Source organism: Aquiflexum lacus (genome assembly GCF_015476655.1).
GTDB classification, from domain to species: Bacteria; Bacteroidota; Bacteroidia; order Cytophagales; family Cyclobacteriaceae; genus Aquiflexum; species Aquiflexum lacus.
This window is the reverse complement of record NZ_JABFHF010000011.1, coordinates 115,344-172,583: the sequence shown is the minus strand read 5'-3', so window position 1 is coordinate 172,583 and position 57,240 is coordinate 115,344. Positions and strand designations below refer to the sequence as shown.

Sequence of the window (57,240 nt, the reverse complement as noted above, 5' to 3'; positions counted from 1 at the left end):
CCCGTACCAAAATTGACTTCAAAATCATCCGGAAACCAAAGAGAAAAAGAAAGTAGAGTTTAGTTTTAACCCTACTTCTCAATTCCGAAGGAATTTTCCAAGAAGGCCTACCTATATGGTGTCCCTAAAGGGACTCCGATTATCCATAAAAACTACTTTTACCCACACCTCTCAATTCGCTCTCCAAAAATATGGAGTGAACAAAATCAGGATGGTAAAAAGTTCTAACCTCCCTAAAAGCATCAGAAAGGAAAGGAAGATTTTGGCAGGTGCACTGAAGAAAGCAAAATTATCCATGGGGCCTACTTTGCCAATTGCAGGTCCTACATTTCCGAGGCTTGTAGCAACTGCACCAAAGGAAGTCAGAATATCATAACCCATCAGCGCCATCACAATTGAGCCCAAGACAAAAATCATCAGATAGATTAACAAGAAATTCATAATGTGGGTAATGATTTTTCCTGTAACCCTGTCCCCATTGATTTTAAGTGGAACTACCGCACGAGGATGTACAATTCGTTTGAATTCCAGCCAAGAATTTTTAAAAAAAGTAAGGTGTCTGACGAATTTGATTCCTCCACTGGTAGAACCCGCCGATCCACCAAAAAACAACAACATAAAGAAAACCAAAGTAAGGCCAATATGATAGGAAGTGTAATCAGCTGTGACATATCCTGTGGTGGTAATAAGGGATACCACTTGAAAAAGTGTATCTCTAAATGCCTTTTCATAGGTCTGTTCTGAATAATAAAAAATGGGAAAAGAAAGCAGGATGGCAAAAATCAATATTACGGTAGCATATGCTTTAAACTCATCAGATCTCCAAACCCTTTCAAACTTTCCTGTTAGCCCAAAATATATCACAGTAAAGTTTGTACCTGCCAAAAACATGAACAGAATCGCAGTATATTGGATAAATGCTGAATCAAAATGAGCCATACTTGCATTTTTGGTAGAGAAGCCACCTGTTGCCATTGTAGTCAGGGCATGGTTGACTGCATCATAAAAATTCATGCCTCCAATGTAATACAGTAAGCCTGAAGTCAAGGTCAAGCCTAAATATACATACCATAATCTTTTAGCGGTTTCTCTAATACGGGGATGAAGCTTATCAGAAGTAGGCCCTGGAGATTCAGCCACGAATAGCTCAATGCCGCCAATTCCTAAGAGTGGAAATATTGCAACCGTTAAAACAATTATTCCCAAACCACCTATCCATTGGGTCATACTTCTCCAAAAAAGAACTCCTTTGGGAATAACTTCAATATCTGTCAGAACAGTGGCACCTGTAGTAGTTAGTCCCGAAATCGTTTCAAAAATCGCATCACTAAAGGTTGTGAAAGTACCGCTAAATAGATAGGGCAGCATGCCAAACATGGACATCAAAATCCAACTGGTAGAAACAATTAAATATCCCTCTCTTTTTCTGATATTTTGATCTTGTTTTGAAAAAGAAAAGAACATCAGAAGACCAACTATAAAGGTCACTCCGATGGATGACACCAATGACATTTCATCTCCGCTTTCGAAATAATATGCAAAGCCAACTCCGGGAAGCATCAATAGGGCAAAAAGCATCAATAGTGCCCCCATTATTTTTCCAATCGCCTTAAAATGAATCATATCAATGGAACAGTTTCTCTAATGGTACTTTTGCCTCGGGCAGTGCCATTACAATCGCTTTATCATTGAGCTGTAATATAAATTCCCCATCAGGGATAAAAACCTTCTCCCCTCTTATCACACCTGCAACTATTGCCGAATCCGGAAAATGTAAATCTTTCAAAGCTTTTTTTGTTACCCTATTGCTTTTGGTGATCACATATTGAATAAATTCTGCGTCAACACCATATATTCCTGAAATGGCTTCCACATTTCCTTTCCTTAAAAATCTTGTCACCTGATTGGCGGCAACAAGCTTTTTATTAATAAGAGAATCTACGCCGATACTGTGAGAGATATGAATGTATTCTCTTGTGTCTACATGGGCAATGGTTTTGTAGACACCATGGTTTTTGGCGCTGAGAGAGGTGATAATATTCGTTTCAGAAGATTCTGTCAAAGAAATAAATGCCTCCATTTCTTCCAAACCCTCTTCAATCAATAATTCAATATTCTTATAATCCCCATTGATTACCAAGGTTTTATCCAATCTTTCAGAAAGCCATTTACAACGTTCTTTATCCTTGTGAATCAAGGTGACTCTATATTCATCTTCGAGTTTTCTTGCAGTGGTATAGGCCATATCATCTCCACCGATGATCATAATATTTTTGATCGTAACTTTGGTTTGACCAAGTAATTCAATGATCGAGGCAACTGCTTTTTTGTTAGAAATAAAAAAAACATGGTCATTATTTCTGATGATGGTATTGCCCTTTGGAATAAGGGTCATCTGATCCCTGACAATGGCGATGATTTTGATATCTTCGAAAATCGGATTTTCTCTCATATCCGAGATTTTTTTATTGACCATCGTGCTGAACTGATCAAGGGTGATTCCTACAACATTCAGCTTTCCTCCTTCAAACTCAAAGACATCTGTAAATGTGGAGTTTTTTATCATATTGAAAATCTCTCCACTACAAAGCATACTCGGAGAGATAATATTGTCTATGCCAATATTCTTGAAATAAATTTCATTTTCGGGTTGCAAATAATCATGGTTTCTCACTCTTGCAATCACCCTATTTGCACCCAATTGCTTGGCCAAAGTTGCCGCCAACAAATTGGTTTTTTCGGAAGTAGTCACCGCCATAAACATGTGTGCCTCCTTGACATTGGCACTTTTGAGGATTTCCAGGGAAGTTGCATCTCCCATAATGGTCATGACATCCAAATGAGAAGAAGCATTGTCAAGCGCATCTTTATCCAAATCAATCAGGATAATATCTTTATTTTCAAAACTTAGCTGCTTGGCCAAATGGTATCCCATATCTCCAGCGCCAGCTATGACGATTTTCATTCCCATAAGTAATATTCTACGGACAAAAGGGACTTAAAAACAGGTGATTTTTAAATCGGGCAAAAGGTAGGGTGTTTTGCAACTAAGTGCAAAAAGAATCATCAATATTTATTGACAAAAAGACTGGAGATACTTCTTTGAATTTTTATTACCAAACTTGACAGCTTCATTCCAATCTAGACATGCGTCTGATTTATGTTCAGTTTTATAATAACAATAGCCCCTATTGGTCAGGATATCAGGGTTGTCAGGACTTAAATTCAAAGCATAAGTATAATCAGGGATGGCTTTATTGAACTGATTGGATTTAAGGAAACAGTTGCCTCTGTTAAAATGATAGGCCCAAACCAAAGGATAATCTTCACCATTGATCTTGCTATAATCAATTGCATCGGAATATGCTTTGATGGCTTCGGCAATCCTGTTTTCTTTCTGAAGTATATTTCCTAAATAATAGGACATCTCATCGTCCTCTTCAAATATCTTCAGTCCTTCCCTCAATGCCTGAATAACTTTTTCCTTTTTTGAATCCACCTGACTTCCTGCCCGGTAGAAATTCAAATAGGCCGGATGAAACGTGGGATCATCCTGAATGACCAATTCCATCAAATTGGCCGCCTTTTCATAATTTTCATCTTCTATCATCTCCATGGCCACTTTATTGATCACCATGGAGTTTTCCCTTACTTCAGGTTCTATATCATAGATCATCTGGGAATAACCTACCAAGGGAAAAATCAGAAAGAAAAAGGAAAGTTTGTATTTAATCATATTTGAAATTATCAGTACAAATCTAAAGAATAAGGCAAACCTTAGCAATCACTCCAACAGTTTTTTGCCCTCTTCCTCAGGCAGTTCCTCTACTTCCTTGAGTTTTCGTTGGATTACCCTCGTTCTTGTGCCCACCAAATGGTCGAGGTCACTATGGGCTTCTGAGATTTTCTTTTGGGCTTTGCTGATAAGGTCCCCGAATTTGGAAAACTCACTTTTGACTGCACCCAACACTTTCCATACTTCAGAACTCCTTTGTTGGATGGCCAAGGTCCTGAATCCCATTTGCAGGCTGTTGAGCATGGCTGCCAAAGTAGTCGGGCCGGTAATGACGATCTTGTAATTCCGCTGTAAGGATTGTGCCAAAGCAGGATCTCTGACAATCTCCGCGTACAGACTTTCCATCGGTAAAAACAATAGCGCAAAATCCGTGGTATGTGGCGGATGCAGGTATTTTTGGCTGATATCCATCGCTGCTTTTTTGATGGCCTTAAACAGTTCCTGTCTTGCCACTTCAATCAATACCTTATCACCCACATCGTATGCATCCAACAACCTGTAATAGGTCTCCTGAGGAAATTTGGCATCAATCGGTAGGTAAACCGGACCATCCTCCTGACTTCCGGGCATTTTGATGGCAAACTCCACCCTTTCAGCATTACCGCTTTTGACTGCCACATTGAAGGCATACTGATCAGGAGAAAGGACATTTTCCAAAATTCCCTGCAATTGGTATTCTCCAAGGACTCCCCTGCTTTTCACATTGCTCAACACCCGCTTCAGGTCCCCTACTCCTGTGGCCAAATGCTGCATTTCGCCCAAGCCTTTCTGAACTGCCAAAAGCTGCTTGCTGACCAGTTCAAAGGATTGTCCCAACCTTGCTTCCAATGTCTTTTGCAATTTTTCATCTACGGTCTCCCGCATTTTGTCCAAGCGCTCTTCTGTTGAAGCCAACATGCGTTCCTGTTTGAATATCAGATCCTGGAATTTTTCCCGCTGCAGATCATTGAATTCCTTTACGTTTTCACGGAAAAGTTTGCCAAAATCCTTCAAAACTTCCGACTGCTCTTTGGAATTGGCCCTTAAGGAATCGAACAACAAGCCAAATTGTTGTAAAAGGCCGGATTGGATTTCAGTTCTGTTGGCCTGCATCTGTTGTCCAATTTCGCTTTTTAAGGCTAAAAGTTCCTTTTCCCTTTCCTCATCGGAATTGTCTTTTCTCCGACTTTGAAAAACCAGGTAGAGTATCAATAAAAATTGAATAAAAAGTAAGGCAATTAATAAAGCATCATTGGGCATGGCTGAAGAATTTGGGAGTGGAAAGGTAGTCCATATCCACCTTTATCCCCAAAAACGACAAATATTCCATGACAGTATCCGTCGGGATTTCTTCCATCGGTACATGACCTGCATTTTCAAAAACTTTGAGCTTTGATCCGGGTATGGCTTCAGCCAATCTTTCTCCATTACTCAAAGGAATCCAATTGTCATGTGCTCCCCACATGATCAGCACGGGCATATTTAATTTAGTAAAATCTATTTTATAAGGTCTTCTCACCGTAAGTCTGTCTAAAGTTGCTTTTCTGTTTCCTTCTCTCCTGAGTAAATGATAATACCTCGAAACCATTTGATCTGTGATTTTGTCTGCATCATAAAAAACTTGCTTCAGGTTCAATTTGAAGACAGTTTTAGGAGTGCATTTCAATAGTAATTTATTGAAAATGGGGTTTTGGGCAACCTTAAAAATAAATGCGCCTGAATTATAAGATTTAGCGGTAGTGGTATCCGACACAACTTTTGGAGGTGCACCTGATGAATCAATCAGATTAAGACTTAGTATCCTCTCAGGATGTTCGGAAGCCATATACAGCGCAACTCCGCCCCCCATGCTATTACCGGCCACATGAAATTCCTTTAATCCCAACTGATCTGCAATTCCGAAGATCAGGTCAGCATAATCCATCATACCATATCGTTTCATGACATCCGGACCGGTAAGCCCATGTCCCGGCAAATCCATGGATATGGTCATAAAAAAGGGGCTGAGTTCCTTTTCCCATTCTTCCCAAGTATGCAAGGAAGAAAAACTGCCATGGATCAAAAAAATTGGCTCACCGGAACCTTTCACTTTTACATGCACATTGATTCCATCTACTTTCAGAAAATAAGAGTTTTCGTCAGTGTAGGTTGCTGTTAGCCTTTCCAAGGGAAGGTCTCCCCTATAACTGCTCAATAAGAGCACAAGGATCAAGAAAAAGATTGAAAGGACAACGAGTAGTGTATTGAGGAATATTTTTTTCATTTTCTGAGCGTAAGAAACCGAAGCTGAAAGATATGAATTTAAAAAAATGATGGAACCACAAAAGTGACAAAAGAATACAAAAGATACTGAATATAGTCTTTTGTTCCCTTTTGTTTCTTTTGTGGTTCAAATTAATTTCCCAATGTGATTATCTATAATGAAGCAAGTATTCTTCTCTTTGGACAATATCCTTATATTGACAACAAATGTTTAGAATATGACCAAAAACCGGATTTGGAGCCTATTGATCATCCCGATCATGATGTCCTGTGAAATTAACAGTAAGGAAATGGCATCTCCCATAAGACTCACCATTGAAGAAGCCAATCGCTTGGCAAAGTTGCCATTGCATTGTATGCAGGTAGAATATCCAAACAAGCTGAATCAAACGCTTGAAGATGAAACTTATCTGAAAGGACCCAAAGCTTTGCATCCTGCATTTTATGGCTGTTTTGACTGGCATTCAAGTGTGCATGGACATTGGATGTTGGTGAGTCTGTTGCGTCAGTTTCCGGACTTGGAAGATGCTTCTGAAATCAGACAAAAGCTCAGTGAAAACCTCAGCTTATCCAATATTCAAATTGAAGTGGATTATTTTTCAATGCCCCAAAACTCAAGTTTTGAAAGGACCTATGGTTGGGCTTGGGTATTGAAAATGGCGGAGGAAATCCACCTTTGGGATGATCCTTTGGCTAGGGAATTGGAGAGAAATCTTCAACCGCTGACTGATTTGATAGTTGAAAAATACATGGAGTTTTTGCCCAAACTGATTTATCCTATCCGAGTTGGCGAGCATTCGAATATCGCTTTTGGTTTGTCTTTTGCCTATGATTATGCCCATACCCTTGAAAGTTCAGAACTGAAAAACCTGATCAAATCAAGGGCGTTGGATTGGTTTGAAAAGGATGCTGATTGTCCTTTGGGTTGGGAACCTTCCGGATTTGATTTTCTATCACCTTGTTTTCAGGAATTGGATATCATGAGAAAAGTATTGGTTAAAGATGCTTTTAAATTGTGGCTTGATTCTTTTATGCCCGAATTGTCCGGAAAAGATTTCAGTCTTGAACCAGGAAAGGTCAGCGACAGGACCGATGGTAAATTGGTACACTTGGATGGGTTGAATTTCAGCAGGGCTTGGGTAATGTATGGACTGATCAAAGATTTCCCTGTCGAATATGGTCATTTGATGAAAATTGCCAATGAGCATATTGAATATTCCCTGCCTTCCATTGTAGATGATAATTATGAAGGGACGCATTGGTTAGGAAGCTTTGCCATTTATGCCCTTCAAGAGGCGCCATGAAATCTGACTGGAAAAAATACATAGGCCCCGGTCCATTGGTTGCAGCTGCTTTTATTGGTCCGGGAACGGTGACCGTATGTACTTTGGCAGGTGTCAGATTTGGTTATGAACTGCTATGGGCCTTGGGGCTCTCCATCATTGCCACCATTGTGCTACAGGAAATGGCTGCAAGAATCGGATTGGTCACTCAAAAAGGATTGGCAGCTGTCATATCCCAAACTTTGAAAAAAGGTCTGTTACGATATTTTTCACTTTTTTTGATTCTGATCGCCATTGTTTTGGGAAATGCCGCCTACGAAGCGGGGAACATTACCGGAGGTGCCATGGGTGCCGATTTATTGATCAACCTCCCTGTTTTGACTTTGGGTCAATTGGAGATCAACCTACTGAACTTGAGTATTGGCTTGATCGCCTTAGTGCTATTGATGAGTGGCAGTTACTCAAAAATCACCGGATTTTTGACAGTATTGGTCATTATGATGAGTTTGGCATTTCTGGCAAGTACCATTTATGTCAAGCCATCTTTATTTTCAATTTTTGAGGGATTTATCCCTAGCATAGATGCCACCAATATCCTAACCATTGTGGCATTGATTGGAACTACAGTCGTTCCCTATAATCTCTTTCTTCACTCTTCTTTGGTAGCAAAACGATGGAATAAAATGGAAGATTTGAAATATGTCAGGGTGGATACCATTGTAGCAGTTGTCTTGGGAGGATTGGTTTCCATGGCCATCATCATCACGGCTGCTTCGGGTGATGCAATGGAGGTCAATAATGCCGCAGATTTGGCCATTGGCCTTGAGCCGATCATGGGAGTTGCTGCCAAATATTTTATTGCTTTTGGTTTATTCGCAGCAGGAATCACTTCCGCAATTACAGCACCTTTGGCGGGTTCATTGGTGGTAGTGGATTGTTTTGGTTGGTCCAATGATATCCGTAAAATGCCCATGCGGATCAGTCTTGTCTGTATTTTGGGATTAGGTTTGCTGTTTTCATCTTTGGGGATCAAACCTGTTCAATTGATCACTTTTGCCCAATTGGCCAATGGTATATTGCTTCCCCTATTAAGCGCTTATATCCTATGGTTGGTCAATAAAAAATCAGTGATGCAGTTAAATGTAAATTCACTCCTGCTGAATATCATTGGTGTGGCCATTTGGCTGATCACTTTGGCTTTAGGGTTAATGAGTATTGGGAAGGTTTTGGGGTGGCTATGAATCGGTTAATTTTAGTGGGAGAATTACATAAATCACATCTTCTTCAAATTGCTTGACCAAGAATTTAATTTAAGGTAATTTTTTGGTAACTTGAAGCTTTCACAATTTAGAATATTATTTTACTTATTTTAAGCATAATTAACAAACAACATGAAAAGGAAATCAACAGCCGTATGGCAAGGAACAGGGAAAGAAGGTAAAGGACATTTGACCACACAAACAGGGGTTTTGGATAAAACCCAATATTCTTTCAGCTCAAGATTTGAAGATGGGAAAGGAACAAATCCTGAAGAATTGATAGCTGCTGCCCATGCAGGATGTTTTGCTATGAAGCTGAGTTTTAATCTTACAGGTGCAGGTTTTGAGCCTGAGGAATTACACGTGGAAGGAACCATTACTTTAGGAGATGGGGCCATAACACAATCAAAACTGGTTTTGAAAGCAAAGGTTAAAGATATTTCCAAAGAGAAATTTGATGAATTGGTAAAAGACGCAGAGAAAAACTGCCCTGTTTCCAAATTGCTCGACACTGAAATTGTGGTGGAATCCACTTTGAATTAGAGGAGATAAATCCGTCGGGGGGATTATTAAAACTTCCCGACGGATTCATTATTTTTTTTCAGTGGCAAAAGATACCAATTTGGCAATGACCACAGCAGGATACAAGATGCCCAAAGCAGATAGGAAAACGGAAAGCATTTTGGAGGACATATTGACCGGGTAAAGATCTCCAAATCCAATAGTAGAAATACTAACTAAACTGAAATACATATAATCTCCAAAATCCACATCCATACCGGAAATCTCAATATCCCCTCCAATAGAATTTCCCATTAATAATTGGATTATCTCGAAGCCGAATGCACCAGCCACTGCAAGCAATAAATATACGTTGACAGCACCGATTACTCTGTAAGAATTAACCTCCATATCGCGAAAAAGTAACCTGATGTTGATAACTATCAATAAGATAAGGTTAAGAATAATTACAATCCGCTCCAATAGATAAAACTCATAGGGATTATCGGTAAACCGGATCAAGCGCAACAACAAATGTATGGAAACCAATGAAATCCCGGCTATCAAAAACCTTTTTTCCATCGCTGAAAAAATTCCAACAAAAAAAAGGACAATAAACATGATATTAAGAAAGATGGTAGTTTCTCCTTCTTTGTTAATCATTACAGGTAAAATAAAAACAGTAAAAAAAAGCATTCCCAAAAGTGTGACAAATGAAGTATCTGAAACCCAATAGTTTTTAGCCTTTTTTAAATACTCGAACATCTTCAAAAATATTGTATTCTTAAATTTTCATTTTAATTAAAACCAAGAAACCCAAATTAAAATGGTTATCCGCTTCTTTGTCAGTACCCCGATATCCTACTTCAATCAGGACGGCTGCTTGGCCGGTAGGCAGGGAATTCAAAAGTCCGCTGTACAGGTCATTTCAGTTTCCTGTAGAGAACTGTATTGAATTAGCATTTCCTGGCATCATTGCATAGTTACAAATTTATTTGAATATCCAAAGTTTTATGAATTTTGATTCATATTTTTCCTGAACCATGTATTTAGCACCTTAATAATATACCAAAATGAATGAAATCATTTTATACATTAAGAAGTCTTATAATTTTTTGAATTATGTATTTATTAAACTTCGGTCTTCATTTATGGATCTACTTCCTATTTTGGTTGTAGTTACTTTTTTTCAACTTGTAATATTGCGTCAGCCTTTCCCCCAGTTTGGGGAGGTCTTTTTTGGTAGTGTATTGGTTCTGATTGGGCTCATGTTGTTTATTGAAGGCCTGGAAATGGGGTTATTTCCAATCGGCGAGAGTATGGCTTATGCATTGGCAAAAAAAGGAAGTTTACCATGGTTAATGACATTTTCTTTTTTACTGGGATTTTCTACAACTGTTGCCGAACCGGCCTTGATAGCTGTCGCTCAAGAGGCTGCAAGAATAGCTGCCGAAGCGAACCTGATTGACGCAGACCAAAGCAGTAAAGATAGTTATGCGGTTGGCTTAAGGCTTACGGTTGCTTTCAGTGTAGGAATTTCAATTTTGCTTGGCGTGCTAAGAATATTAAAGGGATGGCCCATCTATTATTTAATTATAGGTGGTTATATGCTAGTGATGATTATCACCATTTTTGCACCAAAGGAGATTATTGGCTTGGCCTACGACTTAGGAGGAGTCACAACTTCAACAATAACAGTTCCCTTAGTGACTGCCCTTGGGGTAGGTTTGGCAACTGTAATCAAAGGAAGAAACCCTTTATTAGATGGGTTCGGGTTAATTGCCTTTGCTTCACTTCTCCCGATGATATTTGCTATGTTATACGGAATGATTTTATTCAATTAATATTATGTTCGGAGCAACCGTAGAATTTTATGAAGTTTTTCTGCTTACGGTCAGGGATGTAGCACCGGTGGTTTTGTTAGTGGTGTTTTTTCAATTATTTGTGTTGAGGCAAAATATCCCAAATTTAAGAAAGGTGGTTATCGGGGTAATATTGGTTATTTTAGGGTTATCCCTTTTTCTAATGGGACTAGAAAAGGCATTGTTCCCCATAGGTCAAATAATGGCGGAACAGCTTTCTGAATCCAAATTTATTGCTAAATCCTATGAAGATCCCAAAAGTTGGGTGGCATATTATTGGATTTATATTTTTGCAGCCATGATAGGTTTTGCGACTACAATTGCTGAACCTTCACTCATAGCTGTAGCTATGAAAGCGAATCAAGCATCCGGTGGTACCATCAGTATGTGGGGTTTGCGAATAGTAGTTGCAATTGGTGTCGCAATTTCACTTACTTTAGGTACAATTCGAATAGTAACTGGAACGCCATTGTATATTTATATCATTGTTGGATACATCATCGTCATGATCCAAACGATCTTTTCCCCAAAGAGAATCATTGCTTTGGCCTATGATTCGGGAGGGGTTACCACTTCAACGGTAACAGTACCTTTGGTGGTAGCTTTGGGTATCGGTTTATCTGCAGCGGTTCCTGGAAGGAATCCGGCAATAGATGGATTTGGTTTGATTGCATTCGCAAGTTTATTTCCCATTATCACAGTATTGGGATATGCACAAATAACAGAATTAATAAACAAAAACAAGAAAGGAAAAAATGAAATTTAAAATCATCATGGCTATGGTAAGGCCAAACATCACTGAAAAAGTAGTGGATGCTGCCAGAAAAGAAGGTGCCACTGGAGATGTCATCATTTCTGCAAGAGGAAGTGGTTCTAATGAATCAAAATCTTTTTTTGGTCTGGCTCTTCAAGATCAAACTGAAATATTAATGTTTGTAGTTGAGGAACATGCTGTGGAAGTGATTTTGGAAGCCATTAAGGTGTCAGGTGAGCTTGATGAACCTGGTAAGGGAATAGCATTTGTCTTAAATGTTGAAAAAGTGGCAGGTTTAGAAAGTCAAATGGAAAAATTCAAAGAACAGGCTAAGAGTAAGTATCTGTAATCAAAATAATATACTTCTAACTATATGAAAGTCGTGTCAATGTTCTGTTAAAATAGCTAGAAGTCCGAAGAAAGGAGGATGTTTGACAAACAATCCATATGTTTTTACAATTTCTCGGATCAGAACAAAAATCATAACATCAAATAATAAAATTTTAAAGACTAAAAACATGAATACTAATTTCAAAAGTGCCAGAGATATTATGTCTGATAAGCTGGTTTTTATTGAAGGATTGGATACTGTCCAAGAAGCCGTTGATAAAATGAAGGCTGAAAGTGTTGACATGCTAATAGTTAATAAAAGAAATCAGGAGGATGCCTATGGAATAATTACAGTGAAAGATATCATCAAAAAGGTCTATATCAATGATTTGAAACCAATGGATGTCAACGTATATGAAATTATGTCCAAACCTGTAATAACGGTACCTGCTTCATTAAATATCAGATACATTCCCAGACTTATGTTGAGGGCAAGAATACATGTAGCTCCTGTTGAACAAAACGGAGAATACATTGGTGTGATTTCATTTTCAAGTCTATTGCACCAAGTGCTTCTATAGATGATTATATTTAAAACTTAAGAAACAAGTATTTCCATTGTATAATTGCTGATCTACAAATTTCGATTTTAATGAAAAAGTAAAAATCCCAACTTTTCAGTCGGGATTCTTCATTATGCAGCATTTCTAGCTGCATTGATGATACCAAACATCGTCCGCAGAATCAACATCTGCAATACAGGGTCTTCTTTGCCTGAGTCCAACATACTCTGTATGGCATATTGCTGAATCGTAATCACAGGTAAAACTATTTTTTCCCTGATGGCAATGGATTGTTTTGAGGTGGGGTTATCCTGAAGCAAGGTATCCATACCCGAAACCTCCAAAAGCATCTTAATGGTTCTTTGGTATTCTTGAAACATCAGGTTCCAGAGGTCAGCATACTTGGGATTGTCTTTTAAATATGCTGTTGATTTGTAGAAAGATTTGGCCAAGGATTGCATGGAATTACCCAAAAGCGAGCGAAAGAACAACGAATTTTGGTATAGTTTTTTGGCCTCCTCAAATTTCCCCTCTTTTTGTAGCGCTTCCAATGCAGCACCTACTCCAAAGAATCCTGGAATATTCTGCTTCATCTGTGCCCATGAACCTACAAATGGGATCGCCCTGAGGTCGTCAAACTTGAGTCCTGCATCCTTTCCTCTCTTCAGAGGTCTCGACCCTATATTTACTTGTCCAAAATATTTCAGTGGAGTTACATGTTCCAAGTAAGGCAAGAATTGGGGATGGCTTTTGAATTCCTTATAAAACTGATAAGAAACTTCGGCCATTTCGTCAATCAAAGCCCTTTCTGCTTTGTCCAGACTTTTTTCTGATGAAGGATATAATTCATTTTCTATTCCTGCACAAAGCAATTGTTCGAGATTATAGCTACATGAAACGGGCTTTCCATAATTGGCGGATATTGTCTGACCTTGGATCGTCACCTGAATTTCCTCGTTTTCTACATCTTGGCCTAGCGAAGCGTAAAAATTATGCATGTTACCCCCGCCCCTTGCCGGAGGTCCTCCCCTGCCATCAAAGAACACCACACTGACATCATACTTTCTGGAGATTTTGGTCAGTTCTTCCTTTGCCCTCAAAATGGACCAATTGGCCCTAATATAGCCGCCATCTTTGGTGCCATCCGAAAAGCCCAGCATGATGGTCTGTTTCAAACCCCTGCTTCTGAGGTGGGTACTATAAGCTTCATTCTGATACAGTTTTTCCATGATGGCAGGGGCTTTTGCCAAGTCATCTATAGTTTCAAAAAGCGGTACAATATCCAAAGGAAGCAGGTTATCCTGATTTAGCAGATTCAACTTTGCCAATTGATAGACTTCCAAAACGTGAAGTGCAGATTGACAATTGGAAATAATATACCTGTTCAACCCATCTTCTCCATTGTTTTTTTGAACTTCCCGTACCGCGTCAAAACTTTTAAGCATTTCCTGATGAAATTCGTCTTTCAAATCAGAAACTGCGGGAAGTTTTTCGAAATTCAACAAATAATCAATTTTCTCCTCATCGGAGAGTTTGTGGTATGACTTAAGCTCATTTTTCCCAGATTTGATTTCAATAATCTCATCCCATAAGCCATCATGCTTTCTACTATCTTGCCGTACATCCATATTGGCAAAATGGAAACCGAAAATTTTTACTTTAAGTATAAATTCATCCAATTGGTCCAAAAACAAGCCATCATGAAATTCGACCAGTCCTTTTCTGGCTTCAAGCAAATCAGATAACAAGTCCTCTTTCTTTTTATAGTAGTTCTGATTTTCAAAAAGTGAATTGAAAAGACCATTTTCGACCTTCAACATGACAGGTTCTACTTTTTTGAAAGTCAGCCTTCTCCTTAATTTTCGCACATCCCTGTAATAACAGCGGATGATCCATTTTTGAAGCTTTTCGGCGACTTTAACGGTGATATCATGGGTTACAAATGGATTACCATCTCTATCACCACCCGGCCAAAAACCCACCTTCAACAAACCAGGATTATCCCATTCATTCAATGGAATTTCAAGCGAGTTGAGAGTTTTGGTAAGGATATCAGGAATACTTTGATAAAATACATTGGATAAAAACCAGATCAAACTGACCGCCTCATCTAAAGGTGTGGGTTTTTCTTTGTTGATAAAAGCAGTTTTTCCCAACTGTTGCAAAAGAAGATTGACATTGCCCAGATTATTATCTCTAATGGCTGTCTCTAAGTCTGTGATAATACCCAATACATTGCCAGGGTAAAATTGAGTGGGATGCGCTGTAAGCGTCAATCTCACGGAAAAAGTCTTTAGCTTTTCAATCAAAGCCTCCTTTTTTCGGTCATTTTCCACTCTGGCAATCAGGGCATTGATAGTGCCTTTACCCTTTACGTCATGGATTTTTTCAAAAGCAGCATCTTCAATCGAATCAAAAAGGACAACCTGCCTTTCGATATATTGAACCATTTTAAATAACAGGTTATGGCGTTCTTCTTTGTTGTTTGTAGCCATCATTTCAGCAAAAAATCCTTCAATGATTTCCTTTGGGTTCTTATCCTTTTCAAATCCCTCATGACATTTACTCGACAGAATCGGCAATAAAGTACCTGTTCTGTGGATGTCACTAAATGGCAAATCCAGAAAAAGACTGTTATAAATGGTAAACCTTTTGGCTACTTCAGTTTGGTAATTGTTTTTTGACATGGTAGGTTTAATGGATTATAAGAACGTGAATTTAACAATAAATAAATAAATGAAGGAATAATCCTTTAATTCTTCAATGATTTTACCTTTTTATTACAAAATCATCAATAGAAGTTCGTTTTTGTTTTTAGTATTAGAATTTTTTAAACAAATTCTAATAATTTCAATAAGGATAAAAAGAATTCATATATTTAAATCAGTATTCTTAAACTTCGAAAATTTTATAATCTTAATTCTTTTCTATGATATTGGCAGTGCTTTCCGGTTTTATATTTGCCGCTCTAGTACCCTTTTTCAGTAAGTTTTTCAAAAGAACTATTCCCTTTGTTCTTTGTGCATTACCTATCTTGTTGTTTATATATTTTATCAGTTTTCTGAATCAAATAGAATTGGGATCCTATTTGATGTTCAGCTATTCATGGGTTCCAAGTTTAGGCATTGATCTTGATTTTAGGTTAGATGGCTTGTCCATTTTATTTGCTTTGATGATTACCGGAATAGGTTCTTTAGTATTTCTATATACTGCCAATTACCTGAAAGGCCATCAATACTTGGATAGATTTTATGGCTATTTGTCCATGTTCATGGCATCCATGTTGGGCGTTGTGCTTTCAGATAATCTGATGACCATGTTTGTATTTTGGGAGTTGACCAGTATCAGTTCCTTTTTTTTAATAGGGTTCAACAATGAAGATGCTGCATCCCGGAAAAGTGCACTTACGGCTTTGGGGATAACCGGACTGGGAGGCTTGGTACTGTTGGCAGGAATAGTGATTCTGGCTTCGGTTGGCAATAGCTATTCATTCACAGAGTTACTGGGTTCTTCAGATGTCATCAAGTCAAGCAGCAGTTACCATTGGATCATAGGATTGGTGTTTGTAGGTGCGTTTACCAAATCAGCCCAATTCCCATTCCATTTTTGGCTACCGGGCGCGATGAAAGCCCCTACTCCTGTCAGTACCTATTTACATTCTGCAACGATGGTCAAAGCAGGAATTTACCTCTTGGCCAGATTTACCCCCTTATTGGGAGATACTTATTGGTGGAACGGAACTTTGGTTACCATAGGTGCCATCACAATGATTTATGCCGCTATTCACTCTCTCTTCAGAGTTGATTTAAAAAGTATTTTGGCTTATTCTACCATTTCTGCCTTGGGAATCCTGGTTTTCCTCATCGGTATTGGTACTGAGAAAGCACTCTTGGGAGCAGCCATCTTTATTTTGGCACATGCTTTATATAAGGCAGCTTTGTTCCTGATTACAGGTATCATAGACCATGAAACGGGCAGTAGAGATGCCAGCAAATTGGCAGGACTGCAAAAAGTAATGATGCCGGTGGCCATTGCCGGATTTATAGCGGCCCTATCGAGTGCAGGGGTTCCACTATTGATAGGGTTTATCAGCAAAGAGGTCATGTACGAAGCCACGCTTCAATTGGGCCAATGGGCAATTATACTTACCATTTTGATTGTATTGACAAAGATTTTTCTTTTTGTGGCCGGGTTTTGGGCCGGTATAAAACCCTTTACAGGACCACTTCCCAAAGAATTCCAAAAGGCACATTTACCTTCTGCCCTACTTTGGGTTCCTCCATTATTGTTGAGCGTACTGAGCGTTGTATTTGGTGTCTTCCCCGGTCTGTTAGAAAAATCATTGATACAATCCGTATTCAGCAGCATTTCCGGTTCAGCAACCATTATTGATCTTAAACTTTGGCATGGATTCAATACTGCATTGATGCTCAGTATTTTGACTTTGGTCGTGGGATTTGCAATCTATTGGTTCTTACAACCCTCAGAAAAGAATTTTCAAAAAACCATTCGCTTTGAAAGGATTTCTCCTGAAGCACTGACCCGGGATTTTGGTAATATCTTCAGCTGGTTTGCGGGTTTTTGGACCAGATTTTTCCAAAATGGATATCTGAGGAACTATGTCATTACTATTCTGGCATTTTTGACTTTTTTGATGGCATATAGAATATTCATAGGTGTCAAAATTCACATTGACTGGGATCAGATTTCTACCGTAACACCTTCAGAAATTATTGTAGTGACCTTGATGATCATATCCATATTCATTGCTATTTTTTCCAAATCCCGAACTACCTCCATCGTAGCTTTGGGTGTTGTTGGTTTTGCAAACTGTCTTTTTTTCCTTTTCTATTCCGCTCCGGATCTGGCCATGACCCAATTTTCCATTGATACGCTGACAGTATTATTGTTTATGCTTATTCTGTTTAGACTGCCGAAAAACAAGACTTATTCTTCCAAAACCATCAGAATCAGAGATGGTGTACTATCCTTGATCTTTGGAACCTTGGTAGCAATTCTTGTTTTGGAAGTATTCGAATACCCCTCTAGTACCGATATCTCTAAATTCTATGCAGACAATGCCTATGTGCTGGCCAAAGGAAGAAATGTGGTCAATATTATATTGGTGGACTACCGGGCCTCAGATACCATTGTTGAAACTGTTGTATTGGTCATTGCAGCAATCGGAGTGTACAGTTTGATGAAACTTGACCTAAATCCCATAAAAAAGAACTGATATGAAGTCACTCTTATTTAAAACTGCATCAGATTATCTTTTACCCTTGCTGTTGCTTTTTTCTGTTTTCATGTTATTAAGAGGACATTATGAGCCTGGTGGAGGATTTGTAGGCGGTCTGATGGCCGCGATAGCCTTTCTTATCCATTCTTTTGCACATGGCCTTAAGGAGACCCGCAATATCATTAGAATCAATCCCGGGATGTTGATGCCTATCGGACTGCTGTTAACCCTATTAGCCGGTATTGCACCTTGGTTGATCGGCCAACCTTTTCTTACAGGATTGTGGTTTGAGGAGCCATTTAGATTTGTCGGGGTAGTTGGAACAGCTTTGCTGTTTGATATTGGAGTTTATCTGGTCGTCATTGGCGCTACACTTACCATTATGTTTTCAATAACCGAAACTGTTTGATATGGAGATTTTACTGATCATTATCATAGGGTTGTTGCATGCAGGAGGTCTTTACATGCTTTTGAGAAGAAGTATGTTTAAAATTATCATCGGATTGATATTATTGGGCAATGGTGCCAATCTTTTGATTTTTCTTTTGGGAAGATTGGTAAAGGGGCATCCTCCTGTTTTGCCTGATGGGGCTAAGATATTTGCCGAAATTTATGCTGATCCATTACCACAAGCAGTCATCTTAACTGCTATTGTGATTGGTTTTGGCCTTCAGTCTTTTGCCATCATTCTTATAAAAACTGTGTTTAAAGTGCTCGAAACAGATGACCTTGATGAGCTCAATTCAACCGATGAAGAAATATGAATAATATTCTGGTAATTGCTCCAATTCTTCTTCAATTATTTGCAGGAACGATATTATTGTTCTTTTGGACCAAAACCCAAATTCAGAAGGTTCTGAGCATCTTGTTTTCGTTTTTAAGTCTTGGCTTGGGCATTTGGTTGTTTTTGCTGACCTGGAAAGATGGTATCCAATTTACCCATGCCGGCAATTGGGCAGCACCATTTGGGATCAGTTTTGTTGCTGACTTGTTGAGTGCAACATTGGTTTTGATAGCCTCCATTTCGGGGTTGGCAGTATCGATTTTTTCTGTAGGCACCATGAGAGAAGAAAGATTGAAATTCGGTTTCTTCCCGATCATGCATTTTCTTCTCATGGGCCTAAGTGGAGCCTTTTTGGCAGGAGATATGTTCAATTTGTATGTTTGGTTTGAAGTTGTCATTATCTCTTCTTTTGTCCTGCTGACATTGGGCAGTACAAAATCACAACTTGAGGGCGCTATCAAATATGTATCTTTAAATCTACTTGCCTCTTCGCTCTTTCTGATAGGGATTGGTTTCGTTTATGGCCTCACAGGTTCACTCAACTTTGCCGATGTTGCCGTTAAGCTTAGTGCAATCAGTAACCGTGGTATTATCAACGTCACAGCAGGAATATTTTTGGTCTCTTTTGGTATAAAATCCGCCATATTTCCGATGTATTTTTGGTTACCTGCCTCCTACCATACCCCACCCCCTGCTGTTTCTGCCATTTTCGGAGGCTTATTGACGAAATTGGGAGTTTATGCTCTTGTAAGGACATTTACTTTGATGTTTGGCGGAGATGAATTTCTCGGAATAATGCTCAGTATCATTGCTGCGCTTACAATTTTGTCAGGAGGGTTAGGTGCCTTATTACAGAAGAATCTCAGTAAGGCGTTTGGGTACCTGATTATTTGCCATATCGGTTTTATGGTTGCAGGTCTTGGTATGTTTACAGAAGTTGCCATTTTGGGGACTGTTTTTTACTTGTTCCATGATATCATTGTCAAAACAAACCTGTTTATGGTGGCCGGATTGGTGCTGAAAATCAATGGCACTCAGGATATTTCCAAGTTGGGAGGAATGTATAAAAGTTACCCCCTGATTTCAATCTTATTGTCCATCCCTTTGTTTTCATTGGTAGGCATTCCCCCACTTTCCGGATTCTGGCCAAAAATATTCCTGATACAGGGTGGTCTGGCTTCAGAAGATTACTTTCTGATTGCTTTCATTGTTTTGGGAAGTTTTCTTACCTTATGGGTAGTGGCCAAAATTTGGGCAGAGGTATTTTGGAAAAATGCCGAAAACCTTCCTGTAAAAGCCTCAGGCTTATATTTTAATCAAATGTCAAAAGCAAATCAATCGATGGTAATCATTCCGATCATATTCCTTTCAATTGTGTCCTTGTATATTGGTTTTGCAGCCGAAAATATTTATGTCCTATCGGAAAAAATTGCGGCTGACCTTATGAATCCTCAAAATTATATTGAAACTATTCTCGGTATCAAAACTATCCTCCCATGACCAATTCAATGTTTTTAAATAATCTCTTATTGACGATAATATGGGTATTGGCTACGGGGACCTTGACGGAGGAGAATTTTATCTTTGGATTCCTGATCAGTTTTGGAATTCTGTATATCATCACAATCAACAAAGAGGAGAGGAAGTATTTTACCATACTGCCTAAGTTGATATCCTTTATCATGTTCATGTCATGGGAAATCCTTAAAGCAAATTTGGTGACTGTGAAAGAATCCCTTTATGCCAAGTCAAAATTGGAACCTGCTGTGATTAAGGTTCCCCTAACTGTAGAATCAGATATTGGAATCACCATTTTGGCTACCATGGTGTCAGTAACACCGGGAACCTTGGTGATGGATATTTCTGATGATAAAAAAGTGATGTATGTTCATGTGATGCATGTAAGAAGCAAAAAGGAGTTTGTGGACGAGGTGAAAAATAAATTTGAAAAACGCTTATTAGAGATTTTAAGATGAGTCTACAAGAATATTTTCACTTTATAATCATACCCATATTGGGATTATCGGTGATTTTGGTCTTTATCCGATTTGTAAAAGGTCCTAGTTTGGCAGACCGGGTAATTGCCTTGGATATGCTTATCTTAATTTCAATATGCATCATTGCTGTTTATAGCATCATGTTTAATCAAAGTACATTCTTGGATATAGCCATGTTATTTGCGCTGATTGCATTTTTGAGCACGACGGCCTATGCCTTTTATCTGGAAAAAAGAGAAAGAAAATGAGAGATATAATAATTATGATTTCATCCACCATCGGAGTATTGTTCATCTTCTCTACTTCTTTGGCCATGCTCAGAAAACCTGATGTGTATCTAAGAATATCGGTAACTTCAAAAGCCTCTACTTTGGGGGTTGGGTTGATTCTTTTGGCGACAGCTATATTTTTTAATGAATATTCCGTGACGACGAGAGTTATTGCAGTCATCTTATTTGTATTTTTGACTGTACCCATAGGTTCACATATGCTTGCAAGAGCTGCATATTTCACAAAAACACCCATTTGGGGCGGAACAAAGATTGATGACCTTGCCGGTCAATATGATCCAGAAACACATGAGTTGCATAGTGAAAATCGCAATTCATCAATCAAACCTGAAAAAACAGACAAAGCCTCTTAAAATGAAGAAAATCAACCTATCTCTTATTCTCTTAATTATATTGTTGATGACCAATTCCTGTGACGAAACTCCCCAAGAAGAAAAAGTAGCAAGTAAGTATGAATTTCTGGTTGGATCCTATACGGATTCTGACCAAGAAGGCATTTCACTTTTGACTTTTAATCCTGAGGAAAATCTCATAGCCACCACAGTCATTGCAGCAGGAGTCAAAAACCCATCTTTTGTAATCAGTAACAAAGCACAGACTTTGGTTTTTTCGGTTCAAGAAACCGGAGGAGAGAATGGTGGGCAAGTGAGTTCCTTCAAATTTGATCGGCAAAACAATACTTTGGAATTACTAGATACAAAAGAAAGTTTTGGAAACTCTCCTTGTTACCTGGCACTGGATCCAAAAGAAGAATTTTTGGTAGTGGGCAACTACTCAGGGGGAAATTTTTCAGCCTACAAAATAAGCAGCGGAATGTTGGAACATGTTCAGACCATCAATCATGAAGGTCAAAGCATTGTTTCAGGTAGACAAGACAACCCACATGTACACAGTGTCGTCTTTCATCCCAATGGCAATCAGATGCTAGTGGGTGACCTTGGTACAGACAAAATCTTTATTTATGATTTCAACCCCACTTATGCTGTTCCTTTCAATCCGGCTTCACAACCTTACATAGAAGTGCCTCCGGGTTCCGGTCCCAGGCATTTGGCTGTCCATCCTGATGGAAAAACAGTTTATTTGATCCATGAGATGAGTGCCGAATTGGGAGTCTATTCTTATGATGCCGGTAAAATGGCAAGAAAACAGGTGGCCCAATTGGCAGGAGAAGGATTTATCGGGAATGTGGGTGCTGCTGAAGTGAGAATCTCGCCGGACGGTAAATTTGTTTATGCTTCCAATCGTGGAGATGCCAATGACATTACTGTTTTTGCGATAGGAAGCGATGGAAACCTAACCTTTGTAGATAGAGTGGCTACCGGTGGTGAAACACCCCGAAATTTCGCAATCACCAAAGATGGTGAATACTTAATTGCCGGAAATCAAGGGTCCAATAATATTATCTTATTTGATAGAGACCAAAAAACCGGGAAACTTATAAAAACAGACTTGTCAGTATCGACAAATAAGCCTGTTTACTTTTTTGGGCTAAATTGAATTCAGTAAAAACAGGAAGATTAGTATTTAAATCGACCATGATTTAAAATAATTTTCTGCTTAATGAATAAAATACTTTGAAATTATTTTACTTCGATAGTTTTATATATTAAAACTATCCTTACCTTTGGGCATTATTAATTCAATTACAATTTATCATGAACACAGGAAAAGTTAAGTTTTTTAATGAGTCCAAAGGATTCGGTTTTATTATTGACAATGAATCTTCAAAAGAGTATTTCGTTCACATCACAGGTTTGATCGACGAAATCAGAGAAGATGACGAAGTTACTTTCGACCTCAAAGAAGGTAGAAAAGGCCTGAACGCTGTGAATGTAAAAGTAGTCTAATCTATACACATTGACATCTAAAATTGAGAAGCCCCGAATATTTCGGGGTTTTTTTATTGCCTATAACTCGACCTTCCAGGGAGTTTTTTCCATTCTATACTCCAGGTATCCATTGGAAATTGTCAAAGGCGAATCAAAATTATTTTTATATAACTGTCCGGTTCCCAATCCTTGGGGCATTGTTATGGAATATGTCGAAGTGAATTGGGCTATGGCATTCAGACCTATATTGCTTTCCAAGGCTGAGGTAACCCACCAAGCAATACCCATATCTTCTGCCAATTGAATCCATTCACGACTTGCTCCAATACCGCCCAAAAGTGTTGGCTTGATGATGATATATTGTGGCTTGACCTTATCCAACAACTTTTTTTTCTCCTGATAACTATCCACTCCGATTAATTCCTCATCTAGGGCAATGGGCAATAATGATTGCCGACACAATTCAGCCATCAACTCAACTTGTCCCTGTCTGACAGGCTGTTCAATGCTGTGAAGATCAAATGAGGCCAGTTTATCCAATTTCAGGATGGCGTCTTCTTTTGTGAAGGCCCCATTGGCATCAACTCTCAATGTAATTTGAGAAGCATTAAATTTCTGACGGATATATCCCAACAATTCACATTCCTGGTCAAAATCGATGGCTCCAATTTTCATTTTGATACAAGAATATCCTTCCGCCAATTTGTTGTCAATCTGCTCCAACATAAAATCCTTTGCCCCCATCCAAATCAAGCCGTTGATGGGAATATTTTGTTTTTTCCTAAAAAAAGAAGTATCAAAAATCATTTTGACACCCTTGTGCAGCAAATCCAAAAGAGCAATTTCAAATGCAAAACGGATACTTGGGAGAAAAGAAGGTATATGATTTCCTGCCCAATCTAATATCGAATTTTCATCAGGTGAAATCGAAGTCCCTGATAAATTCCTGCATAAATTCTCCAAATGAATTTCAAAATCAGGGATATCATCAACGCTCAGTTTGACTAGAGGCGCAGCTTCCCCCCACCCGATTGTCTGTGGATCTTTTTTTTGGAAAGCCCTTACCAAGAAAATTTTTTTCTCAGTCAGCACTCCCCTTGATGTTCCCGCTTCAAACCTGAATTGTAACAAATGGGAAACATAAGTAAATTGTAAATCTTTTAAAACTTCTGTCATTCGGATTATATTTGCGTCCAAATTTGCATGAGACTCTTACCTAATTCCTTATATGGGATCTTTAAAAACCATCCAAGAAGTTAAATTATCAGATTACGAATATACTTTACCGGACGACAGAATCGCAAAGTTTCCTTTGGAAAAAAGGGATCATTCAAAGCTTATTCAGTTTAAAGAGGGAAGCATTTCCCATCATCGTTTTTTTGAACTTCCGGAACTTGTCCCAGCAGGTACCATGCTGGTTTTCAACGATACCAAAGTAATTCCGGCCAGACTTATTTTCCAAAGAGATACAGGTGCCAAAATTGAAATCTTTCTTCTCAAACCCATTTCACCAAGTTCGGTCATCAATGAAATAATGGTTCAAACCGCGTCTGTGGTTTGGGAATCTATGATCGGGAACCTCAAAAAATGGAAAGATGATGAAATTCTTCAAGGTGAGGTAATCATCAATGGACAGTCCTGCGTCATCAGCGCTCATTTGATAGATAGAGTTAATCGTTTGGTGGAATTTACCTGGACTGGTCAGAACATACCCTTTGTATCCATCGTAGAGGCTACAGGTGAGGTGCCTCTTCCACCATATATGAACAGGAAGGCTACCGCTGCAGATAAACCCCGCTACCAAACGGTATATTCTAAAAACGAAGGTGCAGTCGCCGCCCCGACTGCAGGACTTCATTTTACGGAAGATGTATTGGGGAAATTAAAATCAAACAATGTAAAAGAAGAGTTTTTGACGCTGCACGTTGGGGCGGGAACTTTCCAACCCATCAAAGATGAAACTGTCACAGACCACCCCATGCATAGCGAACAGATGGTCATTGACATTGAAACCATCAGGAATTTGACACTTCATCAAGATAAAATCATAGCAGTTGGTACAACATCCATGAGAACCTTAGAGAGCCTGTATTGGTTTGGAGTAAAAATTTTAAACTCAGATGATACTGAATTCTCCATAAGCAAACTATACCCTTATTCAAATTTTGAAGAATTGCCGGAAAGAAGAAAAAGCTTTAAGGCCGTTTTGGATTTAATGGAACATAAAGGTTTAACAATGGTAACAGGGACTACGGAGATTTTTATTATGCCGGGGTATATTTTTCATGTCTGTGACGGTTTGATTACAAACTTTCATCAACCATCATCTACCTTAATTTTATTGGTAGCCGCATTTACACAAGGAAAATGGAGAGAAATTTACAACGAAGCAATGATGAAAGATTACAGATTTTTGAGTTACGGTGATTCAAGCATCCTTTGGAGAGATTAAACTTTAATCGGGACTGCCTGATCCAAGTTTTTTAATACCATTGATCAAATCCTGAAAGTAGGTTCTGCCAACAGGCACAGCGTCTTTGCCTATAGTAACCTCCCTTGGGTTGATACTGTTGATCTCATCCAATCTTACTATGTAGCTTTTGTGAATTCTAAAAAAGTCAGAATTTGGCAGTACAGCTTCAAATTCCTTAAGGATATTGCGAAGGGAATATACTTGGGTTCTGGTCACCAAAGTTGTATAGTTTCCATCCCCTTTTAGCCACATAATGTCTGTCCATTTTACTTTAATCAAATTCCCCTTATTTCTAATGAATAGACCGTCTTTGATTAGAAAATCTCCCACATCTCCGTTTAAATGACTCCCATTCTGTTGCCAATCTTTATTGGATTTCGCTTCTTTGAGTACTTCTTTCATTTCTTTGAATATTTTACCTGTTGACAAAATAACTTCGGGAAATGATTATTGTTTAAAAGATGTTTATTCCCAAAAAGTATCCGATTGATTCATTTTTTTGGTGTTGTTACGGATTATCTGATCAAGTTGCTCAGCTAGCGGTTTGAGGTACGAAAAATATTGTTGGTTTTCCTTATTCAGCTGTTTTTTATCGATCAAATCCAATAGTCCCAAAATAGAGGATAAAGGCGATCGTAAGATGTTGCTTTGGGTATAAATTATATCCCGAAGTAAATTATTGTTTTTTATGACTTTCTGTACATGGTCTAATTCATGTTGCAAATCTTTGGCCCTATAAATAATGCAGACCACTTTATGATTGACATCACATATAGGAATAAATTGATGATGAAACATTCTACTTTCGGATGGATCCGGAAATTGAACAATCTGATCAAATTCCACAGTCTTTCCTCCAAAAATCTCATCAATATTTTTTAGAAAAACTTCTTCTATACCCGGCAGTAAATAATGGACAAACCTTTCATTTTCTTTCAGCTCTTTGTTGAAAACATGATAAACCAAATCCTTTGCAAGAGCATTGAACTTAATGATCCTCATTTCATTGGTCATCAGGAAAAAATTTTCGGATGCATTTTCCAAAACTGTCTCTAGCGTCAATTGAATCAGATTGTTTTGACGGGTAAGCCCTTGTACTTCTGAAATATCCTTAAAATAGACATCCAGGATGTCTTCTTGGGGATTGATGATTACTTGATACCATTTACCCAACTCGGGGATGTAATCTTCAAAAGTCCGTGATGAACGGGATTCTTTGGCCTTTTTAAATTCCAGTGCATATTCATAGATTTTAGGATGTTTGAAAACATGCCAAACCTTTTGTTGAATCAATTCACTTAGTTCAGTTCCAAAAAGTGATTCTGCCATGGGATTTGCATATTGAATTTCCCAATTGGCATTAAGCTGAAAACAGACATCTTTCTGTGGATTGATTTTTTTATTTTCCAACCCAATCTTTATCTCGATTTCTTCCTGATGGGTTCCAATTCCCAAAATTCCCAAAATATCACCTTCAATATTATTAAGTACAGAAAACTCCCAAGAGATTTCATGCATTAAGTGCCTTTGTTTAAAATTATAAACTTTATTTGGAGACTGAATTGATTTATCTATAACTATCTCAAAATCAATTTTTTCTATATCATTAATTAAATCATAAAATGAGATACATTCGTCGTCAAATTCTATTTTTTCAAAAAATTTCTGAAAATAGGTGTTGACATACAAACCATTTCCTTCTAAATCTAAAACCACCGCCAAAAGGTTGGAAGACTCCTTTAAATATATAGGAAGCTGTTCTTCTATATCTTTTGTTTGAATCATTGGAAAAGGAATTACTTAGGGTGATGATAGCTTGAGTCAGGTTGATTTTATAATGAAAATCAAAACAGGATGCAATATAATCATAATAACAATGATTTTTACTCAACACTTAAAAAATTGAAATCCAATACATTAGCAAATACATTTTCATCAATCATGAAAATTTATTCAAATACATTTTTGAAAGTCTGACCAACAAAAAAGATATTAAAACCATAAACTAAATGGCTTTAAATTATTAAAAAATATTTTTTTTATGCCATTACCTTATTTTTTGAAATTTCCATCTCGGATATTTCCTGAATAAAATCAGGATAATTAACTTCCTTGATCAAAATAATCATGGTATGTGCAAACTCCTGCTTACAAACCTCGATGGAATAATTATAATCCATTGATTCATAATTAGTTATTCTTTTTTCATCAAACATATGCATTAATACTTCTTTGCTCTTAGACTTGATGCAAAGTTTGTCATGATTTTGAACACTGGAGACGACAGAGAAAGAACCTAGTAAAGAATTAATTATCATAATTGTAGCGTTTTATCATTCAGTTTGGTTTTGGTTCTATTTCTTATTGGAAGAAAGCCATTCTTTTTTTATTTGAATAATATGAACCTTGAATTACTCAGGTGATAAAGGTAGTTATTAATGAAACTACAAAAAATACCGTGAACAGGGTATTTTAATTAAGTAATAATCTACTTTCTTCTCAATTTAATTAAACTGGGAGGCAAATATAAAAAACATTAAACAAATTTTCAGGAAAAAGAAGAAGCTTTTACAGTTAATATAAAAACTCTTGTAAATTTTATACTTGAATCACAGCACCTTAAAATAAATATTCTGTTAGCAATTCAATTTGAGCCATATATTGGCCTGCCAATTTTGTTTATATAATGAATTATCATTTATATTTGCATCACTTTGAAAGGCAGCTATCGTCTCTTGAACAATTCTAGAGAGTTGGGTGAGTGGCTTAAACCAGCAGTTTGCTAAACTGTCGTACGTGTTAAAGCGTACCGGGGGTTCGAATCCCCCACTCTCTGCCATCGGTCCAAGTCCTTAGACTTGGACTTTTTTTTTGGTTATAAGCTTATTTTCAAGCAAGCCCCTAGCCTATTGCAGACAGGATGCCTACCTGTCAGGAAGGCATGGATATATCGGACATTTAAGGCTTTTGCAATGAATTAGATCGGATTACCATTTTACTGGCGTACTTGGGTATTTACATGCTTTTTTTACTCTCTTACACAAAATTATTTGTCGAAATTTCAAAGAAAATTTGATCAAAAAAAAGAAAGCAGGAAAAATTCCTACCCCCTTTTGATTAACAAAATTCCCCTTTTAATGTATTGAGTAATCTCTTTTTTTTTCAATTTCGTAATACGAATTTACTGAATCTATAAATTCAGAATCAGGATGAGATGGCCAGTTGTCTTTATCGAAACCGGGTGATTTTTCCAATTCTGCATTCTCGATTCCATTCCAAATGCTAGTTATAATCATTGGTATGATTTCCATCCTGATCGAATACTACTGATGTAATCTTGTCATCAAGTTTAAAGTGTACTTCAAAAAATATATTGTTTTCTTTTATTATGGTCCTGGATTCAACCACCTCTTGGTACTTTAAGCTAGAATCTATTCTGATTACGTTATAGACTGATATTGGTATGAAACCATTGTTTTGCTGCAGGTCAGTAGTATCCATTTCTATGTAACTTCCTGGATTGAGTGTGTCATCATTTCTAATTTCATTAGTTCTTTCATTTACATCATTTCCCCTTTCCGAATATTCCCTTTCGGTATTTTTGTGATCACAGGAAACAAAAATTAATCCGGTAAGAATAAGCAGAAATGCATGATGTTTTATTTGATTGGATTTCATAATCGTTTATTTAAAAGTTTTATGGATAATGATTTAGACGCCAATTTCCAGTATCTATTTCAAATTTTAATTGATTGTTTTATTGCCTCGGTTGAGAGCAAATGATTGTTTCAAAGAGATGTTCCAGACATTGAATCCGTTCAAAAAAAAGCAGGAATGTCGGTTGCCCCGCGCATTCCTACAAGATCTTCATGAATTAGTCTCCCTTCTCTGATCCCTCGGTTTTTACAATTTTATTGTAAACCCCAAATAAAAGAAAAGGTGCAGCCCACTGTCCTACAAAAAGGGCAGTATGATTTTTCCCCATAATCTTTAAAGCCAACGAAACAGCCATTGCTGAAACTGATGACCATAAAAAGACATCAGATGGGATTTGGGCAGTTTTTTGTTCAATCTCTTTGGCCACTTGGCCTTCCTTATTATGCTCTTTCATAATTTTATCATTTTTTAGTTTTACAAATGTTATAAACAACATATCCAAAAGTCATTCCATCGAGTATTCGACTTGACTTTATCCCTTACCAGCCTCTTTGGACAATGAATAGCTGCAAATAAATTTCCCCATTATGCTGTTAGTTGTTACATATTATACCCAAAATGGCTCAGTTTGAGTCCATTTGAAAAATCTATAATTACTCACTTTTACTTTTATTTCGACAGTTATAGTTGAAACGTGTCAGGAACAGAGGCTATAAACCGATATAATAGCTAAAAATGCCTATATCATTGAAAAAGAAATAGATATAACAAAATAAAGTTAGAGTGGATTGATTATTGAAAATCAGAGAGATTAAAAGATATATTTTCAGGAGAAAAACATTTTAATTCAAAATCAAATAAAACATCATGAAAAGCCAATTATTATTACCAGCCGTTATGTACAAAAATTACAATTTTTCGAAATCGGTCCAAAGAAAAAAGAAATCCAATAAAGAAAAAAGTAACGACATAAAACCCATAGACAAGGAGCACGGACAATAAGAGTTCTCTGGATGAATAAAGTAATCCCAGATAATTTTTAAAAATAGAGCAGGGAGAATAATTTTTACCTTAAGACATTAATATCAATAATTCAATTGGGTATATCCACAATTGGTGTCGTGCTTTTAATATTTTTTTGTTTTTGTGTTTATATTAAAATCACAGTCAAGCTACTTTCAAATCCACCAGCCAAGCAATTGAGGTCATATATATCCTTTTCAATTTTTTTGAAGCTGATCAATTGTTGCTAAAGCTTGATTTTCAGCATTAAACATTTTTTTTTATGTTACCATTCATTTACATTCTGTAACATATAATAACCAATTTATACTTTAATTATATAAATCTATCGGATATTATTGTAATACCATTTTCTTCTTTCCTAACTACTTTTGAGGTATTACATGTTTGCAGAGATTTTCCAATTTCTCATAAAAGGTACTGATCTGCTCTATGTATTCATTGGAAATACAATCAATTATTAAATACCCAAGACTATGAAAAGTATACTTGTTGTTGACAATCAGATATCGTTCTGTAACCTTTTGAAAAAGTTTTTGACTAAAAGTGGCTATCATGTAGAAACAACCACCCAAGCTTCACATGCAATCCAAATATTGAAAAAAAGCCCTTTTCAGGTAGTCATTTGCGATTACCGGTTACCAAATGCAGAGGGAAATGTCTTTTTCGAAATGATTAAAAGTGTATGTCCTGACGCTTCTGTTATTTTTACTTCTAACCAGATCAATCTCAAGAATGTAGTGACCATGATCAAAGAAGGAGCTTCCAGTTATTTATCAAAACCAATAAATCCGGATGAATTAGTAGAGATATTGGAAGAGAATCATTCTAAGAAAAAGAAAGCAGAAAATTCAGTAAAAAATATATATGAACAGACCGCTAATAAAAATCAATCCGAATATGTGGTGGGAAATAGTAAAAGAGCTAGGGAAGTGCAATTTAATTTGAATAAAGTAGGACCTACAGATTATTCTGTGATCATTGAAGGAGATACAGGAACAGGAAAAGAATCTTATGCAAGATTGATTCACCAAATCAGTAGCAGAAGGGCTCAGCCCTTTATTGCGGTCGATTGTGGTTGCCTTTCCAAAGAATTGGCAGGTAGTGAATTTTTTGGGCATGAAAAAGGCGCATTTACAGGGGCAGTATCTCACAAAACTGGTTTTTTTGAGATGGCCAATGGTGGAACGATTTTCCTTGATGAAATATCAAACCTTTCAAGCGATATCCAAATGGCCCTATTGCGTGCACTGCAGGAGAAAGTAATCAGGAAAGTAGGGGGAACAAAGGAAATCCCTATCGATGTAAGGATTATAACAGCAACAAATGAAGATCTCTTGGCCAAATCGGAGACATTGGGCTTTAGAGAAGACTTATTTTACAGGTTAAGCGAATTTGTGCTGAAAATCCCAACGCTGAAAGAAAGAGGTGAAGATATATTCCAATTTATTGACTTTTTTCTGGAAAAAACTTCTGAGGAACTGGGGAGGCAAGAAACACCAAAATTTTCGGATGAGGCCATGGGTTTATTGGAAACATACCATTGGCCCGGAAATATCCGCGAATTAAAAAATGCAATTCGTAGTGCTTGCTTGTATATTGACAAAAATAACTGTATTTCTGCTGCATCGCTTCCGGATAGAATCCGCAATAATAATGGATCATTAGCAGGTACTTACAAAGTTCCTGATCTATCGTACCACGAGAGCAAAAACTTTTCTAAAGAGGAAGAAAAAGACCTTAAATCAGTAGCATTAATGGCAGAGTCCGAAAAAATAAAAGAAGTTCTCAAAGATGTTAAATATAACAAGACCAAAGCTGCTCAAAAATTAAACATCCATAGAAAAACCTTATATAGCAAGCTAAAAACGATGGACATCGCCTATTGATATATTGGGCAATAAAATGCTCAAATTCAGGTATAAATATAGAAACATTAGAGATCAGTTGGAACCTGTTTTGTCCTTCAAAAATAGGGGTAATGGCATGGATTTTGCTTTTTTTAGTATGAACTAAAACATGATAACTATGAGCCAAACAACTGAAAAAATCAAAGGTAATTGGAATGAGATCAAAGGAAAGTTAAAGCAGGAATACGGGAATTTGACCGATGAAGACTTGCATTACGTAGTGGGCCAAGAAGAAGAATTGTTTGGTAGAATCCAAAGAAGGATCGGCAGACCCAAAGAAGAACTTGAGAATTTAATCCTCCGAACTGGCCGAATATAAGGATTTACAACGGATTGAAACGAAAAATACAATGGCAAAAAAAACCGATAATAGAATTAAGGATTTAGATCAATATGAAGCCCTAAGAGATAAAGGATATAGCAAGTCCAAATCTGCGAGGATTGCCAATACCCCAGATTCCGGAGTTAAAGGTGGGGAGGCAAAACAATACGAAGACCGGACTAAAGAAGAACTGTATCAAAAAGCCAAAGAGGTCGGAATAGAAGGGCGCAGTAAAATGAACAAAAAGGAACTCATCCATGCATTAAGGAATAATTGAGTTGATAAAAAAGTCCATCCAAAAAAGTAGATTATTTAAAAAAAGCCGCTTTTCAGGCTAGTCCATTTAATTTGGACTGGCCTTTCTTTATGGAAATCAATACGTTGAAAAGAGACATTTTTGCAGATACCATGAAGCCGATAATTAATCCCTAAGCCATTGAAATCCATATTCTGGATAATCGTGATTCATATTTCTCTGGAACTTTTTACACCTTGTTCGCTTCGGCGGATTATACTTTTTAATTTACCAAGAACCCAAACTAAAACTGACCCATCCCCTTCTGTGATTGACTACTGACATTTCTGCCCCATTATCCACGGCATTCGTCACATTATATTGGCTGATTTTTGTGCTTCGGTTATACTTGTGAGGTATTCAGATATTTATATTGATGAAAAGCAAAAAACCATTCTTTCTACTCATTGCCTTAGGAATTTTATGGAACCTCTGGCATTTCAGTCAAAACAAGAAAGAAACAAATCCGGAAAAGCATACTATTGAACTTCCCATTACCCTTAATTAATCCTCAAAATTTCCTTTAATTTAATTATTATTTCTCCCTATGAAAGATTCCCCCTTACCTTTTAGACAAATCGAATGGTGGATTGTCACCTTGGTCTTCCTTTCTATCATCATGATCAATATCCTGAATGCAGGTTTTATTTACTATAAACCTACAGATCAGCAGATAGCCGTTTATTTCGCAAAGCTATTTATCCCGGTTATCCTCTTCCTCTCCTTTTATTTTATCCACATGAAAATAATTCCCGGGTTTGAAAAAGAAAGGAAGTCATGGAAATATATTTTGTTTTTGATCTTGGTATTCTTTGGGTCATTTATACTCAGCGGGGCTTTTTCAACTGGTGCTGATATCACAGATGATTTTTTTATGCCATTTTATTTGGGGGCAATAGCCATTTATGGCGGCTATTTGCTATTAGCTTACATTCTCGAGCAGATTCTGACACCTCCCCGATTGGGTAACTATATCCTGTTCAACACTATCAGGCTTTTTGCAATTTACCTTTTCGTGATATTGTTCCTGATACAATTCCGAAAGTTTGGAACGGAGCCAATTGTTATGGTTTTTGCTGTAGTAATCCCGAGCATTGTATTCATTATTCTCTTTAATTTCTTTTTAATTTATGGCAATAGAAAAAAAGGCAAAACACAGCTTGCCAATTATTTTTTGGCACTATTGGAATTCTCTATTGCTTTGATTTTTCTATTTATAGCCATTCAAGTGGGAACTTTTGCTCCTGCATTTGTAGGCCTTGCAGCCATGATTTTGGTAGCAGTTGTTTTGGTTCCTGCCTCCAACCTCGTCTTCGAAAAATATGACGCCTACCTCGGAGAAATCAACACATTGTCCAATAAAGTATCCCAATCCAACGCCAACCTTGATTTTCTTCGCTCCCAGATCAACCCGCATTTTCTGTTCAATGCCCTGAATACACTCTATGGCACCTCGCTACAGGAAAGCGCTGAGCGCACTGCGGAAGGTATTCAGAAGTTGGGAGATATGATGCGATTTATGCTCCATGAAAACAATCAGGACAAAATTCCTGTAGAGCGGGAAAAGGAATATCTGGTCAACTATGTGGATTTGCAGCTCCTCCGAATCAAAGAGCAGGAAAACATTGAAATTGTCTTTTCAAAGGGAGAGGATTCCTGTTCAGGAGAAATCGCTCCGATGTTGTTGATTCCATTCGTGGAAAATGCCTTCAAGCACGGCATCAGCCTCCAAAAGAAATCCTGGGTGAAAATCAGTTTGAGATGTCTTGCAGGTTCAGTTCACTTGGATGTCAACAACAGTATCCATCGTTCCAATGATGATGATCCAGAAAGAAAATTCAGTGGCATTGGTCTGGAAAATGTCAGGCAAAGACTAGACCTGCTTTATCCCGGAAAACATGACTTGGTGATCAGGGAAAATGAGATGGAGTATTTTGTACATTTATCCATTAAATTATAATTTCCACCTTATTACTACCATATTTCGATTAAATCCCACCTTAAATGTCAAATATTTAAAAATGTTAACCGCAATTGCAATAGACGATGAACCGATGGCTTTGGAAGTGGTGAAGTCGCATGCTGCCAAAATCCCTTTTTTGGATTTGAAATCAACGTTTACAGATGCCATCAAAGCTTTGGAATACCTGAAAGAAAATCCTATCAACCTGATTTTTTTAGATATCAAGATGCCGGATATTTCGGGAATGGAACTTGCCACATTGATTCCAAAGGAAACCATGGTCATCTTTACCACTGCCTATTCGGAACATGCCGTCAAGAGTTTTGAACTGGATGCGGTGGATTATTTATTGAAGCCATTCAATCTCAGCAGATTTCTGAAAGCCTGCCAAAAAGCCCAAGAATGGAATGAACTCAGAAATGGTCAACCCAATGGTTCTATTTTTATCAAAACCGGATACGAACAAGTCAAAGTTAATTTCGAGGATTTATTGTTCTGTGAAGCCAATGGAAACTATGTGAGTTTTCACCTGCCCAATGATAAAATCCTTTCAAGAATGACCCTTTCCGAAACCGAAAAGTTACTTCCCCCCTTTTTTGTCAAATCCCACCGTTCCTTTATCGTCAATACCCAACACATCCAAAAAATCGAAAGGCATCAGCTTACCTTGGGAGGTAAACTAGTGCCTGTGAGTGGGAGTTTTTATGAGGAATTGATGGGGAAGGTTAAGGGGTTTTAAGGGATGAGGGATGAAGGTACCAAGTACCAAGAACAATGAACCAAGAAGGCTGAGCTAAGTGGAAAAGGGCGAAGGGAGAGAAGTTAGATTGATGATTTTAGATTGTTGGCTCCGTCATTCTGAACGTAGCCACTCTTACCTATTTATTTCTAACAAACCTCAATGCAAAGTGAAGAATCCTCGAATAGAAATAGCATAGACTTTAAGTGGCTGCTCTCAATGGCAAAGAAAAAATGCCGTAGGATTTCCTTCCGTAGGCACGACAAGATGGAAATTATAGCCCGGTAATTTTTATTGCCGGAGTCTATTCGATATATAATTCTTGGCACCTCGAATTACAAATTCTACTTAATAAAAAAGGTGTAGATCCAATCTACACCTAGAATTTTCGCTATTTTATTCCCAGATGAGAGATTTAAGGGTGAAGGAAAACTCACATCGGTTATCCTTTCTCCTTCATCCTTTTTCCTTCATCCTTCATTTCACAGCTTCCTCACCCAAATATTCCTATAACTTACCAAATCGCCATGATCCTGAAGTTTAATCGGCATTTCAGCAGGATGGGCTTTGTAGTTTGGTATTCCGATATATTCGGTCGGACCTTTGATTTCGGTGTTGTGCTGCACGAGAATGCCATTATGAATCACGGTAACCCTTGCCGGGGAAACCAACATGCCGTCAGCATTGAATTTCGGAGCGGTAAAGAAAATATCATAGGTATTCCACTCTCCCGGTGCTTTCATGGCATTGACCAAAGGCGGATGTTGCTTGTAGATACTTCCTGCCTGACCATTGGAGTAGGTTCTGCTTTCGTATGAATCCAATACCTGTACTTCATAATGGGACATTAAGAATATTCCCGAGTTACCTCTACCCTGACCTTCACCTTTAATAACGGTCGGGGCGGTCCATTCTATATGTAACTGCATATCACCAAATCCTTGTTTGGTTTGAATGTCTCCTGTTCTTGGAGTAACGGTAAATGCTCCGTTTTCCACTTTCCATTCTGGAAACCCGCCTGAACGTGAACTGACAAAATTATTGAGGTTATTGCCATCAAAAATGACAATGGCATCAGAAGGTGGCAAATGGTTTTGGGCTCCCGGTGTAACTTTTTTTGGAACAGGCTCCCAAAATTCAGTGGCTTCAGGTGGAAGTTTGATGTCTTTTTGTTGGGCTAAAAGCGGCAAAGCTGCAAATAGAATAACAACAACAATGGCATTTTTAAAGATTCGTATCATAGGTTTTTTTGGATTGAAATTAATTGACCCTCCAAATTAAGGCAATTCTTAAGCTTTCAAAAGCCGTTGATGGATTTTTGGTTTTTCATCTGCTGTCATACTGTTAAATTCCTCAAAAATTAATCTTATGCAAAAAAATATACTGTTATTGATCCTGCTCTTTTCGGTAATCATCCCGTCGAAAGCACAAAAAGATTATTACTTTCCCGGAGAAACATTTTCATCCGAAATACCTTCCCCTTATTCCTATTTTGGATACCATATCGGAGAATGGCATACCCGATATGACCGATTAGTTGGGTATTTTGAAAAGTTGGCTGAAACCTCCGACATGGCCGAACTCCATACAATAGGCCATACCAATCAACTTCGGCCTCAGGTTGTACTGATCATCAGTAAAAATCAAAATATCCAAAACCTTGAAAATATCCGGACCAACCATATCAAATTGGCAGATCCAAATCAACCCATGCCGGATGTGGCCAATATGCCTGCTATCATCAATTTAGCCTACAGTGTGCACGGCAACGAACCTTCAGGTGGAGAAGCGGCAATTCTGACAGCCTATTGGCTATTGGCGTCCCAAAGTGACTTGGCCAAAGAAATCAGAGAAAATGCAGTGATTTTGATAGACCCCGCCATCAATCCTGATGGAAGGGACAGGCATACCAATTGGGCCAATATGCACAAAGGCTTCCCTCCTGTTGCAGATCCTTTGGACAGGGAACACAATGAAATTTGGCCAAGTGGCAGAGTAAACCATTACTGGTTTGACCTGAACAGGGATTGGTTGCCATTGGCCCAAGTGGAATTGCAAAATAAAATTGCCTGGTACCATACTTGGTATCCCAATGTGGTTGGGGATTTTCATGAAATGGGTACCAACAGTACGTATTTCTTCGAACCCACCAAACCTTTCAGCAGCGAGAATCCTGTAATTCCAAGAAAAAACTATGAGGATATCAACAGCAAGTTTGCTGCTTATTTTGCAAAAGCACTTGATGACATTGGAAGCTTGTATTGGACCAAAGAAGTGTTTGACAACAGCTATCCGGGTTATGGATCTACCTATCCTGACATTCAGGGGGGCTTAGGCTTGGTATTTGAACAAGGAAGTTCCAGGGGTCATATCCAAAGTTCACAAAGAGGTGATATCACTTTTCAGTTTACCATCAGAAACCAATTGAAAACCTCCATTGCAACTATGGAAGGCGGTGTAAAAGAAAGGGAATATATGCACCGTTATCTACGGGAGTTTTTCCAGACAGGAGTCAATGAAGCCAAAACAGACCGTGCAAAAGCCTATGTTTTCGGAGATGAATTTGATGAATCCAAAAACAGGTTATTTCTAAAGTTACTTTTAGATCATAAAATAAAGGTAATTGAAAATGAGTCAAATATATCTTTGGAAGGAAAGTCTTTCAAGCAAGGAAAATCGTGGATAGTCCCTACTGCCCAACCGCAATACAGGATGGTTAGGTCCATGTTTGAAAAGGTCACCACCTTTGCTGATTCTGTCTTTTATGATGCTTCCGCTTGGACCATGGCCTTGGCTTATGGGATGCCTTATGCCGCTCAGACAGCAGTGGCTTCAGGAACCGAAGTTTCAACATTACCGGCGCAGAACTTAGAATTTCCAACTGATGGAAAATACGTCGCTTACTTGGTAGATTGGACAGATTATTTTGCACCCAAATTCCTATATCATATCCAAAAAGCCGGTGTTCATGTGGAAACCACAGCACTACCATTTACTTCAAATACCGATCAAGGTCAAAGGGAATTTCCTGCGGGTTCATTGATTATTCCCACTGCTTTTCAAAAACTTTCTGATAATCAATTGAGAGCGGCAATGATGTCTGCTGCCAAAGAATCAGGACAAAATATACATGCCACCACTACCGGCTTTAGTGCTAAGGGAATTGATTTGGGCAGCAATAATGTTTCTGCTGTTCAGCAACCCAAAGTACTGATGTTGGTCGGTCAGGGAACATCTCAATATGAAGCGGGTGAAATTTGGCATCTGATGGACACCAAAGTTGGTATGCCCATCACTAAAGTAGACATCAGCCTATTTGGAAGAGTCAACCTCTATGATTACAACACCCTGATTTTACCCTCCGGAAATTACTCTGCACTTTCCACAACCCAAATCAACCATTTGAAAGATTGGTTGTCCAGAGGTGGTACGATCATTTCCATGAGGATGGCGAGTCAATGGCTTCAAGCAAAGGAAATCGTCAAAGAGGAATACCTGACCGGTGAGAATGAGCAGTCTCCTGAGTTCCTTCCATTTGCCTCAAGAAGAGATTTTGGAGGAGCACAGGCTATTGGAGGAAGTATTTACCAGGCCAAATTGGACAATACCCATCCTTTGGCTTATGGCTATAGAAATTCAGAGTTACCTGTTTACAGAAACTCAACCATTTTCTTTAAACCTTCCAAAAACCCTTCCCAAACACCGGTGAGGTATACTGCCAATCCTCTTTTGGGAGGCTACATTTCTCCGGCCAATCTTGAAAAAGTCAAGCAAAGTGCCAGCGTAATTGTCTCCCCTGTAGGTCAGGGAAGGGTAATCCACTTTATCGACAACCCCAATTTCCGGGGAACATGGTTCGGAACCAACAAGTTGTTCTTCAATGCAATTTTCTTTGGGGATATGATGTGATCCATTGAATAATATAAATAAAGAGTCCATTTAAACCTGTCCTTGTCACCTCGACGACAGGAGAGGTCTATAAGCTTCAAGCTGGGACAGATATCTCCTGTCGTCGATATGACAAGGGGAAGCATTTGACACAATTGAATCAATAATTGCCGTAAGAATAGGTAACCTGATGTTATTTCCATTCTTAAATTCTCAAAATGTAAAGGACTCCCAAAACATTCGGTTTCCACAAATTCCTTGAATCCATCATGGTTATCCCTCAAAATTGTCGAAATTTGAAAAAAATTATTTCCTTGTGTCAAAGTCCATTCTTTTAATCACTCCCCCTTTTACCCAACTGAATACCCCCTATCCTGCGACCGCATATATTAAAGGTTATCTGAATACCATGGGAAAAACATCCCATCAAGCAGATCTTGGAATTAAAGTTATACTGAGAATTTTTTCAAAAAAAGGTTTAAGCAAGGTGTTTAAAACTATTGAAAATGAAAAGGTTAAAAACATTACAAAAAACAGTCAAAGGATTGTTAAACTTCAAAAAGACTACCTAAATACCATAGATCCTGTTATCAAATTTCTCCAATTTGAAAATCCTACTTTGGCCTACAATATCTGCGATGGAGATTTTCTGCCTCAGGCTTCCAGGTTTGATCAGTTGGATGATATGGATTGGGCTTTTGGTACGATGGGGATACAGGACAAAGCCCGGCATTTGGCAACGCTCTATTTGGAAGATTTGGGAGATTTGATCCAAGAAGTTTTGGATCCTTTTTTTGGATTCAGCCGCTACGCCGAAAGATTGGGAAGATCAGCGGTTTCATTTGATCCATTGGCCAAAGCTTTGGAAGAACCTCTTTCTTTTACTGACCAATTCTTAATTGAGGAGTTAGCATTATTAATAAAGGAAACAGATCCTTATTTTGTTTGTCTATCTGTTCCTTTTCCGGGAAACCTGTATGGGGCCTTGAGATGCGGTCAGTATCTCAAAGCGAATTATCCCCATATCAAGGTAGCCATGGGCGGTGGATACCCAAATACCGAACTTCGGTCCATCAAAGAACCTCGTGTTTTCCAATACCTTGATTTTATCACCTTGGATGATGGAGAAAGACCATTGACCTGTTTATTGGAGCATTTGGATGGAAAAAGGGAATTGCAACAACTTAAAAGAACATTTGCCTTATCGGACGGGAAGGTAATCTACCTCAACGGGGCAAAGGAAAGTGATATTCCATTCAGCAAAACCGGTACGCCTGACTATTCGGGTTTGCCGCTACACCAATACCTTTCAGTGATAGAAATAGCCAATCCCATGCACCGCTTATGGTCTGATGGGAGATGGAACAAACTGACCATGGCCCATGGCTGCTATTGGAAGAAATGTTCCTTTTGTGATGTCACATTGGATTACATCAAAAATTATGAACCTGTCAGTGCTACCCTGATATGTGACCGCATAGAAGAACTGATCCTGCAAACCGGTGAAACAGGCTTTCACTTCGTAGATGAAGCAGCACCTCCTGCCCTGATGCGTGAAGTTGCCATTGAAATACTCAAACGAAACCTAAAGATTACCTGGTGGACCAATATCCGCTTCGAGGAAAGGTTTACCTATGATCTCTGCAGATTGCTCAAAGCGTCAGGTTGCATCGCCGTCTCGGGCGGTTTAGAGGTGGCTTCTGACCGTTTGTTGAAAATGATGCAGAAAGGGGTCACTGTTTCCCAAGTAGCGAGGGTTGCCCATAATTTTACCGAATCGGGGATCATGGTGCATGCCTATCTGATGTATGGCTTTCCGACCCAGACTGCGCAGGAGACCATTGACAGTCTGGAAATGGTGAGGCAGCTGTTCATGCACAATGTCCTGCAATCCGGTTTCTGGCACTTGTTTGCCATGACAGCCCATGCACCCATTGGAGTTGATCCGGGGGCCTTTAGAGTGGTGAGGACAGGTCCGGAACAAGGTCTCTTTGCAGAAAATGACCTGAGTCATGAAGACCCCGAGGGTGCCGATCATGAATTGTTCAGCGAAGGTTTGAAAAAGGCATTATTCAATTACATGCATGGAATCTGTTTTGACTTCAAACTTCAGGAATGGTTTGATTTTAAGATTCCAAGACCATCTGTTTCTCCCAACTTTATTTCTAATGCCATTCAAATTGAAACGGATACTGTTTTGAAACCCAATGCAAAAATGGTCTGGCTTGGAAATATGCCTGAATTGTTTCATGAAACCTTTATCAGCAAAAAAGGGAATAAGATAGAAACCTATAAATTGGTCATAGAAAACAAAAACAATAGAGAGGAAATAATAGTCGGGAAAGAAGATGGTAAATGGCTTGAAAATATTATAAGAGAACTATCGCCTGTACCTGATAAAAAGGAAATGAGCCTGGCAGCTTTTGAGGAAGGTTTCTTAAGGGCAGGTTTAGGAGATTTTGACCGTTTTCTTAGTTCCAAGATATGGAGCTCGCTTTTGGAGTTTGGATTGGTGTTGGTATAAAAAAAAACCCGAACTATAAGCCCGGGTTTTTTAAACTCACTTTAACCACTAACAACCATAAAACAAATTCTTCATGCTTACTTTCATATGCAATCCGAAAGATCAAAAACATCAATTTGTCGTAGTCGATACGGGAATCGAACCCGTGTTTTATCCGTGAAAGGGATACGTCCTAACCCCTAGACGAATCGACCATTTTTCAAAAATAAAACACTGAATTTCTTCAGTGTCCTATGTAGTCGGTACGGGAATCGAACCCGTGTTTTATCCGTGAAAGGGATACGTCCTAACCCCTAGACGAACCGACCATTTTTGGTATTGGGGACCACTTTTTCAAATGGTGATGCAAATATAGAGGCTTAAATTCATAATGCAAAACCTGACCAAAAAATATTTGGTTTGTGCTTCCAAAACCTTGAAAGTAAGCCTTAAAAATAATTTTAGACATTGACGGACATCTTTATTATTTTCGCCTGCGGATAAAAGAAGACGAACCAACACCCATGAGAAATAAGAGAGTGGCCATCAATGGCTGTGGCAGAATTGGAAGATTGACTTTAAAGCTATTGCTTGAAAAAGAAGGGATCGACCTCATTGCCATCAATGACCTCACAGATCCTGCAACCCTTGCACATCTGATACAGTACGATTCCATACACGGCAAATATCCTTCCCCAATCACTGTTCAAGCAGGTGATTTGAAAGTAAAGGGGAAAACAATTAAGGTTTTTGCAGAAAAAGATCCTGAGAGGATTCCATGGGGAGACCTCGATATTGATATCGTATTGGAATCCACAGGCAGGTTTACGGAAAGGGCGCTCGCTGAAGGTCATATCAAAGCAGGAGCAAAAAAGGTCATCATTACCGCACCTTCTAAGGACATAGAGGTGCCCACAGTTGTGTTGGGTGTCAATGAGGAAGTCCTCCAAGAGGAACATGATATAATCTCCAATGCATCCTGTACCACAAACTGCCTTGCTCCAATGCTGAAAATCATGGAAGCTCATTTTGGAATTGAAAAGGGATTTATGTCAACTGTGCATTCCTATACCAATGACCAAAATCTTCATGATGCGCCCCACAGGGACCTGCGCAGGGCAAGGGCTGCGGCATATTCCATCATCCCAACCACTACCAATGCTGCCAAAGCAATGGAATTGGTACTGCCTCACCTTAAAGGTAAAATTGAGGCTTCAGCGATGCGGGTTCCGGTTCCCGATGGATCGCTGACAGATTTGATATTATTGTTGAAAAAGGAAACAAGCACCGAGGAAGTGAATGCCATCTTCAAAAAAGAATCCCAAACTACTTTGAATGGGATCGTGGAATATGTTGAGGCACCCATTGTTTCCATCGATATCATCGGTAATCCCCACTCCTGCATTTTTGATGCTGGATTGACTTCGGCAAAAGGAAATCTGGTTAAGATTGTAGGTTGGTATGATAATGAAGCAGGCTATTCCAACCGACTGGTAGATCTGATTCAAAAAATGAAATAGCGTGTTTTGAATTACCAATTAATGTGATTATCCGCCTTTCTTCAAGTTGTGTTAGTTTTCTAATAAATTGGCTGGAAGACGGAAGTATACTATAATCAAGATGTTAACAAACATCCGTTGGGCTTTAACAATAGCTTGAATCATAAAGGATGATCATACCAATGTTTCTAAAATCCCCTCAGTTCAAATCAATTCAAAGATTGATATTTAAAAATACCGAACTTCGGTCTTCCACACCTACGGCAGGCAGGCAACTCCCTAGCTTCCCAATCAATCCACATTCATACTCTGACTTACTTGGTCGATGGCATCTTGTACAGCATCCAAAAAACTATCAAGATGTTCCAAAAAATCTTCATTAAAACCACTATCGGAAAGGATGTCTTTTCCTTCTTGAATAATCTGCTCTACTTTTTTGATTTCAAACAATGATAGTGCAGGCTTGACTTTATGTCTGATCAGGGAAATGATTTCAATATCCTTCTGTTCGGCACCCTCAAGGTATTTCTCCTTCAGTTCGGTCAAAGATTTAAAAAGGGCACTGACCAGTTCAGCTCTGAAATCAGCATCGCCTTCAGCCATTTCATCTATCTTTTCAAAGTTGATGGGGTAATTGTTGAGCATTTTATTCATGTTGATTTGCACTCATTCCAGCCAAATATCCGGTACTCCAAGCAGCCTGAAAATTGAATCCCCCGGTAATCCCATCGATATTCAATACCTCTCCTGCAAAGAATAAACCTTCAATCAGTTTGCTTTCCATAGTTTCGGGATTTACTTCTCCTAAATCCACGCCTCCCGCGGTTACAAACTCCTCTTTAAAGGTTGTTTTACCTTCAATGCGGACAATATAGCAAAAAAGATTTTGAACTAGTTTATGGATATGTTTTTTTGGCAAATTTTGCCAAACAATGTCGGGCTCCAATTCTGACTTTTCAGTGAGATGCTCCCAAAGCCTTGCAGGCAGCGAAAACAATGGATTGGATACGACTTTCTTTTTTGGATGTTTGTTTCTGAATTCGGACAGATGTTCCAGAATTTCATTTTCAGACAAGTTTGCTATCCATCGGATATGTGCATTGGTCGTATAATTTTTCTCATGTAGCCATGAAGCACCAAAGGCAGACAATTTCAACACTGCAGGACCACTGATACCCCAATGCGTAATCAAAACAGGTCCTCTATATGACAGTTTAGTGTTTTCCAACTTTACCAAAGCATCCGGTACTGAGATGCCCATCAATTTTTTGATAGGTTCATTTGGAGTATTGAATGTAAATAAGGAAGGTATAGGTGGGGCGATACTATGTCCGAGATTTTTCACAAAATTAAAACCATCCATTTTCGGACTTCCACCCGAACAAATGATCAATTTATCGAAGTAAAGTTGTCTGTCTTTTGAGCTGATTTTGAACCTCCCCTCCTCTTTTTGAATTTCATCAACCGAAAAGTTGAAGATCAAATTCACCCCATTTTTTATAGCTGCGTATTCCAAAGCATCCACAATTGTCTGAGAATCATCAGTCACCGGAAACATCCTGCCATCTTGTTCTGTTTTCAGCGCAACCCCTCTGGATTCAAACCAGGAAATGGTATCCTTCACCGCAAAGTGCCTGAATACCTTCTTCAGGAACTTTTCTCCCCTCGGGTAATTCTTTGACAAATTGGATATTTCATGGGCAGCATGGGTCACGTTACACCTACCCCCACCTGAAATCTTTACTTTTGATAAAGATTTGGAGGTTTTTTCAACGATCGTAACCAATACACCATTTTGTGCTGCATGGATTGCAGCAAAATACCCTGCAGCACCCGCCCCTATTACTCCAATTGAAATTTTATCCACTAATCACCTTCTTTTCTTTCCGGAAACAGAACCCATAATCCCCCTGGTCAACTCCCTAAAGATGGTTCTTCCTATTTGCCTCACCATGGTATTTTTACTCAGGTCATCAAAGATACTTGTTTCTTTTGTCGTTCTGTTTTGTGTCCTTGTATTTCCCCTTGCAGGAGATTCTTTTTGCTCTTGGGCCGCCGCTTCTTCTGCAGCAGTGATTTTCTGATCCAAAATTTCAAAAGCACTCTTTCTATCAATATTTACATTGTATTTTTTCACCAATGATGATTGAAATACCAACTGATCAATTTCATCATTGGCAAGAATATCCATTCTGGAAATCGGGGCCCTCAATAGGGTGTGTGCCAATGGTGTAGGAATTCCCTTTTCATTTAAAACCGTCACCAAAGCCTCTCCTATACCCATGGATGTCAAGACCTCTGAGGTTTTGTAAAAAGTGGATAAAGGGTAATTCTCAGCTGTCTTGGTGATCGCTTTCCGGTCTTTGGCAGTAAAGGCCCTAAGCGAATGCTGAATTTTTAATCCCAATTGGCCAAGTACATTATCCGGTACATCGGTAGGTGTCTGTGTGCAGAAAAATACTCCGACGCCTTTGGATCGGATCAATTTAACAATGGCCTCGATTTTATCTATCAGATCTTTGGAAGCATTGGAAAACACCAAATGCGCTTCATCAATAAAAAGACATAACTTGGGTTTGTCGGAATCTCCCTGCTCGGGAAATGTCTCGTAGATTTCAGATAACAGACTGAGCATAAAGGTGGAAAACAGCTTCGGCCGGTTTTGAATGTCGGTCAAACGGATAATGGATACAACTCCCTTGCCATCAACGGTCCTCACAAAATCATCTACTTCAAAGGAAAGTTCTCCAAAGAAATTTTCTGCTCCCTGCTGTTCCAACTCAATGATTTTCCGCATGATGGTGTTGACCGTCGCAGGTGATACAGCTCCAAATTCTTTTGTTATTTCAACTTTTCCTTCGTTGATGATATATTGAAGCACTTTTTTCAAGTCCTTCAAATCCAAAAGTGGAAGATGATGGGTATCGCAGTATCTAAACACCAAAGCAATGACACCTCGTTGTGTATCATTTAGTTCCAATATCTGAGAAATCAACACAGGCCCAAATTCAGAAACCGTAGCTTTCAATTTCACACCTTTTTCATTGCTGATAGACATCAATTCCACAGGTAAACTTTCAGGATGATAATTCACTCCAATCAAGCTACTTCTCTTTTCAATATGTGAATTTAAAGTTCCCGCTTTGGCCATACCGGATAGGTCACCTTTGAGGTCCATCAAGACCGAGGGAACACCGTTCAAAGAAAGTTGCTCTGCAATGACCTGTAAGGTTTTTGTCTTTCCTGTACCTGTAGCGCCGGCAATCAAGCCGTGGCGATTAAAAGTCTTTAAAGGAACTTTTACCTGTGCGAATGGAATGGGTTCATTTGCGAGGATACCGGTACCAAGAATAATGGAGTCACCTTTAAATGTGTAACCCAATTCAATATGTTGTTTGAATTCTTCAGATTTGTTCATCATAAAAATTGACAATTGATTTTTTTATTTGGCTAAAATAAAAAAACCTGAATACAGTTTTGAAGTATTCAGGTTTTTTGTGAATAAAGGATATCCTTTAATGAGTTACAACAGGATCAAGATGCTTGGCCTGATTGATAAAATCTTCCACTTTTGACAGCGCTGGCACTGTTCTGGTCAATTTTTTGGTCTCATTGGTTTCCGTAAGGGCTTTGTGAAGATTTTCAGGGTTTCTAGTTCGGAGTTCCTTCACGGTATCCACACCTGCTGCTTTGAGTAATTCTGCAAACTGACTTGCTATACCATTCACTCTAAAAAGGTCGGCCATATTGACCCAGTCCAGAATAACACCTTCTCCTATACCACTTGCCTCTGCTATTTCTTTTCTGCCTTTTTTACTTGCTCCTTTGGAAAGCAGGGCTTCTACAGTTGAAATTCCGGCATTTGCCAATTTTTCTTTGTAAACAGGGCCGATGCCCTCAATCATGGTGATTGTTTTTGACATAATCTTTTAAAATTTAGGTTATTAAGTTTATTTAAATAGGTTTCCAAGTCCACCCTTAAGTAAATCCCCAGCCTTATCAGAAAGTGAACTTCCAGCACCTTGGCTGATCATTTTCATCAAATCCGATTTATCCAGGTTACCCGATTTACTTCCAGAAATTGCTGCTATGATTTTAGGTAATATGAAATTACTGATCTGCGAAGCAATTTGAGGTGAAACCCCCAATTTGGAAATATAACTACTGCTAAGGTCTCCTACCAAATTTTGAAACATGGGTGAACTCTGCGCCCCTGATCCCATATTCAGCATTTTTAGAATCCCATCCATATTTCCTGTGGCAGCTTCTTTACCGATTGATGAAATTAAATTGTCTTTGGTGAGGTTAATTGCACTTTTTGCCTGATCCTGACCCAAACCAAACTGTTCTGTCAATCCGGAAAGAATATCACCTGAGGTTTTGTTGAAAATTTCTTGGAACATATAATTGAAATTAAAAAGGAGGAATTTGAATTGCTTACAATAACAATTTAATTTTAAGTAAGCTGTTTTTATTATAAAAAGCAATTTCTAAAGGAAAAATTAATAAAAAATTAAAGATTGACCGTCGTAAAAACATGAAAATCAGGCTGTTTTTTTTGTCGTTGTTTTATTGATGAAAGCTTTTTACTTTGCCAAAGATTAAAACCCGAATATCGCTTGATGATTGATTTCACTTACACAAACCCTTTCCCGACCATTTTCAGATTACTCATATTTGGTTGTGCTTTTTTTGTTTTGAGCTTTGATGGTTATTCACAGGCAAGACCCAGTTTGGGTGGTTCGTCCCGTTTGATGAGCAATGCAATGACCGAGATGGAGAGGGGCGATTTTGAAAAAGCAAATACCTATTTCCGCCAAATTGTTGAAAACAATCTTCCAATACCACCGGAAATGCCTTATTTTTTTGCAGAGACTTTATTTGAATTGGGTCAATTTGACAACAGCTCGGTTTTTTTGGAAAAATACCTGGAGATCAATGGCCATCAAGGGGATAATTTTGAATCGGCAATCATCTTACAGGCTAAGCTTAAGCCTCCATTGGAAGCCATAGCATCCTGTCGATTCTGTAATCCTAGTGGTTATAGGTATGCAGCATGTCCTACTTGTGATGGAAAAAGGCAATTAGAACAAGACTGTTCATTTTGCAGGGGAAAAGGATTGGTAGGATGTAACAAGTGTATGGGAAGGGGATTGACCACCAAAAAAAATATCTTCAACATTGTGGAATACCATGAATGTGATAAATGTAGCGGTGACGGTCGGCTTGGTTGTCCGCGTTGTGATGGGTTTCTAAAGGAGTTTTCAGATTGCCGTACCTGTCAGGGTCAGGGAAGATTGCTTTCAGAGGAAATTTGCAATCATCAAGCCGAACCCCGAAACATGTCCCAAAAATTTGAACGCCTAAAGCAGGTAGCGGGGCATTGAGTGATAATTTTAGATTTTAGATCTTAGATTTGAAAACCTTAAAATTGGGAAAAAACACAAAAATAAAGACTCTTTCTTGGTTCTTGAATCTTGGTTCCCATATCTCACGTCTATTTACAATACTTATCACTTGCCTCCTGAGCAATCGCAATATTTAACCTAGTGGCAAGTGCCAAGTCCTCACAGCCTGATATTTTCTTATCTGTAGCGATTTTTAACATGCCTCTGTAATAGTAGGCTTGTCCAAAATCCTTGTCCATCTTGATAGCGGCGCTATATTCTCTCATGGCTTCCTGAGTATTGCCAATCTGATGTAAGGCCCTCCCTTTCATAAAATAAGCCATTGCCGGTGCACCCGGCACCTCTACCGCGTAATCTGCATAAAGCAAAGCAGAGCTATGGTTTTTTTGCTTTTGATAGATATTGGAAAGGCTGAGCATTACCTGAATGTTTTTTCTGTCCTGACTCAATGCGGCCAAAAAATCTTTTTCCGCTTGGGGAAAATTACCCAATTCTTCATAAGAACGGCCACGGTTGTATAAAGCTTTGAAATTTTTGGGTTTGGCAGCTAAAAAACTATCATAGGCTTTAATTGCTTCCTCATATTTTCCCTCACTAAAAAGCTCATCTCCCCTATTCGATCCTCCCTGTGAGCAGGAACTCATCATCAACATCATGCCTATAAGACTGGCAAAAGCCCAATTCAATACTCTCATTATTTATCAATAAATTTTTAAACAGCTACATTATTTTCTCTAAGGGCTTCATTCAACGAAGTCTTTAAATCTGTCGAAGCCTTTCTTTGACCTATGATCAATGCGCAGGGAACCTGAAATTCTCCGGCATTAAATTTCTTTGTAATTGAGCCAGGGATAACTACTGACCTTGGTGGTACATATCCTTTATACTCTTTTGGCTCGGATCCGGTTACATCAATAATTTTGGAACTTGCTGTTAATGTCACGCCTGCACCTATAACAGCTTCTTTTCCGATGTGCACACCCTCTACAATAATTGCCCTTGAGCCAATAAAAGCACCATCCTCTACAATTACCGGAGCAGCCTGAACAGGTTCCAAAACACCACCAATACCTACTCCCCCACTTAAATGCACATTCTTACCTATTTGAGCGCAAGATCCAACAGTGGCCCAAGTGTCAACCATCGTGCCACTATCCACATAGGCACCAATATTTACATAACTGGGCATCATGACAACACCACTCGCCAAATAAGCACCATAGCGGGCCACGGCGTGCGGAACAACCCGCACACCCTGTTTGGCATAATTTGATTTCAAAGCCATTTTATCATGAAATTCGAAAGGACCCACCTCAATGGTGCGCATTTTTTGGAGTGGAAAATATAAGATAACGGCTTTCTTTACCCAATCATTCACCTGCCAAGTGCCATCTTCCATTGGCTGGGCAACACGAAGGGTGCCACTATCAAGATCTGAGATTACGGTTTTGATGGCAATTTCCACTTCTTTTTCCTGTAACAATCCCCGGTTTTCCCAGGCATTTTCAATTATCGATTGTAATTCCATATTTTTGGTTGAAATCTTTAAAATTTTTAAACCTTGATTCAGCAGACAAAGATTGCGATTGCATCTGTACTCAAACCTTTAAAAGACCCGAGGGCCTATTACAGATTTGGGCTTTCATTGCGTGAAACAAATAAATACCAAATTAACATCATAGGATTTTCGACAAAAAATGTACCCAATGAAAAAAATATAAAATTCAGTCCACTTTTTTGTAAAATCCGAAACCATTATTCGAGGTTGTTTGTAAATCTGAAATTGTTGACCCTACTTTTTAAGGACAAACCCAAAGTTCTCATTGTAACTACTTTTGAATTATTACCTGCAGGAGTTTTAACCAAATTGCTGCTGAAAACGAAGTTGATTTATGACTTACAAGAAAATCATGTACTGAATATTCAAGAGAATAAAACATCCTCCGGCTTTAAAAAAAGCTTTTCCCGAATCCTGGTCAATTTCTTTGAATTCTGTTCAAATCCTTTTATTGACCATTATTTCTTTGCAGAGGCATGTTATAAAAAGGAATTTCCGCAATTATACCCTTACACTGTTTTAGAAAACAGATTTTTCGGAAAAAACTCTCCGATTCCTACGTCAAAAGTTGTGGAAAATCATCAATACAAGTTCCTGATTTCCGGTACATTGACAAAGGTGTACGGGATTTTAGAAGGTATTCAGTGGTTTCAAATGATCAATGAACAAAATCCTGGAACTACGCTGCACATCATAGGCCATGCTACCCTACCTGATTACAAGTCTCAAATAGCATACATAACTAAAGGTCATCCAACGATTACCTGCGAAATCAGCGATTATCCGGTTCCCTACGAGGCGATCCTTAAAGCCTATCAACAGGCCGATTTCATTTTGATGCCTTATTTTCAAATACCAAGTATTCAGCCCAAAATCCCAAGTAAGTTGTATGAGAGTTTTGCCCTTTTAAAGCCCTGTCTATTTTCATCCAACCCAAAATGGAAATCATTATCTGACCCTTACCCCGGAGGTATGGAGGTGGATTTTAAGGACCTTGCAAATGCACAGGAAAATTTTCAGAGTTTTTTAAAGCAAAAACATTATTTGAAGCTACCTGGACAAGAGGTATTGTGGAAAAGTCAGGAAGAGGAATTTTTGAAAGTGATAAGTAGGCTGGTTTCGGTTTAGGAATATTAATGATGGTGGTATTGCCATTGAATGCTATATAGCATCAAAAGTGTCAATGGCTTTTCCTTATCATTTCGGAAATAGAGAACAACCTAATCAACCATGCCTGAACCTCTCCCCACCAATTTCCCAAAACCCCAACTATCCCACAAACTGAAAAAAGTTATCCACTTCCATGCCCGTTAGGAAACTGAGTTGACTTCAAAGAAAACTGCAAAAAATGTCAGAACTTACAAAGATTTCAAAGGTAATATACCCTTCAAGTCCTTGTTATAGAATCGATTAATAAGAATATTCGATTAATCTAATTTTAATTTTAGATATACCTAAAACATAAATCACAATCCAGACCAAGTTATCCACAGGTATTTTAGTCTTCCTGAAATTATTTTTTAGTATAATCTAAATCTCTATATTTGCCTTTGAAATAAAAAAATATGAGTACCCTTACCTACGCTGAAGAGAATTACCTAAAAGCCATTTACCACTTATCCGATGGTGGGAAAAAAGGCGTTTCCACCAATGACATTTCCGGAGAAATGAAAACCAAACCTGCCTCCGTCTCAGACATGTTGCGGAAATTGGGGGACAAAGCCGTGATCGAATACCGCAAATATTATGGCGTTCATATCACAGAAGAAGGCAAAAAACTCGCCTTGCAAACCATCCGGAAACATCGTTTATGGGAAGTGTTTTTGGTCGAAAAACTGAAATTCTCATGGGATGAAGTTCATGAGGTAGCCGATGAACTCGAGCATATCAAATCAAGGATCCTGATCCAAAGACTGGATGAATACCTGGGCTTCCCCAAATTTGATCCCCACGGTGATCCTATTCCGGATGAGTACGGAGATGTCCGAACCCGACCTAGACTTCCCCTTAATGAACTTGACCTCCATGCCACAGGTCAGATCGTAGCCGTCAAAGACAGCAGTGCTGCTTTCCTGAGATATTTGGACAAAGTCGGTGCCTACATTGGCGCTAGGATCAAAGTCACGGACATGGTAGAATTTGACGGCTCCATCGAAATCCTGGTTGACAACAAAAAATCCATCTTCATGTCCAAGGATGTGGCGGGGAATATTTTGGTGATGCAGTGAGGGTTGGTTCGAGGGATGAAGGATGAAAAAGGTAGATTTTAGATTGTAGAATTAAGATTTGGGAAGGAGAAAGGATGAAGGATAAAGAGGGTAGATTTTAGATTGTAGATTGTAGATTTAGGTTTCAGTCGAAAATTGGGATTAGTTTAAATTATCTCGCTTCCCCGTTTCTCGGGACAGGTTTATTCTTGGCTCTTTGTTCTTGATTCTTGTCTCTCGATTCCAGCATCTCGCATCTCGGTTCTCGCCTCTCGCTTCCCTTAATTCCCCGATTCTCGGGACAGGCTTTGATTCTTGTTTCTTGGCTCTTGTTTCTTGGCTCTTGGTTCTTGCATCTTGTGTCTTGCGTCTTGCGTCTTACGTCTCAAATCTCACGTCTTTCCCCAAGAATTGAACTTCAAATCGAAACAAGTCGTTAAATTTGAATAATTGAAAAAATCAGATACTATGAAAAAGTTATTTGGCGCAATGCTTATCACCCTCATGAGTTTTCAACTCAGCTTGGCGCAGGATAAAATCAACTGGCTGACCTTTGAAGAGGCGGCTGCTAGGACTTCCGAAAGTCCCAAAATGGTTTTTGTAGATGTGTATACTGATTGGTGTGGATGGTGCAAAAAGATGGATAAGGATACATTTAGTGATCCTAAAGTCATTGAATACATCAACACCAACTTCTACGCCGTGAAAATGAATGCCGAAAACACCAAAAGGACATTCCAATTCAAAGGCAAGGAATATACAGAGGCTACCATGGCGAGGGCTATGCGGGTTAGCTCCTACCCTAACTTTATCATCATGGATGCCACCATGGAAAACATTACCCAATTGCCCGGTTACAGACTGCCCGATCCTTTTCTTGAAGGACTGAGCGGATTGGTCGGCAAATTCTCCAAATAAATATATGTCCTTTTCCCTTCACGAAAAAGAAGATACCATAGTGGCATTGGCTACCCCACAGGGAGTCGGTGCCATTGCTGTTATCAGGCTATCCGGCAAAGAAGCCATCAAGATTACCAATGCCGTTTTCAAGGGAAAAAACCTGGAGAAACAGGAATCCCATACCATTCACTTTGGCACCATCCGTGACGGGGAAAGAATCATTGACGAGGTGCTTGTTTCACTTTTTGTCGCACCCAAATCCTTTACCAAAGAAAATGTAGTAGAAATCTCCACGCATGGTTCCTCCTACATTGTCAACCAAGTCATCAAACTCCTGATCCGAAAAGGCGCAAGACCTGCCAAACCGGGAGAGTTTACCCAAAGAGCATTTTTGAACGGACAATTTGATCTTGCCCAGGCAGAGGCAGTCGCCGACCTGATCCATTCAGATTCAGAAACATCCCATCAGGCAGCCATCAATCAGATGCGGGGTGGATTCAGTGGGGAGATTTCGAAGCTTAGGGCCGAACTGATACACTTTGCCTCCATGATTGAATTGGAACTTGATTTTGGTGAAGAAGACGTGGAATTTGCCAGCAGAAATGACCTGAGGATTTTGGTGGAGAAGCTACTCCGTGAAGTGGAACAATTGATCTTGAGTTTTGACTTGGGCAATGTGATCAAAAATGGTGTGCCCACCGTGATCGCGGGGAAACCCAATGCCGGCAAGTCTACCCTACTCAATGCGCTATTGAATGAAGAAAAAGCCATCGTCTCCGATATCGCCGGGACCACCCGTGACTTTATAGAAGATGAAATCAATATTGGTGGGGTGATATTTAGGTTTATCGATACCGCAGGACTACGAGAAACCACCGATGTGATCGAAGCCATCGGTGTCAGCAGGACTCAGGAAAAAATGAAGACCGCCTCCCTGATACTATACCTCTTTGATTTGGGTGATACGGATATGGTAGAGATCAATCGGGATATCAATAAACTGGAAAACCTAGGCGTTCCATTCCTTAAAGTAGCCAATAAGATAGATAAGGCTGGTTCTTTGTTTATCAGTGACTTAAAAGAAAAACATCCTGATACCATTTTTATCTCAGCCGGACAAAAAGAAAACCTCGACCACCTCAAAGACCGGATCATGGAACTGGTCAATCTCGACAAATTCCGAACCGGCAATACCATCGTCACCAATATCCGTCATTACGATTCCCTGGTCAAAACCCGTCAGTCTTTGTTGGATGTGCTCTCAGGCTTGGACAATCAGATTACCAACGATTTTCTTGCCATGGACATCAGGAGGTCTTTGCATTATCTTGGGGAGATTACCGGGGAGATAACGACGGATGATTTGTTGGCGAATATTTTCAGTAAGTTTTGTATCGGGAAGTAACTTTTGATGTCTTCCAGACCTCGAATGTTTTTCCGCTAAATATTCCAACAAACAGCCTCAAATTTAAATATATCCTTCATCTGTTTTCTTGATTACTGCTTTAAAATTATTTGTTATATTTGTATTACAAGTAAGCTCAAATGATATCATTATGAATACAACATCAGAAAGAAAGTCGAGATCAGTAAGGATCAAAACAGCTTTGGACAGACATCTGGAAGAAATGGCCAAGGTAGAAAACAGAAGTGTAAACAACCTGATCGAAACACTACTGGCCAAAGCTTCAGGGTTCAAGGAGCCAAATGAAGAAACCAAAAGAGCCATTGAGGAGGCTCGCATTGAAAGGCCTCACCTGAAAGGATATACCGATATGGATAAGCTTTTTGAAGATTTAGAAAATGAATAATTATAGGGTTTTCCCTTCCAGTAGGTTCAAAAAGGACTACAAGAAATTTATTCACCGGAAAAAGCATCTGGAAGCAATTCAGGAAACTATCCTACTACTTTCAGAGAATGGCCATGAAGCGATCCCTGAAAATAAAAGACCCCATAAGCTAACTGGAAATTACATTGGATGTTGGGAATGTCACGCAATGCCTGATTTACTGGTCATTTGGGAACAGGATGAAGACCTGAAAGAGATAGTATTGATCCGAGTTGGTTCACATTCTGAATTATTTTGAATTATGTTTTAAGTTAATCTTGCCCAATCTTGTTTAGGTTCCCTCCCTTTATTCCGTTTGTTGCAATCATTTTTTTTTAAAGCCAAACTTGTTGGAATCAACCTTTTAGAAAAATGGCACAGTAGAGGACGCAGATCAAAAATGGATGGTGGAGGTATTGGATTGTCCGGCCCAAAAACCACCCGACAAAGTGCAATCAAGGTATTATTTCAGCAGAACTAAAAGAAAACCTCGCCCTCCTCAAAGAAAAGATCATGGAACTGGTCAACCTCGACAAATTCCGCACCGGCAATACCATTGTCAACAATATCCGTCACTACGATTCCCTGGTCAAAACCCGTCAGTCCCTACTTGATGTACTCACAGGCATGGACAATCAGATCACCAATGACTTCCTTGCTATGGATATCAGGAGGTCTTTGCATTATCTTGGGGAGATTACAGGGGAGATAACGACGGATGATTTGTTGGCAAATATTTTTAGTAAGTTTTGTATCGGGAAGTAAAACCTTTGAGGTTTTTTTTGAATCTCGAAGGTTTTAAGGTTAAAATGAGGTTCTTATGTTTTTTTCCCGCAAAGACACAAAGGCGCAAAGATTTATTGGCACCCATGCGGAATATGATAAAATAAAAGACATTCGAAATATCTGAGTAATGATCAAATCTGGAAAGGAATATAGCGCTATTGTGGAAAGAATCGAAGAATTGCTTATCAATCCCGAAAACATAGATAATCCATATGTAAAAGGTTATGTGGAGTTAAATTTGCTTTTTGACTTGGTAGCTGATTATGAAGAAACATTTCATCCGATAAAGCCTCCTACCCTATCTTAAGCTTCGTACGCAGGAAAAAGGAATTAACCATAAAGCACTGCCAAAGTTTGTCGGGGTAATCACCTCAAGAATCAGCGAGTACCTTGACGGAAAAAACGATCCACCTTAAAAGTTGCGCGTGAAATCAGCTAGAAATTGGATATAGAGGCTTCAATTGTGTTGGGAGTGTGATTTCGAATCCTCTCCTTTTCCAGTTGTAATAAAAGTCACACAGTCCCAATTGCTGAATTTTTATATTTGTAGTTATTATGAATCAAAATTCTTACATAGCGATATTATTTGCGATGATTTTCTTTGGGAAAATCTTGGCAGTGGATTCCACAATATTGCTGGCTATTTTTGATACCAATGAGATCGCTTATGCAAATCCGTATTGTAAGAAGCAATTAGAAAACATTGATGGAAGCCAATCCAATAAGGCTTTGGCCCAAGATTCAAAAAGGGTAATTCTTAATCTTGATTCCTTCTGCAATACTCCTTTTAGCTTTGAAAGCTTTTTATGGGAGTATAATATCATTATTGAGGAATCGCAGACCCATGTCTATAGGACACCTGCAATGCCCGATTTTTTTCAAAATAAGATTTTTCTTCCCCCACAGATTGAGCTATTGCCTCAATTCATTTAAAAATTAAATTCTCTTACCGGTACCATTGGGTACGGGACAAAACAAAATATTATGACGACGAAGACTATAGTAAGCCTTCGCTCCATTCATGTATTAAGGATTATGCTGAGCGGCATATTCTTAGTGGCAGGTGTCAATCACCTGATGAATGTAGCGCAAACGGCAAATCGCATTACACAAGCCAACAATAATGGGATGGCCCTATTATTTGGTAATCCAGAACTAATGGTGATACTATCAGGAATAACCATGCTATTGGCAGGAATTGCTTTTATAATTGGTTTCAAAACCCGTTGGGCAGCAGTCATCCTCTTGGCTGTACTCATTCCGATTACCCTTACCATACAGGTTGGACAGGCGAATACCCTTGGACCATTATTCAAAAATATAGCGATTATGGGCGGACTGCTGTTCTTTATTTTAAACGATTTTACCAAAGAAAAAAATACTAAAACCAACGCACTCAAACCAAATTGAGTGTCAAAAACAAACTATTATGAAAGCATATATTTTAATTAACATCGTATTACTTGTTGCCCTTTTTTCCAGTCAAGCCATTGGGCAGGAACTGAATGACCAAAAGGACAAGGAAAATTATGTAGTCCTGACAAAGAAAATA

General features: G+C 38.7%; 58 protein-coding genes, 3 tRNA genes and 1 pseudogene (1 of these 62 cut by a window edge). 39 read left to right on the top strand and 23 right to left on the bottom strand.

What is annotated here, in order from left to right; all coding sequences use genetic code 11:
- Positions 1 to 171 precede the first annotated feature (171 nt).
- From HMJ38_RS12135 to HMJ38_RS12115, 5 genes are all read right to left on the bottom strand, one after another.
- Positions 172 to 1,623, bottom strand: coding sequence for a TrkH family potassium uptake protein (locus HMJ38_RS12135; protein ID WP_194974664.1), 1,452 nt, complete (start codon positions 1,621 to 1,623; stop codon positions 172 to 174).
- 1 nt (position 1,624) lies between these two features.
- A complete protein-coding gene (gene trkA / locus HMJ38_RS12130; RefSeq protein ID WP_194974663.1) occupies positions 1,625 to 2,971 on the bottom strand; it encodes a Trk system potassium transporter TrkA in 1,347 nt (448 codons plus the stop codon).
- Between the two features lie 102 nt (positions 2,972 to 3,073).
- Complete coding sequence (locus tag HMJ38_RS12125) at positions 3,074 to 3,736, bottom strand: tetratricopeptide repeat protein (protein WP_194974662.1); 663 nt, start codon at positions 3,734 to 3,736, stop codon at positions 3,074 to 3,076.
- A gap of 48 nt (positions 3,737 to 3,784) precedes the next feature.
- A complete protein-coding gene (locus tag HMJ38_RS12120; protein WP_194974661.1) occupies positions 3,785 to 5,035 on the bottom strand; it encodes a DNA recombination protein RmuC in 1,251 nt (416 codons plus the stop codon).
- The gene (locus tag HMJ38_RS12115; RefSeq protein WP_194974660.1) at positions 5,025 to 6,038 is read right to left on the bottom strand and encodes an alpha/beta fold hydrolase; all 1,014 of its coding nucleotides are present in this window, start codon (positions 6,036 to 6,038) and stop codon (positions 5,025 to 5,027) included. Before HMJ38_RS12115 ends, HMJ38_RS12120 begins: the two co-directional genes overlap by 11 nt.
- 217 nt (positions 6,039 to 6,255) lie before the next feature.
- Here HMJ38_RS12115 and HMJ38_RS12110 point away from each other — a divergent pair, with 217 nt between their 5' ends.
- The 3 genes from HMJ38_RS12110 (at position 6,256) to HMJ38_RS12100 (ending at position 9,122) form a co-directional block, all read left to right on the top strand.
- Positions 6,256 to 7,341, top strand: a complete 1,086-nt coding sequence (locus tag HMJ38_RS12110; protein WP_194974659.1) for a DUF2891 domain-containing protein — start codon at positions 6,256 to 6,258, stop codon at positions 7,339 to 7,341.
- A complete protein-coding gene (locus HMJ38_RS12105) occupies positions 7,338 to 8,561 on the top strand; it encodes an Nramp family divalent metal transporter (protein ID WP_194974658.1) in 1,224 nt (407 codons plus the stop codon). Before HMJ38_RS12110 ends, HMJ38_RS12105 begins: the two co-directional genes overlap by 4 nt.
- A 150-nt stretch (positions 8,562 to 8,711) precedes the next feature.
- Complete coding sequence (locus tag HMJ38_RS12100) at positions 8,712 to 9,122, top strand: OsmC family protein (protein ID WP_194974657.1); 411 nt, start codon at positions 8,712 to 8,714, stop codon at positions 9,120 to 9,122.
- Positions 9,123 to 9,170: 48 nt separating this feature from the next.
- Here the strand turns inward: HMJ38_RS12100 and HMJ38_RS12095 are convergent, their stop codons facing one another.
- Entirely contained in the window at positions 9,171 to 9,845 is a 675-nt protein-coding gene (locus tag HMJ38_RS12095) for a potassium channel family protein (protein ID WP_194974656.1), read from the bottom strand.
- 61 nt (positions 9,846 to 9,906) lie between these two features.
- On the opposite strand from HMJ38_RS12095, the gene HMJ38_RS25525 reads away from it, so the two are divergent.
- The 5 genes from HMJ38_RS25525 to HMJ38_RS12075 all read left to right on the top strand — a co-directional run bounded on the left by HMJ38_RS25525 (position 9,907) and on the right by HMJ38_RS12075 (position 12,607).
- The gene (locus tag HMJ38_RS25525; RefSeq protein ID WP_262892889.1) at positions 9,907 to 10,035 is read left to right on the top strand and encodes a hypothetical protein; all 129 of its coding nucleotides are present in this window, start codon (positions 9,907 to 9,909) and stop codon (positions 10,033 to 10,035) included.
- A 118-nt stretch (positions 10,036 to 10,153) separates the two neighbouring features.
- Positions 10,154 to 10,924 (top strand): DUF1538 domain-containing protein, encoded by a 771-nt coding sequence (locus tag HMJ38_RS12090; protein WP_194974655.1) that lies wholly within the window; start codon positions 10,154 to 10,156, stop codon positions 10,922 to 10,924.
- A gap of 4 nt (positions 10,925 to 10,928) precedes the next feature.
- Positions 10,929 to 11,708 (top strand): DUF1538 domain-containing protein, encoded by a 780-nt coding sequence (locus HMJ38_RS12085; RefSeq protein WP_194974654.1) that lies wholly within the window; start codon positions 10,929 to 10,931, stop codon positions 11,706 to 11,708.
- On the top strand, positions 11,698 to 12,045 hold the full coding sequence (locus tag HMJ38_RS12080; RefSeq protein WP_194974653.1) for a P-II family nitrogen regulator: 348 nt from the start codon (positions 11,698 to 11,700) through the stop codon (positions 12,043 to 12,045). The genes HMJ38_RS12085 and HMJ38_RS12080 overlap by 11 nt, the downstream gene beginning before the upstream one ends.
- Positions 12,046 to 12,214: 169 nt before the next feature.
- Entirely contained in the window at positions 12,215 to 12,607 is a 393-nt protein-coding gene (locus HMJ38_RS12075; RefSeq protein WP_194974652.1) for a CBS domain-containing protein, read from the top strand.
- A 113-nt stretch (positions 12,608 to 12,720) separates the two neighbouring features.
- On the opposite strand, the gene HMJ38_RS12070 is transcribed toward HMJ38_RS12075, so the two are convergent.
- A complete protein-coding gene (locus tag HMJ38_RS12070) occupies positions 12,721 to 15,276 on the bottom strand; it encodes a phosphoenolpyruvate carboxylase (RefSeq protein ID WP_194974651.1) in 2,556 nt (851 codons plus the stop codon).
- Between the two features lie 242 nt (positions 15,277 to 15,518).
- Here HMJ38_RS12070 and HMJ38_RS12065 point away from each other — a divergent pair, with 242 nt between their 5' ends.
- The 9 genes from HMJ38_RS12065 (at position 15,519) to HMJ38_RS12025 (ending at position 22,746) form a co-directional block, all read left to right on the top strand.
- Complete coding sequence (locus HMJ38_RS12065; RefSeq protein WP_194974650.1) at positions 15,519 to 17,825, top strand: putative monovalent cation/H+ antiporter subunit A; 2,307 nt, start codon at positions 15,519 to 15,521, stop codon at positions 17,823 to 17,825.
- A 1-nt stretch (position 17,826) separates the two neighbouring features.
- Positions 17,827 to 18,237, top strand: coding sequence for a Na+/H+ antiporter subunit B (locus HMJ38_RS12060; protein ID WP_194974649.1), 411 nt, complete (start codon positions 17,827 to 17,829; stop codon positions 18,235 to 18,237).
- 1 nt (position 18,238) lies between these two features.
- On the top strand, positions 18,239 to 18,592 hold the full coding sequence (locus tag HMJ38_RS12055) for a Na+/H+ antiporter subunit C (RefSeq protein WP_194974648.1): 354 nt from the start codon (positions 18,239 to 18,241) through the stop codon (positions 18,590 to 18,592).
- The gene (locus tag HMJ38_RS12050; RefSeq protein ID WP_194974647.1) at positions 18,589 to 20,112 is read left to right on the top strand and encodes a proton-conducting transporter transmembrane domain-containing protein; all 1,524 of its coding nucleotides are present in this window, start codon (positions 18,589 to 18,591) and stop codon (positions 20,110 to 20,112) included. Before HMJ38_RS12055 ends, HMJ38_RS12050 begins: the two co-directional genes overlap by 4 nt.
- A complete protein-coding gene (locus HMJ38_RS12045; RefSeq protein ID WP_194974646.1) occupies positions 20,109 to 20,588 on the top strand; it encodes a Na+/H+ antiporter subunit E in 480 nt (159 codons plus the stop codon). The genes HMJ38_RS12050 and HMJ38_RS12045 overlap by 4 nt, the downstream gene beginning before the upstream one ends.
- A complete protein-coding gene (locus tag HMJ38_RS12040; RefSeq protein WP_194974645.1) occupies positions 20,585 to 20,857 on the top strand; it encodes a cation:proton antiporter in 273 nt (90 codons plus the stop codon). Before HMJ38_RS12045 ends, HMJ38_RS12040 begins: the two co-directional genes overlap by 4 nt.
- The gene (mnhG, locus tag HMJ38_RS12035) at positions 20,854 to 21,252 is read left to right on the top strand and encodes a monovalent cation/H(+) antiporter subunit G (RefSeq protein ID WP_194974644.1); all 399 of its coding nucleotides are present in this window, start codon (positions 20,854 to 20,856) and stop codon (positions 21,250 to 21,252) included. The genes HMJ38_RS12040 and mnhG overlap by 4 nt, the downstream gene beginning before the upstream one ends.
- A gap of 1 nt (position 21,253) precedes the next feature.
- On the top strand, positions 21,254 to 22,396 hold the full coding sequence (locus HMJ38_RS12030) for a lactonase family protein (protein WP_194974643.1): 1,143 nt from the start codon (positions 21,254 to 21,256) through the stop codon (positions 22,394 to 22,396).
- A gap of 158 nt (positions 22,397 to 22,554) precedes the next feature.
- Positions 22,555 to 22,746: a cold-shock protein gene (locus tag HMJ38_RS12025; protein ID WP_010608636.1), complete on the top strand. Its 192-nt coding sequence runs from the start codon at positions 22,555 to 22,557 to the stop codon at positions 22,744 to 22,746.
- A gap of 60 nt (positions 22,747 to 22,806) precedes the next feature.
- Here the strand turns inward: HMJ38_RS12025 and HMJ38_RS12020 are convergent, their stop codons facing one another.
- On the bottom strand, positions 22,807 to 23,904 hold the full coding sequence (locus tag HMJ38_RS12020; RefSeq protein WP_194974642.1) for an o-succinylbenzoate synthase: 1,098 nt from the start codon (positions 23,902 to 23,904) through the stop codon (positions 22,807 to 22,809).
- A 52-nt stretch (positions 23,905 to 23,956) separates the two neighbouring features.
- On the opposite strand from HMJ38_RS12020, the gene HMJ38_RS12015 reads away from it, so the two are divergent.
- Positions 23,957 to 25,180 carry an S-adenosylmethionine:tRNA ribosyltransferase-isomerase gene (locus HMJ38_RS12015; RefSeq protein WP_194974641.1) on the top strand — a complete coding sequence of 408 codons (1,224 nt, stop codon included), beginning with the start codon at positions 23,957 to 23,959 and terminating at the stop codon, positions 25,178 to 25,180.
- A 3-nt stretch (positions 25,181 to 25,183) separates the two neighbouring features.
- Here HMJ38_RS12015 and HMJ38_RS12010 read toward each other — a convergent pair whose 3' ends face one another.
- The 3 genes from HMJ38_RS12010 to HMJ38_RS12000 form a co-directional block, all read right to left on the bottom strand.
- Positions 25,184 to 25,603 (bottom strand): LytR/AlgR family response regulator transcription factor, encoded by a 420-nt coding sequence (locus HMJ38_RS12010; protein WP_194974640.1) that lies wholly within the window; start codon positions 25,601 to 25,603, stop codon positions 25,184 to 25,186.
- 63 nt (positions 25,604 to 25,666) lie between these two features.
- Entirely contained in the window at positions 25,667 to 26,986 is a 1,320-nt protein-coding gene (locus tag HMJ38_RS12005) for a hypothetical protein (protein WP_194974639.1), read from the bottom strand.
- Between the two features lie 254 nt (positions 26,987 to 27,240).
- Positions 27,241 to 27,519 (bottom strand): hypothetical protein, encoded by a 279-nt coding sequence (locus HMJ38_RS12000; RefSeq protein WP_194974638.1) that lies wholly within the window; start codon positions 27,517 to 27,519, stop codon positions 27,241 to 27,243.
- A 429-nt stretch (positions 27,520 to 27,948) separates the two neighbouring features.
- Here HMJ38_RS12000 and HMJ38_RS11995 point away from each other — a divergent pair.
- Positions 27,949 to 28,040: transfer RNA gene (locus tag HMJ38_RS11995), tRNA-Ser, on the top strand.
- A 443-nt stretch (positions 28,041 to 28,483) separates the two neighbouring features.
- Here HMJ38_RS11995 and HMJ38_RS11990 read toward each other — a convergent pair.
- Both HMJ38_RS11990 and HMJ38_RS11985 read right to left on the bottom strand, forming a co-directional pair.
- On the bottom strand, positions 28,484 to 28,879 hold the full coding sequence (locus HMJ38_RS11990; RefSeq protein WP_194974637.1) for a hypothetical protein: 396 nt from the start codon (positions 28,877 to 28,879) through the stop codon (positions 28,484 to 28,486).
- A 196-nt stretch (positions 28,880 to 29,075) separates the two neighbouring features.
- Positions 29,076 to 29,312 (bottom strand): hypothetical protein, encoded by a 237-nt coding sequence (locus tag HMJ38_RS11985; RefSeq protein WP_194974636.1) that lies wholly within the window; start codon positions 29,310 to 29,312, stop codon positions 29,076 to 29,078.
- Between the two features lie 1,045 nt (positions 29,313 to 30,357).
- Here HMJ38_RS11985 and HMJ38_RS11980 point away from each other — a divergent pair.
- From HMJ38_RS11980 to HMJ38_RS11960, 5 genes are all read left to right on the top strand, one after another.
- Positions 30,358 to 31,770, top strand: coding sequence for a sigma-54-dependent transcriptional regulator (locus HMJ38_RS11980; RefSeq protein WP_194974635.1), 1,413 nt, complete (start codon positions 30,358 to 30,360; stop codon positions 31,768 to 31,770).
- Positions 31,771 to 31,909: 139 nt separating this feature from the next.
- On the top strand, positions 31,910 to 32,110 hold the full coding sequence (locus tag HMJ38_RS11975; RefSeq protein ID WP_194974634.1) for a CsbD family protein: 201 nt from the start codon (positions 31,910 to 31,912) through the stop codon (positions 32,108 to 32,110).
- Between the two features lie 31 nt (positions 32,111 to 32,141).
- Entirely contained in the window at positions 32,142 to 32,390 is a 249-nt protein-coding gene (locus HMJ38_RS11970) for a DUF7218 family protein (RefSeq protein ID WP_194974633.1), read from the top strand.
- A 565-nt stretch (positions 32,391 to 32,955) separates the two neighbouring features.
- Entirely contained in the window at positions 32,956 to 34,368 is a 1,413-nt protein-coding gene (locus HMJ38_RS11965; protein WP_194974632.1) for a sensor histidine kinase, read from the top strand.
- A gap of 61 nt (positions 34,369 to 34,429) precedes the next feature.
- Positions 34,430 to 35,110, top strand: coding sequence for a LytR/AlgR family response regulator transcription factor (locus HMJ38_RS11960; RefSeq protein ID WP_194974631.1), 681 nt, complete (start codon positions 34,430 to 34,432; stop codon positions 35,108 to 35,110).
- Between the two features lie 482 nt (positions 35,111 to 35,592).
- Here HMJ38_RS11960 and HMJ38_RS11955 read toward each other — a convergent pair whose 3' ends face one another.
- Complete coding sequence (locus tag HMJ38_RS11955; protein WP_194974630.1) at positions 35,593 to 36,351, bottom strand: 3-keto-disaccharide hydrolase; 759 nt, start codon at positions 36,349 to 36,351, stop codon at positions 35,593 to 35,595.
- Between the two features lie 127 nt (positions 36,352 to 36,478).
- Between HMJ38_RS11955 and HMJ38_RS11950 the strand changes: the two genes are divergently transcribed.
- Together HMJ38_RS11950 and HMJ38_RS11945 are read left to right on the top strand one after the other, a co-directional pair.
- Positions 36,479 to 39,019 carry a M14 family zinc carboxypeptidase gene (locus HMJ38_RS11950; protein ID WP_194974629.1) on the top strand — a complete coding sequence of 847 codons (2,541 nt, stop codon included), beginning with the start codon at positions 36,479 to 36,481 and terminating at the stop codon, positions 39,017 to 39,019.
- Between the two features lie 295 nt (positions 39,020 to 39,314).
- The gene (locus HMJ38_RS11945) at positions 39,315 to 41,522 is read left to right on the top strand and encodes a B12-binding domain-containing radical SAM protein (RefSeq protein WP_194974628.1); all 2,208 of its coding nucleotides are present in this window, start codon (positions 39,315 to 39,317) and stop codon (positions 41,520 to 41,522) included.
- 122 nt (positions 41,523 to 41,644) lie between these two features.
- On the opposite strand, the gene HMJ38_RS11940 is transcribed toward HMJ38_RS11945, so the two are convergent.
- Positions 41,645 to 41,716: transfer RNA gene (locus HMJ38_RS11940), tRNA-Glu, on the bottom strand.
- A 42-nt stretch (positions 41,717 to 41,758) separates the two neighbouring features.
- A tRNA-Glu gene (locus HMJ38_RS11935) sits at positions 41,759 to 41,830 on the bottom strand.
- Positions 41,831 to 42,025: 195 nt separating this feature from the next.
- On the opposite strand from HMJ38_RS11935, the gene gap reads away from it, so the two are divergent.
- Positions 42,026 to 43,021: a type I glyceraldehyde-3-phosphate dehydrogenase gene (gene gap, locus HMJ38_RS11930; RefSeq protein ID WP_194974627.1), complete on the top strand. Its 996-nt coding sequence runs from the start codon at positions 42,026 to 42,028 to the stop codon at positions 43,019 to 43,021.
- 270 nt (positions 43,022 to 43,291) lie between these two features.
- Here gap and HMJ38_RS11925 read toward each other — a convergent pair whose 3' ends face one another.
- From HMJ38_RS11925 to HMJ38_RS11905, 5 genes are all read right to left on the bottom strand, one after another.
- Positions 43,292 to 43,645, bottom strand: a complete 354-nt coding sequence (locus tag HMJ38_RS11925; protein ID WP_194974626.1) for a hypothetical protein — start codon at positions 43,643 to 43,645, stop codon at positions 43,292 to 43,294.
- A gap of 1 nt (position 43,646) precedes the next feature.
- On the bottom strand, positions 43,647 to 44,858 hold the full coding sequence (locus HMJ38_RS11920) for a BaiN/RdsA family NAD(P)/FAD-dependent oxidoreductase (RefSeq protein WP_194974673.1): 1,212 nt from the start codon (positions 44,856 to 44,858) through the stop codon (positions 43,647 to 43,649).
- A 12-nt stretch (positions 44,859 to 44,870) separates the two neighbouring features.
- Positions 44,871 to 46,418: a helicase HerA-like domain-containing protein gene (locus HMJ38_RS11915; RefSeq protein ID WP_194974672.1), complete on the bottom strand. Its 1,548-nt coding sequence runs from the start codon at positions 46,416 to 46,418 to the stop codon at positions 44,871 to 44,873.
- A 97-nt stretch (positions 46,419 to 46,515) separates the two neighbouring features.
- Positions 46,516 to 46,923 carry a DUF4332 domain-containing protein gene (locus HMJ38_RS11910; RefSeq protein WP_194974625.1) on the bottom strand — a complete coding sequence of 136 codons (408 nt, stop codon included), beginning with the start codon at positions 46,921 to 46,923 and terminating at the stop codon, positions 46,516 to 46,518.
- 27 nt (positions 46,924 to 46,950) lie between these two features.
- Entirely contained in the window at positions 46,951 to 47,403 is a 453-nt protein-coding gene (locus tag HMJ38_RS11905; protein WP_194974624.1) for a DUF937 domain-containing protein, read from the bottom strand.
- Positions 47,404 to 47,622: 219 nt separating this feature from the next.
- Here HMJ38_RS11905 and HMJ38_RS11900 point away from each other — a divergent pair, with 219 nt between their 5' ends.
- On the top strand, positions 47,623 to 48,387 hold the full coding sequence (locus HMJ38_RS11900) for a molecular chaperone DnaJ (RefSeq protein ID WP_228780022.1): 765 nt from the start codon (positions 47,623 to 47,625) through the stop codon (positions 48,385 to 48,387).
- 110 nt (positions 48,388 to 48,497) lie between these two features.
- Here the strand turns inward: HMJ38_RS11900 and HMJ38_RS11895 are convergent, their stop codons facing one another.
- Both HMJ38_RS11895 and HMJ38_RS11890 read right to left on the bottom strand, forming a co-directional pair.
- Positions 48,498 to 49,103 carry a tetratricopeptide repeat protein gene (locus HMJ38_RS11895; protein ID WP_194974623.1) on the bottom strand — a complete coding sequence of 202 codons (606 nt, stop codon included), beginning with the start codon at positions 49,101 to 49,103 and terminating at the stop codon, positions 48,498 to 48,500.
- A 17-nt stretch (positions 49,104 to 49,120) separates the two neighbouring features.
- Positions 49,121 to 49,936, bottom strand: coding sequence for a 2,3,4,5-tetrahydropyridine-2,6-dicarboxylate N-succinyltransferase (locus tag HMJ38_RS11890; RefSeq protein WP_194974622.1), 816 nt, complete (start codon positions 49,934 to 49,936; stop codon positions 49,121 to 49,123).
- Between the two features lie 33 nt (positions 49,937 to 49,969).
- Here HMJ38_RS11890 and HMJ38_RS11885 point away from each other — a divergent pair, with 33 nt between their 5' ends.
- The 11 genes and pseudogenes from HMJ38_RS11885 to HMJ38_RS11835 all read left to right on the top strand — a co-directional run.
- Complete coding sequence (locus HMJ38_RS11885; RefSeq protein WP_194974621.1) at positions 49,970 to 51,094, top strand: glycosyltransferase family protein; 1,125 nt, start codon at positions 49,970 to 49,972, stop codon at positions 51,092 to 51,094.
- Between the two features lie 437 nt (positions 51,095 to 51,531).
- Positions 51,532 to 52,194 carry a metal-dependent transcriptional regulator gene (locus HMJ38_RS11880; RefSeq protein WP_194974620.1) on the top strand — a complete coding sequence of 221 codons (663 nt, stop codon included), beginning with the start codon at positions 51,532 to 51,534 and terminating at the stop codon, positions 52,192 to 52,194.
- A gap of 447 nt (positions 52,195 to 52,641) precedes the next feature.
- The gene (locus HMJ38_RS11875) at positions 52,642 to 53,091 is read left to right on the top strand and encodes a thioredoxin family protein (RefSeq protein WP_194974619.1); all 450 of its coding nucleotides are present in this window, start codon (positions 52,642 to 52,644) and stop codon (positions 53,089 to 53,091) included.
- 4 nt (positions 53,092 to 53,095) lie between these two features.
- Complete coding sequence (gene mnmE, locus HMJ38_RS11870) at positions 53,096 to 54,478, top strand: tRNA uridine-5-carboxymethylaminomethyl(34) synthesis GTPase MnmE (RefSeq protein ID WP_194974618.1); 1,383 nt, start codon at positions 53,096 to 53,098, stop codon at positions 54,476 to 54,478.
- 151 nt (positions 54,479 to 54,629) lie between these two features.
- Positions 54,630 to 54,884, top strand: a complete 255-nt coding sequence (locus HMJ38_RS11865) for a hypothetical protein (RefSeq protein ID WP_194974617.1) — start codon at positions 54,630 to 54,632, stop codon at positions 54,882 to 54,884.
- A complete protein-coding gene (locus HMJ38_RS11860; protein ID WP_194974616.1) occupies positions 54,877 to 55,161 on the top strand; it encodes a type II toxin-antitoxin system YafQ family toxin in 285 nt (94 codons plus the stop codon). The genes HMJ38_RS11865 and HMJ38_RS11860 overlap by 8 nt, the downstream gene beginning before the upstream one ends.
- Before the next feature lie 206 nt (positions 55,162 to 55,367).
- Positions 55,368 to 55,667: pseudogene (locus HMJ38_RS11855) on the top strand (tRNA uridine-5-carboxymethylaminomethyl(34) synthesis GTPase MnmE); the annotation flags it as partial.
- 148 nt (positions 55,668 to 55,815) lie between these two features.
- Positions 55,816 to 55,995, top strand: a complete 180-nt coding sequence (locus tag HMJ38_RS25320; RefSeq protein WP_228780021.1) for a hypothetical protein — start codon at positions 55,816 to 55,818, stop codon at positions 55,993 to 55,995.
- A gap of 248 nt (positions 55,996 to 56,243) precedes the next feature.
- On the top strand, positions 56,244 to 56,621 hold the full coding sequence (locus HMJ38_RS11845) for a hypothetical protein (protein WP_194974615.1): 378 nt from the start codon (positions 56,244 to 56,246) through the stop codon (positions 56,619 to 56,621).
- 51 nt (positions 56,622 to 56,672) lie between these two features.
- A complete protein-coding gene (locus tag HMJ38_RS11840) occupies positions 56,673 to 57,098 on the top strand; it encodes a DoxX family protein (RefSeq protein ID WP_194974614.1) in 426 nt (141 codons plus the stop codon).
- A 19-nt stretch (positions 57,099 to 57,117) separates the two neighbouring features.
- A protein-coding gene (locus tag HMJ38_RS11835; protein WP_194974613.1) for a DsrE family protein crosses the window boundary here: on the top strand, positions 57,118 to 57,240 show its 5' portion. It continues 303 nt past the right edge of the window; the window shows 123 of its 426 coding nt (coding positions 1–123); it begins with the start codon at positions 57,118 to 57,120; its stop codon lies off the right edge, out of view.

Coding starts and splice junctions, on each gene's coding strand:
- HMJ38_RS12125 (WP_194974662.1), bottom strand. CDS start 3,736: ATGATTAAATACAAACTTTCCTTTTTCTTTCTGATTTTTCCCTTGGTA.
- HMJ38_RS11955 (WP_194974630.1), bottom strand. CDS start 36,351: ATGATACGAATCTTTAAAAATGCCATTGTTGTTGTTATTCTATTTGCA.
- HMJ38_RS12000 (WP_194974638.1), bottom strand. CDS start 27,519: ATGATAATTAATTCTTTACTAGGTTCTTTCTCTGTCGTCTCCAGTGTT.
- HMJ38_RS12100 (WP_194974657.1), top strand. CDS start 8,712: ATGAAAAGGAAATCAACAGCCGTATGGCAAGGAACAGGGAAAGAAGGT.
- HMJ38_RS11985 (WP_194974636.1), bottom strand. CDS start 29,312: ATGAAAGAGCATAATAAGGAAGGCCAAGTGGCCAAAGAGATTGAACAA.
- HMJ38_RS11905 (WP_194974624.1), bottom strand. CDS start 47,403: ATGTTCCAAGAAATTTTCAACAAAACCTCAGGTGATATTCTTTCCGGA.
- gap (WP_194974627.1), top strand. CDS start 42,026: ATGAGAAATAAGAGAGTGGCCATCAATGGCTGTGGCAGAATTGGAAGA.
- HMJ38_RS11840 (WP_194974614.1), top strand. CDS start 56,673: ATGACGACGAAGACTATAGTAAGCCTTCGCTCCATTCATGTATTAAGG.
- HMJ38_RS12110 (WP_194974659.1), top strand. CDS start 6,256: ATGACCAAAAACCGGATTTGGAGCCTATTGATCATCCCGATCATGATG.
- HMJ38_RS11925 (WP_194974626.1), bottom strand. CDS start 43,645: ATGCTCAACAATTACCCCATCAACTTTGAAAAGATAGATGAAATGGCT.
- HMJ38_RS11950 (WP_194974629.1), top strand. CDS start 36,479: ATGCAAAAAAATATACTGTTATTGATCCTGCTCTTTTCGGTAATCATC.
- HMJ38_RS11965 (WP_194974632.1), top strand. CDS start 32,956: ATGAAAGATTCCCCCTTACCTTTTAGACAAATCGAATGGTGGATTGTC.
- HMJ38_RS11875 (WP_194974619.1), top strand. CDS start 52,642: ATGAAAAAGTTATTTGGCGCAATGCTTATCACCCTCATGAGTTTTCAA.
- HMJ38_RS12120 (WP_194974661.1), bottom strand. CDS start 5,035: ATGCCCAATGATGCTTTATTAATTGCCTTACTTTTTATTCAATTTTTA.
- HMJ38_RS12065 (WP_194974650.1), top strand. CDS start 15,519: ATGATATTGGCAGTGCTTTCCGGTTTTATATTTGCCGCTCTAGTACCC.
- HMJ38_RS12090 (WP_194974655.1), top strand. CDS start 10,154: ATGAATGAAATCATTTTATACATTAAGAAGTCTTATAATTTTTTGAAT.
- HMJ38_RS12030 (WP_194974643.1), top strand. CDS start 21,254: ATGAAGAAAATCAACCTATCTCTTATTCTCTTAATTATATTGTTGATG.
- HMJ38_RS11910 (WP_194974625.1), bottom strand. CDS start 46,923: ATGTCAAAAACAATCACCATGATTGAGGGCATCGGCCCTGTTTACAAA.
- trkA (WP_194974663.1), bottom strand. CDS start 2,971: ATGGGAATGAAAATCGTCATAGCTGGCGCTGGAGATATGGGATACCAT.
- HMJ38_RS12095 (WP_194974656.1), bottom strand. CDS start 9,845: ATGTTCGAGTATTTAAAAAAGGCTAAAAACTATTGGGTTTCAGATACT.
- HMJ38_RS12070 (WP_194974651.1), bottom strand. CDS start 15,276: ATGTCAAAAAACAATTACCAAACTGAAGTAGCCAAAAGGTTTACCATT.
- HMJ38_RS12060 (WP_194974649.1), top strand. CDS start 17,827: ATGAAGTCACTCTTATTTAAAACTGCATCAGATTATCTTTTACCCTTG.
- HMJ38_RS11990 (WP_194974637.1), bottom strand. CDS start 28,879: ATGAAATCCAATCAAATAAAACATCATGCATTTCTGCTTATTCTTACC.
- HMJ38_RS12055 (WP_194974648.1), top strand. CDS start 18,239: ATGGAGATTTTACTGATCATTATCATAGGGTTGTTGCATGCAGGAGGT.
- mnmE (WP_194974618.1), top strand. CDS start 53,096: ATGTCCTTTTCCCTTCACGAAAAAGAAGATACCATAGTGGCATTGGCT.
- HMJ38_RS12080 (WP_194974653.1), top strand. CDS start 11,698: ATGAAATTTAAAATCATCATGGCTATGGTAAGGCCAAACATCACTGAA.
- HMJ38_RS11880 (WP_194974620.1), top strand. CDS start 51,532: ATGAGTACCCTTACCTACGCTGAAGAGAATTACCTAAAAGCCATTTAC.
- HMJ38_RS11970 (WP_194974633.1), top strand. CDS start 32,142: ATGGCAAAAAAAACCGATAATAGAATTAAGGATTTAGATCAATATGAA.
- HMJ38_RS12005 (WP_194974639.1), bottom strand. CDS start 26,986: ATGATTCAAACAAAAGATATAGAAGAACAGCTTCCTATATATTTAAAG.
- HMJ38_RS12050 (WP_194974647.1), top strand. CDS start 18,589: ATGAATAATATTCTGGTAATTGCTCCAATTCTTCTTCAATTATTTGCA.
- HMJ38_RS11865 (WP_194974617.1), top strand. CDS start 54,630: ATGAATACAACATCAGAAAGAAAGTCGAGATCAGTAAGGATCAAAACA.
- HMJ38_RS11860 (WP_194974616.1), top strand. CDS start 54,877: ATGAATAATTATAGGGTTTTCCCTTCCAGTAGGTTCAAAAAGGACTAC.
- HMJ38_RS12045 (WP_194974646.1), top strand. CDS start 20,109: ATGACCAATTCAATGTTTTTAAATAATCTCTTATTGACGATAATATGG.
- HMJ38_RS25320 (WP_228780021.1), top strand. CDS start 55,816: ATGATCAAATCTGGAAAGGAATATAGCGCTATTGTGGAAAGAATCGAA.
- HMJ38_RS12105 (WP_194974658.1), top strand. CDS start 7,338: ATGAAATCTGACTGGAAAAAATACATAGGCCCCGGTCCATTGGTTGCA.
- HMJ38_RS12075 (WP_194974652.1), top strand. CDS start 12,215: ATGAATACTAATTTCAAAAGTGCCAGAGATATTATGTCTGATAAGCTG.
- HMJ38_RS12020 (WP_194974642.1), bottom strand. CDS start 23,904: ATGACAGAAGTTTTAAAAGATTTACAATTTACTTATGTTTCCCATTTG.
- HMJ38_RS11895 (WP_194974623.1), bottom strand. CDS start 49,103: ATGAGAGTATTGAATTGGGCTTTTGCCAGTCTTATAGGCATGATGTTG.
- HMJ38_RS11915 (WP_194974672.1), bottom strand. CDS start 46,418: ATGAACAAATCTGAAGAATTCAAACAACATATTGAATTGGGTTACACA.
- HMJ38_RS12085 (WP_194974654.1), top strand. CDS start 10,929: ATGTTCGGAGCAACCGTAGAATTTTATGAAGTTTTTCTGCTTACGGTC.
- HMJ38_RS11980 (WP_194974635.1), top strand. CDS start 30,358: ATGAAAAGTATACTTGTTGTTGACAATCAGATATCGTTCTGTAACCTT.
- mnhG (WP_194974644.1), top strand. CDS start 20,854: ATGAGAGATATAATAATTATGATTTCATCCACCATCGGAGTATTGTTC.
- HMJ38_RS12115 (WP_194974660.1), bottom strand. CDS start 6,038: ATGAAAAAAATATTCCTCAATACACTACTCGTTGTCCTTTCAATCTTT.
- HMJ38_RS11960 (WP_194974631.1), top strand. CDS start 34,430: ATGTTAACCGCAATTGCAATAGACGATGAACCGATGGCTTTGGAAGTG.
- HMJ38_RS12135 (WP_194974664.1), bottom strand. CDS start 1,623: ATGATTCATTTTAAGGCGATTGGAAAAATAATGGGGGCACTATTGATG.
- HMJ38_RS12015 (WP_194974641.1), top strand. CDS start 23,957: ATGGGATCTTTAAAAACCATCCAAGAAGTTAAATTATCAGATTACGAA.
- HMJ38_RS11975 (WP_194974634.1), top strand. CDS start 31,910: ATGAGCCAAACAACTGAAAAAATCAAAGGTAATTGGAATGAGATCAAA.
- HMJ38_RS11900 (WP_228780022.1), top strand. CDS start 47,623: ATGATTGATTTCACTTACACAAACCCTTTCCCGACCATTTTCAGATTA.
- HMJ38_RS12010 (WP_194974640.1), bottom strand. CDS start 25,603: ATGAAAGAAGTACTCAAAGAAGCGAAATCCAATAAAGATTGGCAACAG.
- HMJ38_RS11890 (WP_194974622.1), bottom strand. CDS start 49,936: ATGGAATTACAATCGATAATTGAAAATGCCTGGGAAAACCGGGGATTG.
- HMJ38_RS12025 (WP_010608636.1), top strand. CDS start 22,555: ATGAACACAGGAAAAGTTAAGTTTTTTAATGAGTCCAAAGGATTCGGT.
- HMJ38_RS25525 (WP_262892889.1), top strand. CDS start 9,907: ATGGTTATCCGCTTCTTTGTCAGTACCCCGATATCCTACTTCAATCAG.
- HMJ38_RS12040 (WP_194974645.1), top strand. CDS start 20,585: ATGAGTCTACAAGAATATTTTCACTTTATAATCATACCCATATTGGGA.
- HMJ38_RS11845 (WP_194974615.1), top strand. CDS start 56,244: ATGAATCAAAATTCTTACATAGCGATATTATTTGCGATGATTTTCTTT.